General features: G+C 44.1%; 51 protein-coding genes, 1 tRNA gene and 1 riboswitch (2 of these 53 cut by a window edge). Of the genes, 18 read left to right on the forward strand and 34 right to left on the reverse strand.

Annotated elements, in window-relative coordinates; all coding sequences use genetic code 11:
- Positions 1-178: the 3' portion of a hypothetical protein gene (locus C234_RS15770; protein ID WP_034537287.1), read on the forward strand. The gene continues 14 nt to the left of window position 1, outside the view; only the last 178 of its 192 coding nucleotides appear in the window; its start codon lies off the left edge, out of view; it ends in the stop codon at positions 176-178.
- Between the two features lie 244 nt (positions 179-422).
- On the opposite strand, the gene C234_RS0103295 is transcribed toward C234_RS15770, so the two are convergent.
- The 15 genes from C234_RS0103295 to C234_RS0103365 form a co-directional block, all read right to left on the reverse strand.
- Positions 423-1,505, reverse strand: coding sequence for a DUF4876 domain-containing protein (locus C234_RS0103295; RefSeq protein ID WP_027324601.1), 1,083 nt, complete (start codon positions 1,503-1,505; stop codon positions 423-425).
- Positions 1,506-1,582: 77 nt separating this feature from the next.
- Entirely contained in the window at positions 1,583-2,869 is a 1,287-nt protein-coding gene (locus tag C234_RS0103300) for a hypothetical protein (RefSeq protein ID WP_027324602.1), read from the reverse strand.
- Between the two features lie 27 nt (positions 2,870-2,896).
- Positions 2,897-4,225, reverse strand: coding sequence for a hypothetical protein (locus C234_RS0103305; RefSeq protein WP_027324603.1), 1,329 nt, complete (start codon positions 4,223-4,225; stop codon positions 2,897-2,899).
- A gap of 5 nt (positions 4,226-4,230) precedes the next feature.
- A complete protein-coding gene (locus tag C234_RS0103310; protein ID WP_051290140.1) occupies positions 4,231-6,501 on the reverse strand; it encodes a TonB-dependent receptor in 2,271 nt (756 codons plus the stop codon).
- Between the two features lie 488 nt (positions 6,502-6,989).
- A complete protein-coding gene (locus C234_RS0103320; protein ID WP_235343077.1) occupies positions 6,990-7,301 on the reverse strand; it encodes a hypothetical protein in 312 nt (103 codons plus the stop codon).
- A gap of 344 nt (positions 7,302-7,645) precedes the next feature.
- Complete coding sequence (locus tag C234_RS0103325) at positions 7,646-8,008, reverse strand: MarR family transcriptional regulator (protein ID WP_027324606.1); 363 nt, start codon at positions 8,006-8,008, stop codon at positions 7,646-7,648.
- Between the two features lie 104 nt (positions 8,009-8,112).
- Complete coding sequence (locus tag C234_RS0103330) at positions 8,113-8,298, reverse strand: YgaP family membrane protein (protein WP_027324607.1); 186 nt, start codon at positions 8,296-8,298, stop codon at positions 8,113-8,115.
- 4 nt (positions 8,299-8,302) lie between these two features.
- Positions 8,303-8,620 carry a hypothetical protein gene (locus tag C234_RS0103335; RefSeq protein ID WP_027324608.1) on the reverse strand — a complete coding sequence of 106 codons (318 nt, stop codon included), beginning with the start codon at positions 8,618-8,620 and terminating at the stop codon, positions 8,303-8,305.
- A 6-nt stretch (positions 8,621-8,626) separates the two neighbouring features.
- Positions 8,627-11,842, reverse strand: coding sequence for an efflux RND transporter permease subunit (locus C234_RS0103340; RefSeq protein WP_027324609.1), 3,216 nt, complete (start codon positions 11,840-11,842; stop codon positions 8,627-8,629).
- A 10-nt stretch (positions 11,843-11,852) separates the two neighbouring features.
- The gene (locus tag C234_RS0103345; protein WP_027324610.1) at positions 11,853-12,932 is read right to left on the reverse strand and encodes an efflux RND transporter periplasmic adaptor subunit; all 1,080 of its coding nucleotides are present in this window, start codon (positions 12,930-12,932) and stop codon (positions 11,853-11,855) included.
- Between the two features lie 13 nt (positions 12,933-12,945).
- A complete protein-coding gene (locus C234_RS0103350; RefSeq protein ID WP_051290138.1) occupies positions 12,946-14,262 on the reverse strand; it encodes a TolC family protein in 1,317 nt (438 codons plus the stop codon).
- 105 nt (positions 14,263-14,367) lie between these two features.
- Positions 14,368-14,751, reverse strand: a complete 384-nt coding sequence (gene trxA, locus C234_RS0103355) for a thioredoxin (protein ID WP_234180698.1) — start codon at positions 14,749-14,751, stop codon at positions 14,368-14,370.
- Positions 14,752-14,839: 88 nt separating this feature from the next.
- Positions 14,840-15,082, reverse strand: coding sequence for a hypothetical protein (locus C234_RS0103360; protein ID WP_027324613.1), 243 nt, complete (start codon positions 15,080-15,082; stop codon positions 14,840-14,842).
- The gene (locus C234_RS17960; protein WP_081688105.1) at positions 15,075-15,281 is read right to left on the reverse strand and encodes a DUF6132 family protein; all 207 of its coding nucleotides are present in this window, start codon (positions 15,279-15,281) and stop codon (positions 15,075-15,077) included. The genes C234_RS0103360 and C234_RS17960 overlap by 8 nt, the downstream gene beginning before the upstream one ends.
- Before the next feature lie 297 nt (positions 15,282-15,578).
- Positions 15,579-15,652: transfer RNA gene (locus C234_RS0103365), tRNA-Asp, on the reverse strand.
- Positions 15,653-15,806: 154 nt separating this feature from the next.
- Between C234_RS0103365 and C234_RS0103370 the strand changes: the two genes are divergently transcribed.
- Positions 15,807-17,126, forward strand: a complete 1,320-nt coding sequence (locus C234_RS0103370; protein ID WP_027324614.1) for an aminotransferase class I/II-fold pyridoxal phosphate-dependent enzyme — start codon at positions 15,807-15,809, stop codon at positions 17,124-17,126.
- A gap of 91 nt (positions 17,127-17,217) precedes the next feature.
- Positions 17,218-17,808, forward strand: a complete 591-nt coding sequence (locus tag C234_RS0103375) for a YqgE/AlgH family protein (protein WP_027324615.1) — start codon at positions 17,218-17,220, stop codon at positions 17,806-17,808.
- Here the strand turns inward: C234_RS0103375 and C234_RS0103380 are convergent.
- From C234_RS0103380 to recR, 3 genes are read right to left on the reverse strand one after another with little or no spacing between them, the layout of a single operon-like run.
- On the reverse strand, positions 17,800-18,357 hold the full coding sequence (locus C234_RS0103380; protein ID WP_027324616.1) for a GNAT family N-acetyltransferase: 558 nt from the start codon (positions 18,355-18,357) through the stop codon (positions 17,800-17,802). The two genes, C234_RS0103375 and C234_RS0103380, sit on opposite strands and share 9 nt — an antisense overlap.
- A 5-nt stretch (positions 18,358-18,362) precedes the next feature.
- On the reverse strand, positions 18,363-18,812 hold the full coding sequence (locus C234_RS0103385; protein ID WP_027324617.1) for a hypothetical protein: 450 nt from the start codon (positions 18,810-18,812) through the stop codon (positions 18,363-18,365).
- A 24-nt stretch (positions 18,813-18,836) separates the two neighbouring features.
- Positions 18,837-19,454 carry a recombination mediator RecR gene (gene recR / locus C234_RS0103390; protein WP_027324618.1) on the reverse strand — a complete coding sequence of 206 codons (618 nt, stop codon included), beginning with the start codon at positions 19,452-19,454 and terminating at the stop codon, positions 18,837-18,839.
- A 209-nt stretch (positions 19,455-19,663) separates the two neighbouring features.
- Between recR and yihA the strand changes: the two genes are divergently transcribed.
- The 6 genes from yihA (at position 19,664) to C234_RS0103425 (ending at position 25,342) form a co-directional block, all read left to right on the forward strand.
- Complete coding sequence (yihA, locus tag C234_RS0103400) at positions 19,664-20,269, forward strand: ribosome biogenesis GTP-binding protein YihA/YsxC (RefSeq protein WP_027324619.1); 606 nt, start codon at positions 19,664-19,666, stop codon at positions 20,267-20,269.
- Between the two features lie 2 nt (positions 20,270-20,271).
- Positions 20,272-20,874: a DUF4923 family protein gene (locus C234_RS0103405; RefSeq protein WP_027324620.1), complete on the forward strand. Its 603-nt coding sequence runs from the start codon at positions 20,272-20,274 to the stop codon at positions 20,872-20,874.
- 102 nt (positions 20,875-20,976) lie between these two features.
- Positions 20,977-21,363 carry a DUF1573 domain-containing protein gene (locus tag C234_RS0103410; protein WP_027324621.1) on the forward strand — a complete coding sequence of 129 codons (387 nt, stop codon included), beginning with the start codon at positions 20,977-20,979 and terminating at the stop codon, positions 21,361-21,363.
- Positions 21,364-21,525: 162 nt separating this feature from the next.
- On the forward strand, positions 21,526-23,514 hold the full coding sequence (locus C234_RS0103415) for an OPT family oligopeptide transporter (protein WP_027324622.1): 1,989 nt from the start codon (positions 21,526-21,528) through the stop codon (positions 23,512-23,514).
- 173 nt (positions 23,515-23,687) lie between these two features.
- Positions 23,688-24,398 (forward strand): N-acetylmuramoyl-L-alanine amidase-like domain-containing protein, encoded by a 711-nt coding sequence (locus C234_RS0103420; protein WP_034537292.1) that lies wholly within the window; start codon positions 23,688-23,690, stop codon positions 24,396-24,398.
- Positions 24,399-24,409: 11 nt separating this feature from the next.
- Entirely contained in the window at positions 24,410-25,342 is a 933-nt protein-coding gene (locus C234_RS0103425) for a PorV/PorQ family protein (protein ID WP_027324624.1), read from the forward strand.
- On the opposite strand, the gene lipB is transcribed toward C234_RS0103425, so the two are convergent.
- Positions 25,320-25,982 (reverse strand): lipoyl(octanoyl) transferase LipB, encoded by a 663-nt coding sequence (lipB, locus tag C234_RS0103430; protein WP_027324625.1) that lies wholly within the window; start codon positions 25,980-25,982, stop codon positions 25,320-25,322. The genes C234_RS0103425 and lipB overlap by 23 nt on opposite strands.
- A 67-nt stretch (positions 25,983-26,049) precedes the next feature.
- On the opposite strand from lipB, the gene C234_RS0103435 reads away from it, so the two are divergent.
- On the forward strand, positions 26,050-26,889 hold the full coding sequence (locus C234_RS0103435) for a helix-turn-helix domain-containing protein (protein ID WP_027324626.1): 840 nt from the start codon (positions 26,050-26,052) through the stop codon (positions 26,887-26,889).
- A 1-nt stretch (position 26,890) separates the two neighbouring features.
- Here the strand turns inward: C234_RS0103435 and C234_RS0103440 are convergent, their stop codons facing one another.
- On the reverse strand, positions 26,891-29,104 hold the full coding sequence (locus C234_RS0103440) for a heavy metal translocating P-type ATPase (protein ID WP_034537276.1): 2,214 nt from the start codon (positions 29,102-29,104) through the stop codon (positions 26,891-26,893).
- A 132-nt stretch (positions 29,105-29,236) separates the two neighbouring features.
- Between C234_RS0103440 and C234_RS0103445 the strand changes: the two genes are divergently transcribed.
- The 4 genes from C234_RS0103445 to gcvP all read left to right on the forward strand — a co-directional run bounded on the left by C234_RS0103445 (position 29,237) and on the right by gcvP (position 34,340).
- Entirely contained in the window at positions 29,237-30,085 is an 849-nt protein-coding gene (locus tag C234_RS0103445; protein WP_027324628.1) for a DUF3298 and DUF4163 domain-containing protein, read from the forward strand.
- A 53-nt stretch (positions 30,086-30,138) separates the two neighbouring features.
- Complete coding sequence (gene rsmG / locus C234_RS0103450; RefSeq protein ID WP_027324629.1) at positions 30,139-30,759, forward strand: 16S rRNA (guanine(527)-N(7))-methyltransferase RsmG; 621 nt, start codon at positions 30,139-30,141, stop codon at positions 30,757-30,759.
- 21 nt (positions 30,760-30,780) lie between these two features.
- Positions 30,781-31,422: an MBL fold metallo-hydrolase gene (locus C234_RS0103455; RefSeq protein ID WP_027324630.1), complete on the forward strand. Its 642-nt coding sequence runs from the start codon at positions 30,781-30,783 to the stop codon at positions 31,420-31,422.
- A 68-nt stretch (positions 31,423-31,490) separates the two neighbouring features.
- Positions 31,491-34,340 (forward strand): aminomethyl-transferring glycine dehydrogenase, encoded by a 2,850-nt coding sequence (gene gcvP / locus C234_RS0103460; RefSeq protein ID WP_027324631.1) that lies wholly within the window; start codon positions 31,491-31,493, stop codon positions 34,338-34,340.
- Positions 34,341-34,667: 327 nt separating this feature from the next.
- Here the strand turns inward: gcvP and C234_RS0103470 are convergent, their stop codons facing one another.
- From C234_RS0103470 to C234_RS0103545, 14 genes are all read right to left on the reverse strand, one after another.
- The gene (locus C234_RS0103470; protein WP_027324633.1) at positions 34,668-35,237 is read right to left on the reverse strand and encodes a nitroreductase family protein; all 570 of its coding nucleotides are present in this window, start codon (positions 35,235-35,237) and stop codon (positions 34,668-34,670) included.
- Positions 35,238-35,307: 70 nt separating this feature from the next.
- Positions 35,308-36,390: an HpaII family restriction endonuclease gene (locus tag C234_RS0103475; RefSeq protein WP_034537273.1), complete on the reverse strand. Its 1,083-nt coding sequence runs from the start codon at positions 36,388-36,390 to the stop codon at positions 35,308-35,310.
- Positions 36,391-36,425: 35 nt separating this feature from the next.
- Positions 36,426-37,031, reverse strand: a complete 606-nt coding sequence (locus C234_RS0103480) for an IMPACT family protein (RefSeq protein ID WP_027324635.1) — start codon at positions 37,029-37,031, stop codon at positions 36,426-36,428.
- Positions 37,032-37,103: 72 nt separating this feature from the next.
- Positions 37,104-38,129, reverse strand: a complete 1,026-nt coding sequence (locus C234_RS0103485) for a threonine aldolase family protein (RefSeq protein WP_027324636.1) — start codon at positions 38,127-38,129, stop codon at positions 37,104-37,106.
- Between the two features lie 189 nt (positions 38,130-38,318).
- Positions 38,319-39,566, reverse strand: coding sequence for a DUF1015 domain-containing protein (locus tag C234_RS0103490; protein WP_027324637.1), 1,248 nt, complete (start codon positions 39,564-39,566; stop codon positions 38,319-38,321).
- A 16-nt stretch (positions 39,567-39,582) separates the two neighbouring features.
- Positions 39,583-40,503 (reverse strand): NAD(P)-dependent oxidoreductase, encoded by a 921-nt coding sequence (locus tag C234_RS0103495; protein ID WP_027324638.1) that lies wholly within the window; start codon positions 40,501-40,503, stop codon positions 39,583-39,585.
- A gap of 111 nt (positions 40,504-40,614) precedes the next feature.
- Complete coding sequence (serC, locus tag C234_RS0103500; RefSeq protein ID WP_027324639.1) at positions 40,615-41,682, reverse strand: 3-phosphoserine/phosphohydroxythreonine transaminase; 1,068 nt, start codon at positions 41,680-41,682, stop codon at positions 40,615-40,617.
- 351 nt (positions 41,683-42,033) lie between these two features.
- A complete protein-coding gene (locus C234_RS0103515; protein ID WP_027324640.1) occupies positions 42,034-43,368 on the reverse strand; it encodes a DEAD/DEAH box helicase in 1,335 nt (444 codons plus the stop codon).
- Between the two features lie 66 nt (positions 43,369-43,434).
- A complete protein-coding gene (nqrF, locus tag C234_RS0103520) occupies positions 43,435-44,709 on the reverse strand; it encodes an NADH:ubiquinone reductase (Na(+)-transporting) subunit F (protein ID WP_027324641.1) in 1,275 nt (424 codons plus the stop codon).
- A 19-nt stretch (positions 44,710-44,728) separates the two neighbouring features.
- Complete coding sequence (gene nqrE, locus C234_RS0103525) at positions 44,729-45,355, reverse strand: NADH:ubiquinone reductase (Na(+)-transporting) subunit E (protein WP_027324642.1); 627 nt, start codon at positions 45,353-45,355, stop codon at positions 44,729-44,731.
- Between the two features lie 37 nt (positions 45,356-45,392).
- On the reverse strand, positions 45,393-46,028 hold the full coding sequence (locus C234_RS0103530; RefSeq protein WP_027324643.1) for an NADH:ubiquinone reductase (Na(+)-transporting) subunit D: 636 nt from the start codon (positions 46,026-46,028) through the stop codon (positions 45,393-45,395).
- A 14-nt stretch (positions 46,029-46,042) separates the two neighbouring features.
- Positions 46,043-46,720 carry a Na(+)-translocating NADH-quinone reductase subunit C gene (locus tag C234_RS0103535; RefSeq protein ID WP_027324644.1) on the reverse strand — a complete coding sequence of 226 codons (678 nt, stop codon included), beginning with the start codon at positions 46,718-46,720 and terminating at the stop codon, positions 46,043-46,045.
- 14 nt (positions 46,721-46,734) lie between these two features.
- Positions 46,735-47,904, reverse strand: coding sequence for an NADH:ubiquinone reductase (Na(+)-transporting) subunit B (locus C234_RS0103540; RefSeq protein ID WP_027324645.1), 1,170 nt, complete (start codon positions 47,902-47,904; stop codon positions 46,735-46,737).
- A gap of 68 nt (positions 47,905-47,972) precedes the next feature.
- On the reverse strand, positions 47,973-49,322 hold the full coding sequence (locus C234_RS0103545) for a Na(+)-translocating NADH-quinone reductase subunit A (RefSeq protein ID WP_027324646.1): 1,350 nt from the start codon (positions 49,320-49,322) through the stop codon (positions 47,973-47,975).
- A 572-nt stretch (positions 49,323-49,894) separates the two neighbouring features.
- Positions 49,895-50,105: riboswitch (cobalamin riboswitch) on the forward strand.
- A 101-nt stretch (positions 50,106-50,206) separates the two neighbouring features.
- On the opposite strand from C234_RS0103545, the gene C234_RS0103550 reads away from it, so the two are divergent.
- The 4 genes from C234_RS0103550 to C234_RS0103565 form a co-directional block, all read left to right on the forward strand.
- On the forward strand, positions 50,207-51,346 hold the full coding sequence (locus C234_RS0103550) for a DUF5074 domain-containing protein (RefSeq protein WP_244947364.1): 1,140 nt from the start codon (positions 50,207-50,209) through the stop codon (positions 51,344-51,346).
- A 9-nt stretch (positions 51,347-51,355) separates the two neighbouring features.
- Complete coding sequence (locus tag C234_RS0103555; RefSeq protein WP_248596476.1) at positions 51,356-53,383, forward strand: TonB-dependent receptor; 2,028 nt, start codon at positions 51,356-51,358, stop codon at positions 53,381-53,383.
- Positions 53,384-53,562: 179 nt separating this feature from the next.
- A complete protein-coding gene (locus C234_RS0103560; protein ID WP_027324649.1) occupies positions 53,563-56,763 on the forward strand; it encodes a SusC/RagA family TonB-linked outer membrane protein in 3,201 nt (1,066 codons plus the stop codon).
- A gap of 11 nt (positions 56,764-56,774) precedes the next feature.
- Positions 56,775-57,671: the 5' portion of a RagB/SusD family nutrient uptake outer membrane protein gene (locus C234_RS0103565; RefSeq protein ID WP_027324650.1), read on the forward strand. It continues 813 nt past the right edge of the window; the window shows 897 of its 1,710 coding nt (coding positions 1-897); it begins with the start codon at positions 56,775-56,777; its stop codon lies beyond the right edge, outside the window.

Here is a 57,671-nt window from a genome sequence, read left to right on the forward strand (position 1 = left end):
CATTATCGACGATCCGAACGTAACCATCGTACAGGGTGTAAACGGCATTCGGCTTTGTGAAGAAGGCTGGATGACACAGAGGAGAAATCACAGAAAGTCCGGAGAAAAGACGAAAGAGACGATTGTGTCGTGCAACCATATGGAAGAACAGCCTTCCATCCATGCGGAAAACGGCTGACCTTGTACTTCTTTCCGCCGTTTTATCCTGCAACTCTCCTTGGCAGCATATGATGGGCTTACGATTTCTCAAGGTTGTTGTGCGGAAGATAAACGGCGAGACCGTCATTCAAACTATGTTCAAGCCACAAAGCCCGTTTCGAGAACGCTTGCATCGGTTCTCGAAACGGGCTTTGTGATTATTATTGCACTTTAAAAGAACAAGTTTGCTTTTTCAGTGAAGTTTGCGCATACGGGCTCCGGTTTTATTCCTTGGAGAGGGACGCAGAGGCTTCTACAACCTCAAAGTCGGAGGTAGAGTTATTGTCGTCCACGTATTTGTTGCCGTCGTGTTTTCTTTTCAAAGCCTTGCCGGCAGCATCTTTATCAACGTTACTACCTTTTTTACCACTTGACGCTTTTTCCTGTACCCCTTTATGTCCTTTATCTATTTTTTGGGTGACTAATGGCCATTGGAATTCACTGTTAGGACAAACGGTCACCGCATCTTCTACCCAATCATAGGGGATGGTCAGCACGGGTTGGTATGCGTTGTGATGTCCGGCATTTTTGTAAGCAACGTTTTTATAATATTTATTGGCGGCTTTCTCATCGCCTGCTTGCTTTTCTTCTTCCTGAAATGTCTTTTTTATGTTTTCCGGCTTATCGCCCAGTTTGAGCAGGGTCACGACGAAACTTGTCTTTATGTCGAAGTCTTGCATATCTTCATCTGGCGCCCACGTTCCGTTTGAATAGGTTAACTGCATCACATTTTCTTTGTCGACGATAGGCTCTTCGTTTTCGTCTTTCGTCGCCCATTGGAAGTCGGCCTTGCTTAAATCCAAAAGATGGTCGAGCCCTTTGTAAGTTTGGAGATCTTCTCCATCTTCCTTCAATTCCCTTTCTTTCTCTGCTTTATGGTCGATTGCCTTTTGGGCGACGAGCACTGACTTGCCGGGGCGCAGAGGATGCTGCGTTCCGTTACCCCCAAACAGAACCATAGTAGCTACTCCGAAGTGGGTTTTCATGAAGTTGAACTCGTCTCTGAGATCTATCCGGTTGCTGGGACTGAACACATGTACGGCCAGGGCATAGTTGTCCAGATAGACCGTCTCCGATGTGGGATTGTAAATCTTGATATATTTATCCTCATTATAAGGTATGTCATATTCTTTTTCACCATCGGTTCTGGTATAATAAGTACCGGTGTAATACACTTCCTGTATCAGGAGATGATCTATTTCCGTTTTAGACGTCGGCACAATCTCGTCGCCGTCTCTGCGGCAACTTGTAAATACGGTTAAACCGATTGTTGCGAGCAATAGCCCGCTTTTCAATAAATTCTTCATTTGTTTTTTAATTGTTTTGGTTATAAAAAAAGGTTTATTAATTTAAGTATGTTGCTTGTTCAGCCATCCGTTTCTTTCTACAAGAACCATGAGCCGAATGCTCCGCTTCCATGAATGGTCATATTGCGGGTGGCTTCATAGGCTTCTTCCGGGGTTAATCCTATTTCTCTTCCCAAGTGAACATAATACGGTTCGTTGGGGTCGGGCCGGGTGGGGTCGGTGTCGAATGTGCTTGCGTATACCTTGATGGGGATGTTGAAGCGTATCATCTCTTTCCAGTTCGACCCGGGATGGGGCGCATCATAGGGAGCGCATGTATATTTCCCGCCTCCCAAAGGCGCACCGCTTTCATCATGAGGCATAGGGGTGATTGCTTTTTGGCCTTTATCGCACTTCATGAGCCTGACGGCCAGATAAAAATAGGGAAGCAGGTTGCGTGTCCTTATGTAGGTCGCTCCGTTCTTGAGTGGAACGGGCCAGTCGGTGTATAGGGGATCTACTTCTATGTCGAACTTCATATGTCCTTTCAGCCCTACCCAATCTTGATCGTATGGCACCATGGCGCCTTCGGTTTTGAAACGCTCGAACGGGGGAAGCAACTTTTGATTGAATAACTCGCGCGTGCCGTCGCCCATGTCATCGGAAGTCCACGTATCGCGGTAGGTATATGCGAAGAGCGACCGGGTGGCTTCTCTTAATTGCTCAAAGGTCTTCTTGTCTTTGAAGAACTTTGATTCAATCATGTCCGGTTCCTCCTTTCCTCGGTAACGGACATCTTTCACGGTAAACGGCTTTCCCTTATCGTCTACATCGCTGATGGAGAAGAATACCTGATAACGCTCGGACTGTTCCAATATACGGTCGTTGATGGGTTGCCCGTTGCGGTCGTAGAAGAACAGGCACACCCCCCAGAGTTTGGTAGAGCCTCCAATGATGCGGATGTATTCGGGCCCTTTTTTCCCGGCAACCTTTTCCTGATAGGTCGCCGTGCTTGTGGTATCCACCTCTACTTTAATTCCTTTCGATGTGTTGTGGATGACCACGAACTCCTCCTGCCTCCAAGGGGCTTTGTCGTAAACCAAATTGCCATGAAACTTTCCTCCTCCGTGCGGATGCCCTTCCTTGAACATGACAAGGCACGTGGCCCAGTCTTTCAACGCTCCGTCGGGGTCCGGATTGGCCAATCCCTGCTCGGTGACAATGGGGGCTTTGTAGAGGTCGGCTGCCGTTTGCGGCATCTTTTTCCGTGTCAGGGCATTGTCTTTGTAATCGACTTCAATGTTGCCGAATATGAACTTGTCGCACGATGAGCATAATGCCGCGACACTGAAAGTCAGTACGATTGTTTTAATAATTCTTTTCATTTCAGTATATTTAGAAAATCCAACAATTTATATTCTTATCCAGGGAATACGGTTAAAGAAATTCCCGTCTCCCCAAAACATCTCTTGCATGGCCGTGTCGTCGGCTTTGGGATAGAAGCGCCGGATATCGGCCTTGCATTGTTCGTGGTCTCCATCAAGGTCGGCTATCACCCTGAAAGCTACGGGGTAATCAATATCGAAGCTGTTCCATACGGCTTGAAGCGCATTATACTTGTACACTCCACCGTTGTAATTTCCGTCAGCGGTGTTGCCGTATTTCCCCAATCGGTTGTCGTTGGCGGGAATAGAGACTCTGTTCAGAATATGGCAGATACATATTCGCATTTGGAATGTCATATCGGTTTTCTTGAACCGGAGTATGCCTTTGAATCCCAAAGCGTCGAGGGGCGCTCCGTCGTCCAGCGACCTTTTTTCTCTGAGGCGTATCACCTCGCTGCCGGAGCGAAGCCGGTTCATATCGTCGTAATCGGTCAATTCTTTTCCCAATTCCTCTTCGACGGGGTCGGTGTCACGATACTCGTAACTGAAAATCTCCGGCACTTTCTCGTTCAGACTGAAATTGTTGACGGCTTGATAGAGATTGAACGTCTTGCCCGTGGCGGGGTCTTCATACGGTTTCATTGCTGCGGGTTTCATGGAGTTTTCGACGGATTTCTCGGCCAAGCCGCCGCTATATCTCACTTTATCGGTTCGATTGTCGTCATTGAGGGCATAAATGTTCGATGCCGAAATTTTGGATGCCGGAACTCTTTTCCCGTCTCCATTCTCGCTGAAGGTATAATTGTTGTAATAAATGCTGTCCAACGACATGGGGTAAATCAGTTGCCGGCCATCTAAGGAGTAATTCTGTATGGTGAAAAAATGCTGGTGCACCAACAAGGTGGAATTGTCTTCATCATCGGGATAATAACTTGAAAACTGATAGTTGATGAGCATGCCGTTAACGTCATAATATTTCAACTCAAGACCATAGTGGAACTTCTCCGATTTGACGACGTCGAACACTTTTCTGTCAGACGTAATCACCATTTTCCCGTTATCGTCTTTTGACAGCGTTATCTCCTGAACAAGAGGGATGGGAGTCGCTTTTTCACTGTTTGCATAAGCGACATACGTATGATCACCGTTGGTCAGTTTATAGTCGGACTTGCGGGCCAACCTCAGGATGAGCTGCACCGAATAAATTTGTTCGTGTCCTTTCACATCGCGCTCTATCGAAGAAGGTGGGGCTTTCACTATTTTCTTCAACAGATTATCCACGCTCTCATCAGAGCAACCGCTCAGTAGCAGCAATATACCAAGCATCGGTAATATAAAGCGAATCTTATATCTCATCTTGTTTAGAATTTTAGAATTGTTCTGAATGTAACGTTCGCTCCTCTTGCATGCGCATAGTATCTGAAGCGGTCGGTATATTCTTTATACAGTGTGTTAAGCATGTTGTCGCCTATCACTATTATCTTCAGCTCCCTATGTCCGGGCAGCTTCATACTCCAGTCAGCCGTTCCGTTGAGCAGTGCATAAGCAGGCGGAGAGTCGGGTACCAAGTCTTTGTCGGGGTCGTAGCGCTGCTGTTTGGTTACATAAATGCCCGACAGCGAGACAGAGGCATTGTATTTTCCGTTGTGCCCGAATTGCCACTGATAGTTGCCCGACATGCCATAGCGGTCGGAAGGCATGAAAGGCAGCCACTCGTCCTTTGTGAGATTACGGGCATAAATCCACTCTCCTTTCATCGTGAAAGTGAGACCTGATAAAGGAGTGACCGCGAGCGTGAGGTCGCCTCCCGTCAGCTTTACGTTATCTTGCCCGAAAATAAACTTGGGGTATTTCCCGCTGGGGTGATTATGAAAACGGTCTGTCCCTTTTCCGATGGCGTCATAGATATAGTTGTGCACATGCTGGTGGAAGAAGCTCGGTTCAATGGAATACCATTCTGTGTGATACTTCATTCCGAACACGGCTTTGTAGCCATGTTCACTCGTCAGACTTCGGTTACCCACCACCCAATGGCTGCCGTGATGCAGCCCTGTGGCATAAAGCTCGTTGATATCGGGCGGACGCCACGACCATCCGATGTTGGCGCGTGCATCCCATCGGTCGGAGAATTGATAATGGGCGGCCAAACTGCTGGTGAAATTACTGTACACTTTGAAGTCTTTGTAGTACTTATAACTTTTCAGGCTGGTATATCCATCCACATCCATCGCCCTGAAATCGTAGCGCATGCCCAGGGAGCACTGAAGACGTCCGATTTTTGCCTGATGCAGGAAGAAACCTCCTATGGTGAGGGCTGCATAGTTAGGGATAAAAGCCGGTTGTTTAGTACCCGGATAATTGTAGTTCGATTGATAAGTGCCTGATACTCCCGCTTCGGTCGTCATATCCCACCGTTTCCATTTGGCATTCCATAACAGATCGGTTTTATAGGTAGATAGGATAAGGTCCTGCACTGGTATCCAACTGTATTTGTCTTGTTTCCGGTTCTCGAATTCCCATCTCAGATTGTCCTGATAAGAGAGGATGAGCGACAGTTTGTGCGCCGTGCTAATATCCCATTTGACGTCACCCTTCAAGGTGAAGTGTTGCACCTGCTGAAAAGGAGGGCGGATGTCGTAAGAAAATGGCTTGAACGAACTTTCGTCAGGTCTTCCTGCCTCGAAACGTGCAAGCAGTTGGTCCAAGTCGGATACCTTGCTGGCATAATAGATACCGCTTCGCGAGTAGTACAGACTGGTGTAAAGCGTCATCGTGATATTTTTGTTCTGATAGCCTGCCAAAGCCGACATGCTGATGTTGTTGAATCCGGTATTGTTCAGGGTATATTCGGCAGTTGAGTAGTCTCCGGCTTTCTGATACATACCATGTAGACGCAACCCCACATGTTTATGTCCAATCTCCACCGTGCCCGTTCCGTTATATCCACGGGCATTGCTGTCGTAGCCCATGTTGACGGTTCCTCCGGCTTTGAGGTGTTGATGTCCATAGGGAAGAGCAGCCTGATTGAGCAGCACCACGCCTCCCATCGCTCCATACCCGTAGCGTATGGACTCGGCTCCTTTTACCACCTCTATCATGTTGGCTCCACTGTAATCTATTTCTGGCGCATGATCTTCGCCCCAGCTCTGACTCTCCAAGCGTACGCCGTCGTTCAGCAGAAGAATGCGGCTGCTGTGCATGCCCTGAATGACAGGTTTGGCAATGGTATTCCCAGTGCTTATGGAGCTTACGCCCGGCACGGTTTCCAGCAGTTTTGCCAAAGAGGCAGAGCTTATCTTTTCGAGCGCGTCCTGCCGGATGGTGGCTGTTTGCTGCAATACCGAGGTTTGTTTACGCTGGGCAACGACCGTAACTTCCGAGATTTGTTTTATGTCCTCGTGTAGAAACAAATTGATGGTTTTCGATGCGTCTGCCCTGACAGTCGTCTCCAATGGTGCGAAGCCTATATAGTTGACTTTTACCTTGATGCTTTTGAGCCGTGTTTTAAACCGGATGACGCAACGTCCGTCAGCTGCCGTCACTCGTGGTTCTATCGCTCCATCACAATAGACCACGGCTCCCGCAATCGGCTCGCAGCTACCCTCTTGCATCACTCTGAATGTTTGTCTCATCTCCGTTTCATCCTTCACTGCTGAGGTGGGGGGCAAAAGTCGGGCACAAACATTACCAGAAGCAAAGGATAGCATGAGCATTATAAACAGCACTTTACTTTTTATTTTGTAAAATACTGCAAAAAGATTCTTCTTCATATAAAGAGATTATAGAAAAATAAAATGTGAGTAGTTTCGGAATCGGTTTGGACTTGGGCAGCATGTACGCTTTCCTGCATACCTTCTCCTGCAAATGTTTCTGTTTTTGCAGGGAGAATGGTAGATTTTCCCCTTTCTCCGTTATTAGTAAAGACGATGTTCCAATCTCGTCTTCCGACTTTTCTCCCTTTCAGTCGCCATGCACTTCTTCATATTTTCTCCCAAAAAGAAAAATACAAAAAAGATATGGTACAGAAAAAAGAAAGGACGGAACGAAAGAAAGAGATTGCTTCCAAACCAACGATACAAATGCGGCTCCGGAAAAGAACCGCTTCAAAAAAACTTTTGTATCAAAGAGTAGGAGGAGCCCGGAGGCTGATGGTTTTATAAGAATTGCGATACTTGGCGTGTTCTGTCGAAAGGATACTCAGCACACACAACAAGATAAGAAGTACCGGTGCGGTCGCACAAGATATGGTAAGAGAAGGAGAGAAGAAAGAGGAAAGAAAGAAAATGGTCTCCACTTCGGCTTCGGAGTGTTCATGTTCTCCCTTGAATGGGTGGGAATGCGAAATAATCACGCCGTTTACCGCATGCGAGTGGGTGAACAGTGTGATGCCTCCCAAATAGGCAATGAATAGCAGAGGGAGGAACCATTTCATTATACTCCTTAGTTTCTTCAAGTTCCTATAAATTCGATTTGCAAAAATAAATCCATTTACGATAAAAAGCAAATAAATATATATATTTATGCAACTGTATATTGCAAATACCTATTTCTTGTTATTTGCGCTGAGCTGGCACAAATGGCGCATGCAAGCATGACACTTTATCCGGATGAGATAAAAGAACGAACAGATTATGGAAATTCTTGAAAATGAAACGGGAAGCAAGGGAATAAAAGAAACATAGAGAGAGCTGAAATACAAAGAGGCTGCCTCGTTATGAACCGGAATGTAGTTCAGCGCGACAGCCTCTTATCAAACAAACCAAACCCTAACTGATGCTAAAACGCATTACTTTGCAAAACTCTCTGAAGCAAATCGGACATTTCCAATTCTTCACATACGATTTCCGACAAAGCTTTTTTGCCTTTCCTCGTAAGCGAAAAATACATCTGTCTCTTGTCCACAACTCCCATCACGCGTTCTACCAACCCTTTGTCTTCAACAGACCGGATAACCTTGGAAGCATTGGAATTCGTCAGTCCCAATGTTTCGGCTATCTCGCCCGAAGAAAGCCGGTCTACTTTGGAAAGGCTGCATAGCAACATGCCTTCGTTCAAGCAAAGGTGATGCTTCTTTTCCATTTCCGATTCAAACGCTATCACGGCACGATAGATATCTCTTATTCTACACAATGTTTCCATATCTGTTTCTACTGATTTGTTTTCCGAAATAAATAGATTGACAAATATACATTTTATTTGTCCATGTAACAAATATCCTTCGGAAAACGGATACTTTGTTGTTATTATTTAACGCCTGATTTATCCAGAAAATATTCGAGCGGACAAAATCCGGTAAAAGAAGACTGCACGAGATTGACTCCTACGAACAAGGGCAAAAGCAACCATGCAGAGGATACAAAATAAGCGAGTGAGGTGCCGGCAAGCACCATGCTGCCGGCTACCAAACGGATGATATATTCTTTTTTCATTATGTTATATGAATTTTGAAAAGTTTTCTACTTCCAACACGAATCCATGAACGGGAAATAAATCTCCGCATTCCGCATTGCAATGCTCGATGCGGCGGATCGCATCGTTGACAATCTCTTCGGGAGCGAAACTGAAGAGCATGAGCGAATTGGTCTTGGCTCCCGAGGCTCCTCTTCCGAACCAATTTAAGGAAGCCCTCTCTTTACCTTTCTTATATCCGGTAATATTTACCGTACTGAAACGGACAATCCCCGCTTCGTGCAGCAAACGGGCTACACGCTCCTGATATTCGGCGATACTTAATACGACTATAAGTTTCATAGCTGTTTATTTTACTTTGTTCTTCAACATTTTGAAATACAATAACGGCACTACCACGAGGGTGAGCATGGTGGAAGTAATGGTTCCTCCCATCAATGATATGGCAAGACCTTGGAAAATGGGATCGAACAACATCACAATGGCACCCAGCACCACACCGCCCGCCGTGAGTATAATAGGTGTCGTACGCACGGCTCCGGCTTCGATGACCGCTTGCTTGAGAGGAATGCCGTCTTTCAGCCGGATATCGATAAAATCGATGAGCAGTACGGAATTGCGCACCATGATGCCTGCCAGAGCGATGAAACCGATCATCGACGGAGCGCTGAAGTAAGCTCCCATCACCCAATGTCCCAAAATGATTCCTATCAGCGACAAGGGAATAGCTGCCAGTTGCACCAACGGAGTGATGAAGTTCTGGAACCAGCCGACAATGAGCATGTATATGATGACGAGCACAAAGAGGAAGGCAAGTCCCAAGTCGCGGAATACTTCATAAGTGATTTTCCACTCTCCGTCCCATTTCAGCGAGAAGTCGTCTTCCCGTTCGGGTTGCCGGCTGTATTCTTCGCGGATACTGTAGCCTGCGGGAAGCTGTATCTTCGACAGCTCTGACGAAACATCGGTCATGGCATAAACCGGACTTTCCAAGTCTCCCGCCACTTCGGCCAATACATAGACTACCCGTTTCTGATTCTTTCTGTAAATGCTCTTCGCCTTTTCGCCTTTTGTCACATCCACCAGATTCCCGATAGGCTCGACTGCGCCCTGACGACTCACCACTTTCATACTCATCACCTCGTCGATGTTCGATTTGTCTTGTTCGGGCAGTTGAAGCATAATACCCACTTGATTGACGGTCGATGGCTGATGCAGTATTCCCACAGGCATGCCGGACAAGGCGCCACGCATATTTTCCACAATCTGCCCGGCAGGGATGCCGCGCTTCATGGCCTTATCTTTATCCACTTCGAACCGATATTCGGGCTGGTCGCTTTCTACCGTCCAGTCTACGTCGACCACGTTGGGCGTACGCGCAAGAATTTCTTTAATCCGGTCGGCTATCTCGATTTGTTTTTCGTAATCGGGTCCATATACTTCGGCCACAACGGTCGACATCACGGGAGGCCCGGGCGGCACTTCCACAATCTTCACGTTCGCACCGAAACGTTTGCCTATCTCCTGCAGGCCATCGCGCATGGATTTGGCAATGTCGTGGCTCTGCTCGCTGCGTTCTCCTTTATCTACAAGGTTCACCTGTATATCTCCCACATTGTCTCCCGAGCGCAAGTCGTAATGACGTACCAGCCCATTGAAGCTGATAGGCGCGGAAGTGCCTACATACGTCTGATAGTTGGTTACCTTCTCATTTTTGCCGATGTATATGCCCAGCTCTTTTGCCACAGCTGCCGTACGTTCGAGCGTAGTTCCTTCGGGCATATCGATGACTACCTGAAATTCGTTCTTATTGTCGAACGGAAGCATCTTGACGGATACGGATTTGGTATAGAATAGTACGAACGAACTGAGCAAAACCACCGTCAGGCCAAGCATAAACGCCCATCGTTTCTTTCTGCTCTCGAGGAAAGGCGTCGTTATGGCAGAATAAACTTTGTATATGCGGCTCTGATGCAGTTCTTCACCATTTCCCGCCTCTTCGTTGGTTGCGGATTCATCGGCATGTTTTCCCTTATATTGAAGAAACAAAAATCCGAAATAGGGTGTCAGCGTAAGGGCCACCAGCAAAGAAAATATCATGGCAATGGAAGAACCGATAGGCATCGGGCTCATGTATGGCCCCATCATGCCGGAGACAAAAGCCATCGGCAGAACGGACGCAATGACTGTAAGCGTAGCCAGAATGGTGGGGTTGCCCACTTCGTTGATGGCATACAGCGCAGCCTGCATGGGAGGCAGCTTCTTCATTTTGAAATGCCGGTACATATTTTCCGCAATAATAATGGAGTCGTCGGTAACGATACCCGTCACAAACACCAAAGCGAAGAGAGTGATGCGATTCAACGTATATCCCAGGAAATAGTAGGCGAACAATGTGAGCGCAAAGGTAATGGGAACGGAAATGAACACCACCAATCCGCCACGCCATCCCATAGCCAGCATCACAAACAAGGTGACGATAATAATCGCTATGGACAAATGCCATAAAAGTTCGGAAACTTTGTGCGAAGCGGTGAGGCCATAATTCCGGGTTACCTCCACATTCAGATCTTCGGTGATCAAATCTTTTTTCAGTTGTTCCATTTTATCGATGGCGACATCGGCAAGCTTCATCGCATCGGCGCCTTTTTTCTTTGCCACTGATATAGTGACGGCGGCATAATCAGAAGGATGCTTGGCACGGAGTTCGGGATTGGCCGATCCGAAGCCGAACGAAACATAGTTGCGGGGAACTTCGGGACCGTCTTCTACCGACGCTATCTGATGCAAATAGACCGGGTGACCGTCGGTAACTCCCACAATCGTATTTTTAACCTCTTCCACACTTGAAAAGAAGTTTCCTGTGCGAACGGAGTAAACCTTGTCGCCGCTCAATATATTACCGCTATGCATTTGAGTGTTATTGGCCTGCAAAGCTTGTACGACCGTACCGAAATCTATTTTGCTTCCGGCCATTTTGTCTTTATCCGGCAAAATTCTCACTTGCCGGCTTTGTCCGCCTATCACATTGACCTGTGCCACATCGGGAATCTTCTTGATTTCATTCGCTACCACTTCGGAGACTTGGCGAATCCGGTAATCTCCCATTTTATCGCTCCAAAGCGTAAACGACAGAGCCGGCACGTCATCGATCGATCTTGTCTTTACCAGAGGCATTGTGGCGCCTTGAGGCATACGGTCCATATTCTTCATCAACTCATTGTACAGCTTCACCAGCGAGCGCTCCACATCCTCTCCGACATAGAACTGCACGGTAATCATAGCCATACCGTTCATCGAAGTGGAATATACGTCTTCTACCCCTTTGACATTCGAAATAACTTTTTCAATCGGCTGCACTACAGTGCTTTCCACCTCTTGCGGGGTAGCTCCGGGATAACCGATCATGATGTCCGCCATGGGAACCTCTATTTGAGGCTCTTCCTCGCGCGGAATAAAATATATACTGAATGCCCCCAACATCAAGAAAGCAACCATCAACAGAATGCTTAGCTTTGATGTAATAAAGGCTTTGGCAATTTTTCCTGATATTCCTTGTTCCATAATCGTGCTGTTATTTTAATACGGTTATGCTTTTACCATTATAAAGTTCTCCGGTGACGTTTTCAATGATTCGGTCGTTTTCATCCAATCCGGACAAGACTTCGATTTGTTCACCCATTTTTTTACCCAATCTCACCCAACGAAGCACGGCATGATTGTCGGAACCGACCACATATACTCCGGTGAGCTGTTCGCGGCGGATAACGGAAGACTCATTGATTAAAATATTCCGCAGACTTTCTCCGTTGCCTTTGCCGGGAATAAAAATACCTGCATACATTCCCGAGCGAAGGTTTGCCTTATCTTTTGCGGAAATAGCGACTTTCATCGCATACTGTCCGCCGGTCAAAGAAGCGGAAGGGCTCAATTCGCTGATTTTTCCTTCAATGCGACGGCCTAAAGATTTGATGTCTACCTTTACAGAATCACCGACATTGAGATATTGCACATAATTCTCGGGAACAGTGGCCTGAACGTCCATTTCTCCCGACTGTTCAACGACCAAAAGCGGCATACCGGGGCTTGCCATGCTTCCTTCGTCTATCTTCTTTTGGGTAACCACGCCCGAAAAAGGAGCTTTTATATGCGTATAAGCAAGCATTGATTTCACTTCGTTGAGCGATTGAAGAGCCATTTGTTTTTTTGCATCTATAGATGTTTTATTCAGCTCTATATTTTCCAGTTCTTTATCCGATACACTTTTCTGACTGTGCAGTTTTTTAAATCTTTCATAATCGCGTGCCGCATTCTTAGCCGCGGCTTCGGCTTCGATCACCATGGCTTCGGCCTGGGCTTTCTTCGCTTTCAGATCGTCGCTGTTGACAATTATCAACAATTGTCCGGCAGTCACCCTGTCGCCCTGCTTTACATATATTTTATCTACAAATCCCATGTTTCGGGTGCTAATGATGGCTGTTTGCCTGGCGGACACCATTCCACTGACAAAAAGACCGTCAGCGGTTAACTTTGCAGGTGAATACACTTTTACTCCTACGGGTGCTTCTTCTTTTTTCTTTGTCGCATCGGACGAGCAGGCAGAAAAAAAGGAAACAGCCGCCATCCCCAATATCATTGTTCGAATCGTTTTCATAACTGTTTATGCATTATTTGTTTGTTGTAAGTAATTCTTGATAATACCCGGCAATGTTATAAGCCATCACCGCCTGAGCCTGCGTAAGACGCTGTTGCGACAGTTGTGCCTGAGACAGAAGAAGGTCCGTGGTACTGGCCAACCCTTCCCTATGCCTGTCAGTGAGTATCCGAAGCGCTTCGGTAGCCTGCTCCACACTTGCCTCCTGTTTCCTGATTTCGAACTGCAAGTCGAGCAAATCGCGCGTAGTCTTATCTACCTCTATACGGCTCTTATCGATATGCAGCTCGAGTTCTTTCTGCATTTTATCCCGTTGCATCAAAGCCGATCTCAGTTTGCTTCGGTTCCGGTTGCCCGAAAACAGATTCCAGCTCAGACTGATTCCTGCCAGGTAAGAGTCTTCTTTAAATTTGAAGATTTGGGTATCGTTAAACTGATAGGTACCGAAAGCGTTAATCGTAGGCAGAAAAGTGGTATAAGACGACTTCACCATCATTTTAGACGCTTCCAACGCTTTTCGCATCGCCACGATGTCCGATCGCGTCTCAGAGAATGCCGGCGCCGATATCGCCGGGGTTTTCTGAATTAAGGAATCGGGAATATATACGTTCGTTTCGGAAGATGAGCCGCCCATCAACAGTTTCAATCCATCCGATGCATTGATGACGCTGCTCTCCGCTTTTGCCAATGCGCTTTCTACCGTGTTTACTTGTACCTGAGCATTTAAAACATCCGATTTCTGCACCAACCCCTGATCGTAAAAGTTCTTGACCGACTGATAAATCCGCCGGACATCCTCCAAAGTATGGGTCAATATATCACGGGCTTGATAAGCGAACTGAAGCTGCGTATAGGCTTTTTGTACCTCAAACCTGATATAATCTTTCGTATATTGCTCTTTGTTTTTATATACCTCTTCTTGCAGCTTTGCGCCTTTGCGGGCGAATATGCGGTCGACATTCAACAAAGGCATCTTAACCTCCACGCCGGCGTTGTAATTTCGAGAGGCTCCGGGATGGTTCAACCGCGAGGGATCGAAGTCCTGTGCTGTAACCCGGCTTTGCTGCAATAAAAAACCGAAAGCATTCAACGGATTGTTTGTAACCATCGCATTATAGCTTACCGAAACTTGGGGCAAAAATATTGCGTCGGTCTGATGATAGTTTGCGTTTGATATTTTACGATCCAATTCAGACAGCTTTATATTGGCATTATTCTCGACCGCAATATTTACCGCTTCACCCATTGTCAGGCGATTACTTTGTTGGGCATTCGCCGTAACAACGAATGCCCAACATGCTACTAACAGCGTTTTTCTTTTTCTATTCATATTTAAAAATCTGAACTCCATTATAAGTTACTGAAAAACATTTGTGCTATCTTCTTGCTTCTTTATTTATTTTCCTAAGGAAATTATATGAGTATAAAAAAAGAATTATTTGTTCAATAGCACACTTTGTATGGCTTTCTTAAAATCTGCTTTCGACATCGCTCCCATTGCCATTTGCGGTTGTCCTTCCATTGGAACAAACAACAAAGACGGGATGGAGCGGATACCGAATACAGAAGACAATTCCCTCTCCTCTTCTGTATTTACCTTATAGATGTATAACTCATCGGCATACTCAGCCGCCAATTCTTCCAAAACCGGCGCTATCATTTTGCAAGGACCGCACCAAGAGGCATAAAAATCGATGATGGCAGGTTTATCACCCAAGTATTTCCATTCATTCGGACTCGTTTCATAATCGGCAACTCGTTTTAAAAATTCACTCTTAGTCAATTGAATTGTTTTCATATTCTTCTGTTCTTTTATTATTTATCACTCAATTAATTGTTTTCTTAGTATCGTTTATCTGAAACTTACAGACAAAATATTCTATTACTACAAGGGTCGGATATTCTGTCTATGATTCTTTTTCAGGATCGTACGGCTTGATAATATCTTTATATACCTGATTCTCCGAAGAACCGGAGGCACAAGCACCCGACGCGCAACATGAAATGTTCAAAATGGCTTGCGCCAGGAAGAAAATCGCCAAAAAGAGAAACGGATATTCTTTTGACGCTATTGCGTAAACTCCCAATCCAATACCTGCGACCAAGCGAATGATACGCGCTGCATTCCATTGTCTCAATACATTATTCATCTTTCTTTTCTGTTTGAAATATATTAAATAGTAAACCTCCCATTAACGCTCCCCATATCGAACTGTTTACAGGCGATGAGGTTATCGGACAAGATCCTCCGGAACATCCGACAAATCTCCAATAAAAATACCCGCCTATGCTACCAATGATGACTCCTACTATCGTAAGTCCATATTTACTCAAAAAACTCTCTTTCATATTTTGTATCAAAAAGTATAAAATTAAATTCCAAAGGAATAAGTATCAATTAGAAAACGCTGCAAAGATAATATATGTTTTCTTAAAATATTAATTTCTGAAGGAATATTTTTATCTAAAACTACAAATCGATTATAAATGACTATTTATCAATTGATTATTTAAAAGTTAAATAAACATTATTTTATCATCAACAATCGATTGATAGCTGATGAAATATAAATGGAAGGAAATAAAATTAGGCTGCTCCTGAAGTTTAAATCTCAGGAGCAGCCTAATTTTATTTTAATAAGAGTGCGGTGCGTACGGGACTCGAACCCGTGACCCCATGCGTGACAGGCATGTATTCTAACCAACTGAACTAACGCACCGGAAAAAATCTTTTGATGTGCCTCTCTCGATTGCCGTGCAAAGGTAGATATTTTTTTGAAACTTGCAATAAGTCATATATCTTTTTTCACAAAAAGTATGCACATTGAAATTTATCATGTACATTTGCAATCAATACTATAAAATCAATATGACATGAAAAATACACCTGTCGAACAAAAAATTATTGATGACGCAATCAATGAACTTCAAATTGCAGACTTCTCCAAAGCTACCATCCGAGAAGTGAAAGCAATTGCTTCAAAAGCCGAAGCTGTATCGGGAGTGGAATTCATAAAAATGGAAATGGGAGTCCCGGGACTGCCGCCTTCTTCTGTAGGAGTAAAAGCGGAAATCGAGGCTTTACAAAGAGGAGTCGCAAGCCTCTATCCCGATATCAACGGTATGCCGGAACTGAAAAAGGCGGCTTCCGATTTTATCAAAGCTTTTATTGATGCGGAAGTCAGCCCCGAAGGATGCGTACCTGTCACCGGATCGATGCAGGGAACATTCGCTTCTTTTCTGGCTTGCAGCCAATGCGATGAAAAGAAAGACACTATTTTGTTTATCGACCCCGGCTTTCCTGTACAGAAGCAACAACTGACAGTAATGGGGCAAAAGTACGAAACGTTCGATGTGTACGATTATCGGGGCGAAAAACTAAAAGATAAACTGGAGAGCTACCTGAAGAAAGGAAATATATCGGCTATCGTTTATTCCAACCCGAACAATCCGAGCTGGATTTGCCTGAAAGACGAAGAGTTGCGGATTATCGGCGAACTTGCTACTCGGTATGATGTAATCATTCTCGAAGATCTGGCCTATTTTGCCATGGATTTCCGAAAAGATTTGAGCAAGCCTTACCAACCTCCTTTCCAACCCTCGATAGCTCATTATACCGATCATTATATTTTGCTTATTTCCGGCTCGAAAGCTTTCAGCTATGCGGGACAACGAATAGGTGTAAGTTGTATTTCCGATAAACTTTATCACCGCAAATATCCCGGACTCACGAAGCGATACGGCGGGGGGAGTTTCGGAACAGTGTTTATTCATCGCATTCTTTATGCGCTTTCGTCCGGTACGAGTCATTCGGCACAATTCGCCATGGCAGCCATGCTGAAAGCCGCCGCCGAGGGAGGTTACAATTTTCTCGAAGAAGTCAGGGTATATGGTGAAAGAGCGCGAAAACTAAAAGAAATATTCCTTCGCCACGGGTTTTATCTGGTATATGACAAAGATTTGGACGACCCTGTTGCCGACGGTTTTTATTTTACCATCGGGTATCCCGGAATGAACAGTGGGAAGCTTGCTAAAGAATTGATGTATTATGGGGTAAGTGCCATCTCACTGGTCACCACAGGAAGCCATCAGGAAGGACTGCGTGCCTGCACTTCCTTTATCAAAGATCACCAATACACCCAACTCGAAGAACGAATGAAGCTGTTTGCCGAAAACCATCCCACCACTCGATAGTTATAAAGAATAAGATTGCTATAAAGCATTCATGATATGAAAAAAACGGAAAAAGTCTTCTTTATTCCGTTTTTTTTCATAAATTAGGGGCATGAATAGCAAATCAGACATATTTAAAATTCAATCCAACAATGTAGTTCCGGCACGAGGCAAGATTTTAATATCCGAACCTTTCTTACGAGATACTACTTTCGGACGATCGGTTATCTTGTTAATAGACCATACCAGCGAAGGCAGTATGGGGCTTATCATCAACAAGCAGCTTCCTCTTTGCCTGAACGACATCATCAAGGAGCTGAAATATACGGATGAAATTCCATTGTTTAAAGGAGGGCCCGTAGCTACAGACACGTTGTTTTTCATCCATACACTGTCTGACATATCCGGATCGCTATCCATAAACAAAGGACTTTACCTGAACGGCGACTTCGACGAAATAAAAAAATACATTCTGCAAGGCAATAGGGTAAACAACCGTATTCGTTTCTTCTTAGGCTATTCCGGCTGGGAAAGCGAACAGCTCGATTTTGAGATTAAAGAAAACACCTGGCTGATATCCAAGGAAGACAATGCCTATTTAATGAAGGAAGATACGAAAGACATGTGGAAAACGTCGCTCGAAAAATTAGGCAGCAAATATGAAACATGGGCCCGTTTCCCGCAAGTACCCACGTTAAACTGAATCCCCCTTCTCTTTTTTCTTCGGATTTAAATACTGAAGAAGCGCTACATCTTTATACACTCCCCCTATCTGCAACCACTCTTTCAATATACCTACTCGTATAAAACCGCAGGAAGCGAACAAATCAATGCAATCTTTATTGTCGACGGCAATATGAGCGTATAATTGCTTTAATGACAAAAACTCGAAAGCATATTCACAGAGCAATTTTAATGCGTCGGCCGCATACCCTTGACCGCGAAAATGACGGTGTAAAGCAATTCCGACTTCTCCACGCGAGTGCAGAGGGACAAAATCGGTGATGTCGATTGTTCCCAATACACAACAATCGCACCGACGGACAATCATCAAGCGCAATTGTTTATCGGCAAAAACATCACATTGAGAACTTTCGATGTATTGGCGTAGCACATAGCGAGAATAAGGCACCGTAAAATTACTTATATCCCACATGTATGAATCGTTCTCCATCTCATACATGATATTCAAATCCTCCGGTTCTACAGCCCGAAGGGTAATCCTGTCATTCGTCAAAAACTTTTTTTTCATTATTTCTATTCTTCAGTGATGTGCAGTTCGGCACGAAGCCTCTTCTCTCCGGGCAAACAGAAAAGTGAAGCCGTCAGCCCGATGAGCATACATAAATTTCCCGTATTGCTAAACGTTAAATAATAGCATAGCAAATTGAATAAAACAACGATTTCAAGAATTCCCAAACGGATGCTACTCCACAACACATAACGCTTTAAAGCCTGCGTAACGTCGAGCTTGTCTATTTTATTTTTCAGCACCATGCTGAACAGTTTCAACGACAGCGGCACACAAATAGCTGTCAGTAAAATGCCGATGGTCTCTAAATAATATACGGCTTCGGCGTCATCCGCCAACCCTCCGACCGGAATCAGCTCGAACTCCCCCGCCCCCATCAGAAAAGCCGGAAGTACCCAAAAAAATATGTAACTGATGTTTAAAGTTCTGACAGCACGTTTTATCTGTTTTTCCATGATTCATTGAATAATTAATGCGATTTATACGGTTCCGGTAAAGAGCGTCCGGTTCACTATGCTACGTCCCAACGTTACCTCATCGGCATATTCCAGCTCATCACCCACAGAAATTCCACGAGCAATGACACTTAGCCTGACGTTCATCTTCTCCAGTTTGCGGTAAATATAAAAGTTTGTCGTATCCCCCTCCATTGTCGTGCTCAAAGCCAGAATCACTTCTTTGATATCACCCTCTGCCACACGTTTCACGAGACTGTCTATTTGCAGATCACCCGGGCCTACGCCGTCCATCGGCGAAATGACCCCTCCCAACACGTGGTAGAGCCCGCGATATTGCTGGGTAGCTTCCACCGCCATTACATCGCGAATGTTTTCCACCACACAAACCGTTGAAGCGTCACGCTGAGGATTGGCGCAGATGCGGCAAGTTTCCGTATCCGAAATATTATGGCACACATTACAATACTTCACTTCTCGTTTCAATGTAATGATGGCATTTCCAAAAGCCTCTACGGCAGACGCTTCCTGACGGAGCAGATGCAGCACGAGCCGCATCGCTGTTTTGCGTCCCACACCGGGAAGTTTGGAAAATTCGCTTACCGCTTTTTCAAGTAATACAGAAGGATATTGTTGGCTCATAAAGTATGACTGATTTTTCTTAATTTTGGGCACAAAGATACAGATATTGTTTTTTAAAACCTATCCATACAGAAAGCTATTTATGGATAAAAGTATTACCTTTGCACCGCAGTCGTTCTGGTTTCCATCGGACGAAAAACAAATAAAGTCCTCTGCAAAAGCCGGGAAACACCGGGAAAACAGAAATAATGCATACATAAACTATTGATATGGAAATAACAAACGCTGAATTTATAATAAGCAATACGGACGTGAAGAAATGTCCCGAAGGAGTTTTCCCCGAGTACGCATTCATTGGCCGTTCAAATGTAGGAAAATCAAGCCTGATCAATATGCTTACCGGGCGAAAAGGGTTGGCCATGACCTCATCCACTCCCGGGAAAACGCTACTGATCAATCATTTTCTGATCAACAGAAACTGGTATCTGGTCGACCTTCCCGGCTACGGCTACGCGCGGCGCGGACAAAAAGGGAAGGAACAGATACGCACGATCATCGAAGATTATATATTGGAACGGGAACAGATGACGAATCTCTTCGTTCTGATAGACAGCCGGCTGGCTCCTCAGCCCATCGATCTGGAATTTATGGAATGGTTGGGCGAAAACGGAATTCCTTTTTCTATTATCTTTACCAAAGTCGATAAGCTGAAAGGAGGACGGTTGAAGATGAATATCAACGCTTATCTGCAAGAAATGAAGAAACAATGGGAAGAACTCCCGCCCCATTTCATTTCTTCATCAGAAAACCGGACCGGACGTACTGAAATATTGAACTACATAGAAAACATCAACAAAGAGCTCAACGCCAAATAATAATGAAAAAAAATATTGCCTGCCTTGCATTTATCGCACTCTTCTCATTGCTGTCGGCAAATTGCCATGCCCAATCGTGGGGAGATTTGTTCAACAAAGATAATCTTTCGAAAGTCGTAGACGCCGTGACAGGACAAACGTCTACGAAGGTCGACCTGACAGGAACATGGAGTTACAATAGTTCGGCTGTTGAATTCAAGTCAGAAAACTTATTGATGAAAGCCGGAGGGATGGCGGCGGCAACGATGGCGGAAAGCAAATTGAACGAGCAACTGGGCAAAGTGGGAATCAGAGCCGGACAAATGAGCTTTACGTTCAATGCCGACAGCACATTTGTGAGCAAAGTAGGAGACCGTACTTTGAAAGGTACTTACTCTTACGATTCTTCAACCAAACGAGTGCAATTGAAGTTTCTAAGGCTGTTGAACATGTATGCCAAAGTAAACTACAGTCCCGGCTCTATGAAACTGCTGTTCAACTCGGACAAACTGCTGAAACTGATGACCTTCATCGGAAGCAATACGAACAACACCGCAATAAGAAGCGTCAGTTCGATGGCAAAGCACTACGACGGAATGATGCTTGGATTCGGCATGAAAAAATAAATCGAAAAGTCCTGTTTAAATCTATTTGACAATCAATATACTTTATTTTCAGATAAAAAGTCTTATCTTTGTATGCTGTAAACTATAAACAAGAAAAGAACGATGAAAAAGATAGTTTCTTTAATCGCCCTATTGGCGATAAGTATTGGTTTCGCATTCGCTCAAACCAACGCGAATATCAAGTTCGATAAAACGACGCACAACTTCGGAAAGTTCTCGGAAAACAATCCGGTAGTAACCTGTACATTCACATTCACCAACATCGGAGACGCCCCTCTTGTCATTCATCAGGCTGTGGCATCATGCGGATGCGCTGTTCCGGAATACACCAAAGAGCCCGTTATGCCCGGTAAAAAGGGAAGCATTAAAGTAACTTACAACGGAACAGGGAAATATCCGGGACATTTCAAAAAATCGATTACTCTGCGTACCAATGCAAAAACAGAAATGGTACGGCTTTATATCGAAGGTGAAATGGAAGCTAAATAATGCAGAATGTAAGAAAACAGTCTATATCGTAAAGGAGAATCTTTTGATTCTCCTTTTTTTTTGCTTACTTTGAAGTCTGAAAAAAAATCATTCAACAGACCGATGCTCCAATGACCGAAAGCATCATTGGATACATTGAAAGAATCAGCAAACAATAAAACTATGAAACAAGAAGAAGAAAAAATTGCCGGATTGCCCGAGAACGCGTTCAGAGAATTGAAGCCGGGCGAAGTTTACTCACCCTTGATGAAGCCTTCGGGCAATTATCCGGAAGTTAATTTATGGTCGGTGACATGGGGAATTGCCATGGCTATCCTTTTCTCTGCCGCAGCCGCCTATCTTGGGTTGAAAGTGGGACAGGTTTTCGAAGCCGCCATACCCATTGCAATCATAGCCGTAGGAGTTTCGGGAGCAGCAAAAAGAAAAAACGCATTGGGAGAGAACGTAATCATACAATCTATCGGAGCTTGCTCCGGTGTCATTGTAGCCGGCGCCATATTCACCCTTCCGGCACTCTATATTCTTCAAGCCAAATATCCCGAAATGACGGTGACTTTCATGCAAGTATTCATCAGTTCGCTGTTGGGCGGTGTATTAGGGATTTTATTCCTGATTCCTTTCCGTAAATACTTCGTAAGCGACATGCACGGCAAGTATCCTTTTCCGGAAGCCACCGCAACGACTCAAGTATTGGTTTCGGGCGAAAAAGGCGGAAGCCAGGCGAAACCTTTGCTGATGGCGGGAATCATCGGCGGTTTATACGACTTTGCAGTGGCTACCTTCGGGTGGTGGAACGAAAACTTCACAACACGTGTATGCAGCATCGGAGAAACATTGGCAGAAAAAGCCAAGCTGGTGTTCAAAGTAAATACCGGCGCAGCTGTTCTCGGACTCGGATATATCGTCGGTTTAAAATACGCTTCCATCATATGCGCCGGTTCGTTGGCGGTATGGTGGATCATTATTCCGGGCATGTCGGCTCTTTGGGGCGACAGCGTATTGAACGCATGGAACCCTGAAATCACCGCTACGGTAGGCATGATGAGCCCCGAAGAGATATTCAAGTATTATGCCAAAAGCATCGGTATCGGCGGCATCGCTATGGCGGGCGTCATCGGCATCATCCGCTCGTGGGGAATTATCAAAAGCGCCGTTGGGCTGGCAGCCAAAGAAATGGGCGGAAAAAGCGATGTAAAAACGAGCATTGTGCGCACACAACGGGACCTGTCGATGAAGGTTATCGCCATCGGCTCCATATTGACACTGATTTTAGTGGTGCTCTTCTTCTACCTCGACGTAATGCACGGGAATATGTTGCACACTTTGGTCGCCATTCTACTGGTAGCGGGCATCGCTTTCCTCTTTACAACGGTAGCAGCCAACGCAATTGCCATCGTAGGAACCAATCCGGTATCGGGAATGACACTGATGACATTGATTCTGGCGTCGGTAGTGATGGTTGCATTCGGGCTGAAAGGTCCTTCGGGAATGGTGGCGGCTCTGGTAATGGGCGGCGTGGTGTGTACAGCCCTTTCCATGGCGGGCGGTTTCATTACCGATCTGAAGATAGGATACTGGCTGGGAAGCACTCCTGCCAAGCAGGAGGCATGGAAGTTTCTGGGCACTATCGTATCGGCGGCAACCGTAGGCGGCGTAATGATTATATTGAATAAAACGTACGGATTCACAAGCGGCACTCTGGCAGCTCCGCAAGCCAATGCGATGGCGGCAGTGATCGAGCCGTTGATGAGCGGAGTCGGAGCTCCTTGGCTGCTATATGGCATCGGAGCGATACTGGCAATCGTACTGACTCTTTTCAAGATTCCCGCATTGGCCTTCGCCCTCGGAATGTTTATTCCGTTGGAACTGAACGTTCCACTGGTTGTCGGAGGAGCGGTCAACTGGTATGTGACAACTCGCAGTAAAGAAACAGCGCTGAATACGGAACGGGGCGAAAAAGGAACCCTGCTGGCATCCGGATTCATCGCCGGCGGCGCGCTCATGGGCGTAGTCAGTGCGGCAATGCGTTTCGGCGGTATCAATTTGGTTAACGAGGCCTGGCTGAACAACACTTGGTCGGAGGTATTGGCATTGGGAGCATACGCGCTGTTAATTCTATATTTTATCAAGGCATCTATGAAAGTGAGATAAACATGAAAAAGATTTTAGGTAACATCGTATTCGTTGCAATGGGAATGGCTTTTGCACGGCAACCCGCCGGAGCGGTTTCGCACTCCGGAAGGAAGTATTGCAAGCAAAAGGCCGAGGAGATTTCGCAAATCGCCGGAGGCGCTTTACACTCCGGTGGCGCTTCCGTCTCAAATATGGAAACAGATAGCAACCGGCAAACAAACCCGATGCTCAAAATAGGAAAGACGTATCTCGGAACAACGTATGTAGCGCACACACTCGACCGCAACATAGAAGAAAAGTTGGTCGTTCAACGCGATTCGGTCGACTGTCTGACATTTGTCGAATACGTGACGGCAGAAGCGATCGGCCCGTGTTTTGCCGAAAATCTTCAAAAGATACGCTACCGCGACGGCATTATCGACGGTTACCCCTCACGGCTGCACTACACATCCGACTGGATCGACAACGGTGTTCGTCACGGGTTCATAAAAGACATAACGGCAGAACACAGTCCGTACACTATGGTGTTGTCGATATCGTATATGTCCGCTCATCCGCAGAAGTACAAACAATTGGCCGATTCGCCGGCAAATGTGAAGCGAATGGCGGCATACGAAAATGCGCTCTCGGGAAAGACCGTACATTGGCTGCCCAAAAGTAAGCTCCCCGAAAAGGGGCTTCCATGGATCATGAACGGAGACATTATAGCATTCACCACATCTGTGAAAGGGCTCGACATCGCGCATGTGGGAATAGCCGAATACATTCAAGGCAAATTGCATCTGCTACATGCTTCCTCTACAGAAAAGAAAGTAGTGACAAGCGAAAAGCCTGTCAGCAAGATGTTCGAAAACAATAAATCGTGGACAGGCATACGTGTCGTCCGAGTACCTCAACCTTAAAAAAACAGCTTATGAAACGACTTAAATTATTCCTTTTTGTTGTATGTCTGACCCCTGTTCTTGCCAAAGCACAGGGAATTACGGGCATCTATTTCCCGGAAATTATTCCGGATGCGCAATCCACAAGTATGGGAGGCACAGGATTAGCTGTTACCAATAATGCAAGTATAGCCATTTATCACAATGCTTCCACCATTGCTTTCTCACAAGAAGTAATGGGGCTTACTTATTCTTATGCCGACATAAAGAACGATCATCCGTTGCACAGCGCGTCTCTGTTTTATCGGATGGGAAGGCAGGGAAAACAAGGCTTTACCGCTGCTTTCCGACACGTCAGAGGTCCCGAAATCTCCTACAAAGGTCCCATGGAAACCTTACGTCCGATGGCGTGGAGCTTAGGAGCCGGGTACTTCAACCGGATAACGGAAAACTTATCGCTTTCGTTAACACTCCAATACCTGCGCGCCAAAACAATTCTTAACGAAAACAAAGGCACGGCTTACGTAGACTTTGGAGCTACTTACCATCAATATCTGCCTATATTAAGCCAAATGGCATCCTGGTCCGTGGGTGTTCAAGCTGCCAACTTAGGAGGAAAATTGGATGGAATGCATTTACCTTCGCGGTTAGGCATAGGAAGTGCGATTATCCTCCCGTTCAACATACAGCACAGCCTGCAAATAGCTTGTGATATCAAATACTTTTTCCCTTCCGATTACCGCAGTTTCGAAACCGCATTGGGAGCTGAATACAGTTTCCTCAAATACGGAATCATTCGTGCCGGATATAATTTCGGGAACAAAGACAAATGGGTAGGAAACTACGGAACGTTGGGCGGAGGCATACACTACTGGCCCGTATGCATAGATTTCTCGTATGCATTGGCAGGCAGTAACAGCTTCATGAACCGCACCTGGCAACTCAGCCTGGGAATCGTTTTCTGAGTTCGCCTGCAAGACGCTGCTTCACTTCGTCCATGGAAACTTCATTCTTCAGTTCCTGACGAAGGGAAGTAACGCCTTTGTCGATAAACCCGCAAGGATTTATATAGCTGAAATAACGTAAATCCGTATTCACGTTCAAAGCCAATCCGTGCATCGTAACGTAATGGCTGCTCCTCACCCCGATGGCGCAAATTTTTCGCGCGCGAGAAGTCTCGGCATCGATCCATACTCCGGTCGCCTTATCCAGTCGACCTGCCTCGATGCCGTAAGAAGCGCAAACATTGATCACAGCTTCTTCCAAAAAGTGCACGTATTCCTTCAGCCCCATCCGGAATTCATCGAGATTCAATATCGGATAGCAAACCAACTGTCCGGGACCGTGATACGTAATATCCCCTCCCCGGTCGATATGATAAAGCGTTGCGTCGATAGCTTTCAATTGTTCGTCACTGAGCAGCATATTCTTTTCTTTTCCGCTACGTCCTAACGTATATACGTGCGGATGTTCGCAAAATACAATCCCATTCTCATACGTTTCCCCGTGAGCTTTGGCGCGAATTACCTCGTCAAACCGCTCCGACTGGCGTTTCCATGCCTCGCCATACTGAATAAGTCCCCAATCTGCAATAGTCGTTTTCATGCAAGCAAAGGTAGGAAATAAAAAGAAAAGATGTATATTTGTGAGAACAATATAATGAAACGTTCTTATGAATTTAGAGTTTCCTCAAGTCGACCTTCCGAGTGAAGTTTTAGCTTGGACCGATGTGACAGAAGATATTCTGAACATTTACAGGCAATCCAGTCGTCTTCAAGCCTGTATCGTGGCTATTTGCATGGAAGGGACACTGAAAGCCACCATCAACTTGCTTGACTATGAGATTCATCCAAATGATTTGATAACATTACTTCCCGGAAGCATTATTCAACTGAAGGATAAAACACAGAAAGTGCGACTGTGTTTTGCCGGATTCTCTTCCGGTTGCGTCGAACGTACCAACCTGATCCAATCAATCGGTGAGGTTTACTCCAAACTGATAGAACATCCCGTTATTCCTCTTTCAAAAGAAATCGCCAGTTACCTGAAAGATTATTTTTCGCTGATTTCCCGCATCAGCTGTAACGACACATTCGAAATAGTTCCTGAATTGGCAGATATTTCCCTTCAAACTATTTTAACCAGTATACATCTGATATATCGTAAAATCCAGAAAACGACAAGCAACTCGAACCGAAAGAAAGAAATTTGCCGAAAACTGATACAATTGATTAACAAACATTACAAGCAAGAACGTCACGCAAAATTCTATGCAGGATTATTAGGAATTTCACTTCAACACTTAAGCACAACCGTAAAAGCGGTAACCGGAAAAACCGTATCGGAAACAATCGCTTACGTTATTATCATGGACGCTAAAGCAAAGCTAAAAGGAAGTGACATGACTATCAAAGAGATCGCATATTCGCTTAACTTCTCTAACGCTTCGTTTTTCGGCAAATATTTTAAACGTCATGTCGGGATGACACCGTTGCAATTCAGAAACCAATAATCTATTTCCTTCTGCTCAAACTCAATGAATTGAGTACTACGCTCACACTGGAGAATGCCATAGCGGCACTTGCCAACATCGGATTCAGCAATAGCCCGCTTATTGGAAATAACACGCCCGCAGCAATAGGAATACCAATTAAATTATAAATGAAAGCCCAAAACAGATTCTGATGAATGAGACTAACAGTTTGTTTCGACAGTTCAAAAGCTTTCGGAAGAAGCAGCAAATCGGAAGTCATCAGAGTAACCATGGCAACATCCATTGCAATATCCGTTCCCTTCCCCATTGCGATGCTTACATCTGCTACTGCCAATGCCTGAGAGTCATTGATACCATCGCCCACCATCGCCACTTTTTTCCCCAGTTGCTGAAGTCTGCGCACAAACCGCTCTTTATCATCAGGCAAGGCATCCGCTATAAAATGCTGAATTCCCAAGCGAGAAGCAACTGCCGCCCCCACACGTCGCCCGTCGCCCGTAAGCATGTAAATTTCAATTCCTTGTTGCCGAAGTTCTTTTATAGCTTGAGCCGAAGTCGGTTTAACCGGATCGGCTACGGCAATTATGGCAAGAAGTTGATTCTCACGTCCGAAATATACGATTCCCTGTCCGTCAGCTTCATATATAGTCAGCATTTCCATCATCACATCGGGCAAAGACGCGCCAAAATCTTTCAATAACTTATGGCTTCCCACCCAATAAACAACTTCTTTACAAACCACTTTTATTCCTTTGCCCGTTATACTTTCAAAACTGTCGAGTTCCGCCGGCTCAACATCCTCATGCTCTTGGAGAACATCGACAATGGCTCCCGCAAGGGGATGCTCCGATTTCAATTCGGCTGCGAGTAATACGTTTTTGAATTGCACATCCTGGCTCTGTGTCCACAACCACCCTACGGCAGTGGGATGCCCTTCCGTCAAAGTACCCGTTTTATCGAGAACTACCACATCTACTTTTCTCATTTGCTCCAAAGCCACGGCATCTTTTATCAGAATATGCTGACCGGCAGCTTTGCCTATTCCCACCATCAGAGCGGTAGGAGTAGCCAAACCTAAAGCGCATGGACAGGCAATAACCAAAACAGATACGGCAGAGAGTACGGCATAAGAAATATACTCTTTACCGCCAATCAGCATCCATAATACAAAAGCAAGAATCGACAAGCCAAGCACAACCGGAACAAAAAAGCCTGTGATACGATCGACAATACGTTGTACCGGGGCTTTACTGCCTTGCGCTTCTTGCACCATGCGGATGATACGCGCCAATACAGTTTCTTCTCCCACTTGAGAGGCGGAAATAACAAAAGAACCGCGCTGATTGATTGTTCCCGCCAATACTTTATCGCCCACTTTCTTATCAGCCGGAACAGGTTCGCCGCTAATCATACTTTCATCCACATACGATTCGCCTTCAATCAGGATACCGTCTACCGGAATCTGCTCGCCGGGACGCACAAGTATCGAATCTCCCACCTGCAACTCCTCGATCAAAATTTCTTCTTCCGTGCCGTTTCTCAAAATACGGGCAACCTTAGGCTGCATCCCCATCAGCTTACGGATAGCCGCCGAAGTATTCCCCTTGGCGCGTTCTTCCATTAATTTACCGGTCAGCACAAAAGCGATAATCACTGCCGAAGCTTCGTAATACACATGCGGCTCCATCCCCCGGGAGTACCAGAAGTCGGGGAAAAAAGTATTGAACATACTGAACAAAAAAGCGATAGAAGTGCTCAACGCTATCAGCGTATCCATGTTGCTGCGCCCTAATTTGGCCTGATTCCATGCGCCGGTAAAAAAAGGACCGCCGAAAAATATCATTACGGGAATAGTCAGCAGCATTTGTATTTCATTGGAATATGGCACATTCATCCATACCATGGAAAACAAAAGCAGCGGAACCACCAAAAGCCATGCGCCGATCACCCTCCGCTTCAGACGATGGTAACGTTCTTGCTGCTCTTCTTCCTGGCGCTTTCCTTTATAAGTTTCTTCGATTATCAAATCGTATCCCGCCGCCAATACTGCGGCACGAATCTCACCCGGAGTCAATTGATCTTTTTTGTAAGAGACTTTTAAACTACCTGTAGCAAAATTGACAGAAGCGTCTGCTACTCCCGACAGCTTCTTCACTGTTTTTTCTACATTATTGGCACATCCCGCACAATGCATGTTAAGTACAGGAAATATTTTTTTTACCGTATTACTCATAATTACAAAGATAATGAGAAATCGGTGGCTTAGAATATTTTTTTGCTTTTTTTATTCGTTGTATCCGTTTATTACCTATATTTGTCGATAAGGAACGATGCGGTAGAACTTGAAACTATAAGAAAAACGATAATGAACAAACAATCTGTCAGTCTGCTTACGTTTATACTTTCGGTAAGTATTTGTTTATCATCTTGCCACGACAAGATGAATAAAAACAGGGGTGATTTACGCTTTGACAACATCCGGAAAAGTGAAACCGCACATCTTTTCAATGACACGGACAAACCCGCATGCAATATCAGAATAAACTTCGCTTATCCGGTGAAATCTTCAGACCCGATATTGAAAGACAGTCTGAATTCATATTTTATCTCTATCTGTTTCGGAGACAAGTTTTCCGGAGAAAAGCCGGAAGACGTAATCGATCAATACACACGGAACTACATAGACGAGTATCGTCATGATTTAGAACCTATGTATCTCGAAGACGAAAAAGATAAAAACAACAAATCATCTGTCGAAGAGTGGTATTCTTATTATAAAAACATCGAAAGCCAGGTGCAACTTTACCAAAAAGACTTATTGGTTTACCGTGTAGACTACAATGAATACACCGGTGGAGCGCATGGCATGTATACCACCACGTATGTAAACATGGATCTCACGCTGATAAGGCCTCTCCGTCTCGACGATCTTTTCATCGCCGAATACAAAGAACCGCTGACAGAACTGATATGGAATCAGCTGATGGCGGACAACCGGGTAACGACCCGCGAAGCATTGGAAGACCTCGGATACGGTTCTACCGGAGAAATTATTCCCGTCGAGAATTTTTATTTGGACACAAAGGGCATTACCTTTCATTATAATGTATATGACATCACCCCGTATACCATGGGTGCGGTCGAAGTCATACTTCCGTTCGATGTTATAGGGCATTTGCTGAACGACAACCCTGTGTTGAAAAGCCTACGTTAATCTCCTGATTGAATGATAGAATATTAAATAATTGGTAAATAGCAACTAAAAAAGTGGAAATCATACTCAAATATTTTCCGGACCTGACGGAAGAGCAGCATCGACAATTTGCCGCTCTATACGACCTTTATATCGATTGGAATTCAAAAATAAACGTGATCTCCCGAAAAGATATAGAAAACCTGTACGAACATCATGTACTTCATTCATTGGGCATTGCGAAGTTCACACAATTCCGTCCCGGGACCTCAATCATGGATTTAGGAACGGGGGGCGGTTTTCCGGGAATTCCCTTATCTATTTTATTCCCCGAAGTAAAATTTCATTTGATAGACAGCATCGGCAAAAAGGTACGGGTAGCTACCGAAGTAGCCGACGCCATCGGGTTGAAGAATGTGACTTTTCGCCATGCGCGTGCCGAAGAAGAAAAACGGAAGTTCGATTTTGTTGTCAGCCGTGCAGTAATGCCCTTGGCCGATTTAGTGAAAATCATTCAAAAAAACATATCTTCCAAGCAACAGAATGCCCTTCCCAACGGATTGATTTGCCTGAAAGGAGGTGAATTGGAACATGAAACCATGCCGTTCAAAAATAGAACGGTGATTCACAACCTAAGCGACAACTTCAAGGAGGAATTTTTTCAGACGAAAAAGGTAGTATATGTTCCGATGTAAAACGACGATTCAATAAACACCATGAAAATAAAGAGATTTGAATTCAATATGTTTCCTGTCAACTGTTATGTTATATGGGATGAAACAAAAGAGGCAGTCGTGATTGACCCCGGCTGTTTCTACGAAGAAGAGAAACAAAAGTTAAAGAGATTCATACAAAATAACGAATTGGATGTGAAACATCTGCTGAACACCCATCTTCACCTCGATCATATCTTCGGGAATCCTTTTATGCTCAAAGAGTTCGGTTTGTCGGCCGAAGCTAATAAAGCAGACGAATACTGGATCGATGAGGCTCCCAAGCAAAGCCGGATGTTCGGATTTCAGTTACAGGAAGCCCCCGTGCCGTTGGGAAAATATCTGCACGACGGAGATATAATTACTTTCGGAAACACGCGATTGGAAGCGATACATGTACCGGGACATTCGCCGGGAAGCCTGGTGTATTATTGCAAAGAAGAAAATTGCATGTTCTCCGGCGATGTATTATTCCAAGGCAGCATCGGACGGGCCGACTTGGCAGGAGGTAATTTCGACGAGCTGATCGATCACATTTGCAGCCGTCTGTTTATCCTTCCCAACGAAACGGTCGTTTATCCCGGACACGGCGCACCCACGACTATCGGAATGGAAAAAACCGAAAATCCATTTTTTAGAAAATAACCAACGATATCTCTCCGGTTGTTTCGAAAGAAAAAGCTCGAAAGATATATAAAAACTCTATTACCCATATGAAAACCGATTTGTTATCTGGCCGTCATATCGGCATCAACGATCAAGACATCTCTCTAATGCTCCGCAAAATCGGTGTGAGCTCATTGGACGAACTGATTGAAAAAACAATTCCCGCCAACATCAGGCTGAAAAAACCTCTGGCTCTGCCAGCACCGCTCTCCGAGTATCAATTCCGCAAACATATCGCGGGATTGGCAAGAAAGAATAAAAAATATACCACCTATATCGGAATGGGCTGGTATGACACGATTACTCCGGCGGTTATCCAACGGAATGTTTTTGAGAATCCCGTATGGTACACCTCGTATACTCCTTATCAGGCCGAAGTATCGCAGGGAAGACTGGAAGCGTTGATAAATTTTCAAACAGCCGTTTCCGATCTTACCGCCATGCCTCTTGCCAACAGTTCCCTGCTCGATGAAGCGACTGCCGCAGCCGAGGCTGTAAGCATGATGTATGCATTACGTTCTCGCGCGCAGCAAAAAGCCGAAGCCAACGTAGTTTTTGTGGACGAGAACATTTTCCCGCAAACACTGGCGGTGATGACTACGCGCGCCATTCCGCAAGGCATCGAACTTCGTGTGGGAAAATACAGGGAGTTCGAACCTTCGGCAGACGTGTTTGCCTGCATCTTGCAATACCCCAATGCCGACGGGAACGCAGAAGACTATGCGGAGTTCACGCAAAAGGCGCATGCAGCCGATTGCAAAGTCGCCGTAGCGGCCGATCTGCTGAGCCTGGCTTTATTGACTCCTCCGGGAGAATGGGGGGCGGACATCGTATTCGGAACAACCCAACGCTTCGGCATACCTTTGTTTTACGGAGGACCTTCGGCAGCGTATTTCGCAACGCGCGACGAATACAAGCGGAACGTACCGGGACGCATCATCGGGCAATCGAAAGACAAATACGGGAAAACATGTTACCGGATGGCTTTGCAGACACGCGAACAGCACATCAAACGCGAAAAGGCGACTTCCAACATCTGCACTGCCCAGGCATTATTGGCCACAATGGCAGGCTTTTATGCCGTTTATCACGGACAGGAAGGAATCAGAAGCATCGCTTCGCGCATTCACAGTACAGCCGTATTTCTTGAAAAGCAGATTTCGCAATTCGGTTATAAGCAAATCAACGCGCAATACTTCGATACTCTGCGTTTCGAGCTTCCGGAGCAAGTTTCCGCACAGCAAATTCGCACCATCGCTCTGAGCAAAGAGGTGAATCTCCGTTATTACGATCATGGCGACGTAGGTTTCAGCATCAATGAAACAACCGATCTGGAAGCTGTCAACGTGCTGCTTTCCGTCTTTGCCATCGCAGCCGGAAAAGATTATCAGAAAGCCGACGATATACCTACCCTATGCAATATCAGAACGACACTGCGACGGACAAGCCCGTTCCTGACGCACGAAGTGTTCTGCAAATACCATACGGAAACGGAAATGATGCGTTACATCAAACGCTTGGACCGGAAAGATATTTCACTGGCACAATCGATGATTTCGCTGGGTTCGTGTACAATGAAACTGAACGCGGCGTCGGAAATGCTTCCTTTAAGCATGCCCGAACTAATGGGTATACATCCGTTGGTTCCTGAAGATCAGGCGGAAGGATACCGTGAACTGATACAGAACTTAAGCGACGACCTGAAGACCATTACCGGATTTGCCGGAGTAAGCTTGCAACCGAACTCGGGTGCGGCCGGCGAATATACAGGTCTCCGCGTAATCCATAGTTACCTCGAAAGCATCGGACAAGGACACCGCAGGAAAATACTGATTCCGGCATCGGCTCACGGAACCAATCCGGCATCGGCCATACAAGCCGGATTCACTACGGTAATCTGTGCCTGCGATGAGCACGGAAACGTAGACATGAACGATTTGCGCGCAAAGGTGAAAGAAAATAAAGACGAATTGGCTGCTTTAATGATCACGTACCCTTCTACACACGGTATTTTCGAAACAGATATCAAAGAGATTTGCGAGATTGTTCATGCTTGTGGCGCGCAAGTTTACATGGATGGAGCCAACATGAACGCGCAGGTGGGACTCACGAACCCCGGCTTTATCGGAGCAGACGTCTGCCACCTGAACCTGCACAAAACATTCGCTATTCCTCATGGCGGCGGCGGACCGGGTGTAGGTCCCATTGCCGTGGCCGAACATCTGGTTCCTTTCTTACCGGGACACACATTATTCGGCAATTCTAAAAACCAAGTTTCTTCAGCTCCGTTCGGTAGTGCGGGAGTACTCCCCATCACTTACGGCTATATCCGGATGATGGGCACAGAAGGATTGACGCAAGCTACCCAAACGGCTATTTTGAATGCCAATTATTTAGCCGCCTGCCTGAAAGACACGTACGGAATCGTGTATCGTGGAGCCAATGGTTTCGTAGGTCACGAGATGATTCTGGAATGCCGGAAGATACATGAAGAAACCGGCATCACGGAAAACGATATAGCCAAGCGGTTGATGGACTACGGTTATCACGCTCCTACCCTCTCTTTCCCGGTTCACGGTACATTGATGATCGAACCGACCGAAAGTGAAAGCCTGGCCGAACTGAACAATTTTATAGATGTAATGCTGAACATCTGGAAAGAAATTCAAGAGGTGAAGAATAGAGAGGCAGACAAGGAAGACAATGTTTTGATTAATGCTCCTCATCCCGAATATGAAATTGTAAATGAAGAATGGGAGCATAGTTACACTCGTGAAAAAGCGGCTTATCCGATAGAGAGTGTACGAGAAAACAAATTCTGGGTCAATGTGGCACGCGTAGACAATACGTTGGGAGACAGAAAACTTCTTCCGACTCGTTACGGATCATTCGATTAAAAAATCGAAAAGTGACTTCGACAACCATTCCGCAGTTTTGTGGTTCGGGCATTCTCCGTCTCGAACCATAAAAACTACCCTTGACGAAGGATTTGTCGGAAATATGAAGAGGTCGTAAAAAAGCCCGCCGCCTTTGAAAAAAAGCCCGCGGGCTTTAAAAAAAAGGCGGCGGGCTTTAAAATCAAACACGGCGGGCTTTGAAAAAAAGGCGGCGGGCTTTTTTTTATTGTTTTTCTCTTTAAATGTTAAGCCACTGTTTCCGGCAATATTTTCTTCGTGCAGACCGGCGGGAAGAAAAGAAACAGAACGTGGAAACTACGGGAAACATTATCTCACCATCGTAATACAGCCTGCTTTCACTACTTTTTCTTTCAACGGAACAAGCGGGTCGGCATATCCCAAAGCAACACATCCGTACACCCGGTGATGGGTAGGTACGCCCAAAGCAGTCAGCAGTTCGCGTACTTCATAATCATCGCAGGTACTACCCGGCTGGTTGATCCAACAAGAGCCGATGCCCAACGAGTGAGCCGCCAAGAACATATTCTCGATGGCACAGGCACAATCCATCGATGCCCACCATTGGACAGGTTCATTAGACACAATAACCAATGCCGGAGCATGGTAATAACAGCAATAGTTTTCATTGTGTCCGCGCTCTTGCAAACGCGGGTCGTCGCTTCGGGCAAATGCTCCTTTAATGCGGCGATTCAGTTCTTTCAGTTTTTCGGCATCCTGAATGGCTGTAAAATGCCACGTTTCGTAATGCATTCCATTCGGTGCGTATGTAGCCGCTTCCAGAATCAATTGCAAATCTTCCTCAGCTACCGGCTGTGAAGTATAGGCACGGATGCTCCGCCGTGTCCTTATATTCTCTAAAACTTCATTTGTCTTCATTGGCTTATATCATATGATCCGTATAAATAACTTCTTCAATAATAGCAGGTTTCACCCCTTCATCCCGTTTCTATCGCTTCACCAATCCTATCTTCGCATTCAGTTTAAAATAATAAATACCGTTTTCTTTCTCCAGAAAGCCGTATTTGTCTTTTTCTACAGCACCTTTTTCGAATCGGGTATTCATAAAGAGAAAATCTTCCATCGTTTGTTTCTCCGAGCGATGGTAACAAAGCACTTTCCCGCTTCCATCAACCAACAGAATCCCTTCAACGGCAGAATCCTGACCATTGTATATTTTAGCCGGACGCATGCCCAAAGCCAATGCCATGAGGAATTGCTTCACCTTAAATTCGTAGAAACCGTGTTTATTGATTAGCTCGTCTTTTATCTTTAAAGGATTCGTCTGTTTGATAACCTCCGTAAGTTCGTGTACCCGGGTAATGCCGTCCAAATGCATGAGCCGCACCATTTCCGTAAGAATACGAGGAAAATGCAAATCGATCATCAACAGGTTGCTCCGAAAAATGCGGTCGGCCACATCGGCATACTTGAGCACCCCTCCCAAACGTTCGATCATCATCATCCGCTCGGCCACTTCATTCGGCGATTCGGGCAAAGCATTAATTTTATTCACCGTAGGAGTAGCAAACTTCACCCCGCTCTGTTCGAGTTTCAGGTTCGCCGCACGTCCGCCATCCAACAGAGGATTCATCGCACTTAAACGCGAGCGGACACTGAAACCGCACAACGGCGCCTCCGGATGCCAAAAAGAAATGGAAAAATCGGTACGGTCTTCGGTTCGTGCCTCCAGATCGAATATGGAGACCGCATCCAGAAACTCTTCCACTCCTTCGGGAGAAACTACCTCATTGCTTGCCGATGCCTTCACCGCTTGCAATATCAGATCCGCCACAGCTCCGAAGTCTTCGCGCGGGATGCGCACGGAGCCTTTTTCACTTTCTATACGAACGTTTTCTTTTTCAATATAGTAACGGCGGGGACCATCGTGCTCTTCTCGCAGAATCATTGCCACAGGCCGATTCATATCGCCCGGCTTCGCTTCGGCCGTTCCCAAAGCCACTGTTCCATCGGCTAAGAGACGGAAAAAAGCATAAAGTTCGCACCACTCTTTTTTAGTTGCTTCAAACATTGTGAATTGTGAGTTTTTAATTATCATTTAAAAAGTTACGAAGCCGGGATACGGGCAGTTTCCACTGTCTCCAGCCGGGCACGCAATTTAGGCATCATCGAACGGCGGATACGCAGGGTCATGCAACAGTCCATGTCATACGACTGATTCAAAATTTCCGGTTCTTCCTCCTTAACGATACGCATAATGTCGTTCATAAAAGGATATTCGAACCATACCGTTACTTCCTCGTCGATTGTCTTTTCTATAATCGTGGCAGAGGCTATCGCTTCGGCCGCAGCCGCCTTATAGGCAACAATCAATCCGCTTGTACCCAGCTTGATTCCTCCGAAATAACGGACAACGATGATCAGAATATCGGTCAATTCATTGGAATTAATTTGCCCGAGAATCGGCTTGCCGGCCGTACCCGAAGGCTCGCCGTTGTCATTTGCCCGATAGTTTTTCCGCTCTGCTCCCAACATATAGGCATAACAAACGTGGCGGGCATCGTAATATTTCTTTTGATACGTATCCAGATGCTGTTTCACTTCCTCAAGATTCCGCACAGGAAGGGCAATGGCAATAAACTTACTGCGTTTCTCGGTGTAAATACCCTCTGACAACCCGGCAATGGTTTTATAAGTATCTTCGGCAATCATAACGCAAAGATACTGTTTTCGAGAATTGCACGCAAAAAAACAGGAAATTGATTGGATGGAAGAATGATTATCTCATCGTTGTTTCAAGTCGTCAATAAATCGGTCCACTTGTTCTTCATCCGTAGCCCATGAAGTAATTAAACGAATGGCCGACTGCTTGGCATCAACAGGCTGCCATATATAAAAATCATACTTTCGACTCAACCGATCTATAAGTTCTTGAGGAAGAATAGGAAAGATTTGGTTTGAAACAGGTCGAGTAAGAAAAGAATAGCCCTCTGTTTTTATCGCATCCGCCACTTTCATAGCCATTGAATTTGCATGTTTGGCTAATTGAAAGTACAAATCATCTTTAAAAAGTTCAAGAAACTGTATTCCCAACAGCCGCCCTTTAGCCAATAATGCGCCTCTTTGTTTTAGAATATAATCAAAATCTTCTGCCCAAAAAGCCTTATTGAACACAACGGCTTCGCCCAGCAAAGCGCCGTTCTTCGTTCCTCCGATATAAAAGATATCGGTATAAGCTGAAACATCGGGCAATGTTAAGTCATTGTCTTGCGCAGTGAGAGCATTTCCGAGTCTTGCTCCGTCTAAAAATAAATATAAATCTTGAGATTGACAAAATTCGAAAAGCTCCCTTAATTCCGATTTTCGATACACCGTTCCGATTTCTGTAGAATTAGAGATATAAACCATTTTAGGCTTTACCACATGCGGCCTAAGCGAGTATTCTTTTAAAACTTCAGCAATGGCAACCGGAGTCAACCTGCCGTCTGCCGTTTCAATCGTGATTACCCGATGCCCGGTCGCTTCTATGGATCCTGTCTCATTCGCATAAATATGTCCGGTTTTCGCACTGATAACAGCTTCGTGCGGACGCAGCAACGAAGCGATAACAATCAGATTGGTTTGAGTTCCTCCCGAAAGAAAATAAATCACCGCTTCCGTATTACTTATTTTTTTTCTCAATACTTCTTTTGCCTGCGCCGAATATTCGTCTTCTCCATATCCCGGTTGCTGAATTAAATTCGTCTCGACAATTTTATTGAGGATGCGGGGATGCGCTCCCTCCGAATAATCATTTTTAAAGCTATACATATTGCTATTACAATTATATATCAAACGTCTTTATGTCTCAGCTACTTCCCGTGTATTCACAAAATATAAAACAAAAAACACACATAAAAGCCGACTATATCTCCACACAATTTTTTTAAAAAAGGTTGAAAGATATAACCGGCTTCTAAAAATACTCATTACTAATGGAATCTTCAGCAATATATTTAATTAATCCAATCGATGAATTACTAATCCCGAACGAAGTTTCGGCTCAAACCACGTAGTTTTGGGAGGCATGATATTACCGGTGTCTGCAATATCCATCAATTGTTTCATCGAAACCGGGTAGAGCGCCAAAGCAACTTTCATTTCTCCGCTATCCACACGCTTTTTAAGTTCTCCCAATCCACGGATACCTCCGACAAAATCGATACGTTTGTCTGAACGAAGATCCTTGATTCCGAGTATTTCGTCCAGAATCAAATTGGAAGAAATAGTGACATCGAGCACACCGATAGGATCGTGATCATCATAAGTTCCGGATTTAGCCGTCAGACTATACCACTTTCCATCCAGATAAAGAGAGAAATTGTGCAGGGCTGACGGATGATAAATCTCAGTTCCTTTCTCTTCCACTACAAAATTCTTTTGCAAAGCAGTCAGGAATTGGTCTGCCGTCAGTCCGTTCAAATCTTTCACCACCCGGTTGTAATCGATAATGGTCAACTGATTCGCAGGGAAACACACAGCCATGAAGTAATTATACTCTTCATCACCGCGATGGTCCGGATTTTGTTTTGCTTTTTCGGCTCCGACTAATGCGGCAGCGGCAGAACGATGATGTCCGTCGGCAATATATAAGGCAGGCATTCGGGCAAATTCATCAGTGATCAAAGCAATATCTTCCGCCCTGTCTATTACCCAAAATGTATGGCCGAAGCCATCACCCGGAGCGATAAAATCGTATTCAGGCTTCTGAGCGGTATACTTTTTAATCACGGCATCCAACTTTGCATTATCGGGATAGGCGAAGAACACCGGCTCGATATTGGCATTATTCACACGCACATGTTTCATACGGTCTTCTTCCTTATCGCGACGGGTAAGTTCGTGTTTCTTAATCACACCGTTCATGTAATCGGGCACGTATGCACCTACCACCAGTCCGTATTGTGTCTTTCCGTTCATTGTCTGGGCATAGATGTAATAATTCTCTTTCGCATCCTGCACCAACCAGCCTTTTTCCTGAAACATCTTGAAGTTGTCGGCAGCTTTGGCATACACACGTTCGTCATGCTCGTCCGTACCGACCGGAAAATCAATTTCCGGTTTTATAATATGATATAACGACTTTTCATTTCCGGCAGCTTCTGCCCTTGCTTCTTCCGAATTAAGAACATCGTAAGGACGGGAAGCTACTTGCTCTACTAAGTCTTTCGGGGGGCGAATCCCCTTGAAAGGTTTGATTTTTGCCATGGTAAATATTATAGTTTTACTTGTTTACTCTGAATTTCTCACATCCGTCTTTCAAGAAACCTACAATCTGCTTAGCCGCAGCAATACCGGCATTGATATTTGCTTCGGCAGTTTGTGCTCCCATCTTCTTCGGATTGGAGAAATAACGTCCTGCGAACTTCCGGTTCATCTCCTCATGGGCAGCAGGCATTATATCGGTAATATATTTAAAGTCGGTACGCTCTTCCATTATTTTCATCAATTCGGCTTCATTGATTACTTCTTTACGGGCAGTGTTTACCAACATAGCGCCTTTCGGCATATTCTTCAGCAGAGAATAATCGATCGAATTTTTAGTATTGGCGGTTGCCGGAATATGAAGAGATACAAACTGACAGGTTTTATACAATTCTTCGGCTGAATCCAACGCTTTTACGCCGTCTTTCTCAATCACCTCTTTCGGACAGAAAGCATCGTACGCATAGATTTCCATTCCAAAACCTTTGGCAATGCGTGCTACATTGCGACCGACATTTCCGTAAGCATGGATTCCCAGCTTCTTGCCTAAAAGCTCCGTACCTGATGTTCCGTTATAGAAATTACGGACGGCATATACCATCAAGCCCAATGCCAATTCAGCCACGGCATTCGAATTCTGTCCCGGCGTATTCATTACACATACTCCATGGGCGGTAGCAGCAACGAGATCGACATTATCATATCCGGCACCGGCACGCACCACAATTTTCAATTCTTTGGCAGCATTAAACACCTCGGCATCTATAATATCGCTACGGATAATAATAGCATAAGCATCTTTCACGGCATCCAACAGTTGCCCTTTTTCTGTATATTTTTCAAGCAAAGCGAGCTCATATCCGGCAGCTTCTATTTCTTTGCGAATACCGTCTACTGCAATTTTAGCAAACGGTTTTTCAGTGGCGACAAGTACTTTCATAATTCCCTCTGTTTATAAATAAGAACCACCACAGATTACACAGAGCATACACAATTATCATCATAGCATGACCCTGCTGCAGTCCGGGTAATCTGTGGTGAAAAAATAATATTAATGAAGTTTCTCAAATTCGCGCATACAATCGATCAATGCCTGTACGCTTTCTTTCGGCATGGCATTATAGCACGATGCACGGAAACCGCCTACAGAACGATGACCTTTGATACCAACCATACCTCTTTCGGTAGCAAACTTCAGGAAGTCGGCCTCGAGCTCTTTAAATTCAGGTTTCATGACAAAGCAAATATTCATACGCGAACGGTCTTCTTTCGCAGCCGTACCTACAAATAACTTGTTACGATCAATTTCCGCATACAGCATATCGGCCTTTTCAATAGCACGGCGCTCCATCTCTTTCACACCACCTTGCGCCTTAATCCAACGAAGGGTTTGCAATGCGGCATAGATCGGCAATACCGGAGGGGTATTGAACATCGAACCGTTATCAATATGAGTCTGATAATTCAGCATGGTGGGAATATAACGCGATACTTTCCCTAACGCCTCATTCTTCACGATTACAAAAGTCACGCCGGCAGGAGCCAAATTCTTCTGCGCGCCACCGTAAATACATACATATTTAGAAACATCAATGGGACGAGAAAAAATATCGGAAGACATATCCGCTATCACCGGCACAGGAGAATCGATATCTTTCTTTAACTCTGTTCCGAAAATAGTATTGTTCGTCGTTATATGGAAATAATCGGCATCTGCCGGAATCGTATAGTCTTTAGGGATAAATGAAAAATTAGCATCTGCAGAAGAAGCTACTTCAATCACTTCACCAAACGCCTTAGCTTCTTTGATAGCTTTTTTCGACCATGTACCGGTATTCAGGTAAGCAGCTTTCTTTTCCAGGAAATTGAAAGGAACCATGCAAAACTCCAGGCTGGCGCCCCCTCCTAAAAATAACACCGAATATCCCTCAGGAATTTGGAGCAATTCTTTGAATAATGCCACAGCTTCGTCAACCACAGGTTGAAAGTCTTTAGCACGATGGCTGATTTCCATCAAAGAGAGACCGGAATCATTAAAATCCAGAACAGCTTTTGCTGTATTCTCTATAACCTCACGGGGAAGGATGGAAGGGCCTGCATTAAAATTATGCTTTTTCATTTGAAGTTTGTTTTTTTGAGTTTAACAATTCTGTTAGCTTATGTCTTCCGACATGGCGAATATACAAATTTTATTCTCGGTTAACAAAACTTTCTTTATAAAATCATGATAAAAAAACGGACAAACTTTCTTTTTTATAGTTTTATGCAGGATATATACACGATATTGACATGTATACATGACAAGATGTAAGACAAAGATTGCAAACAAGGCTCTTTTCATCGTAGCGATGAAAAGAAGGAAGCCGAGAAAAGAAAAGCAGAAAAAGCATTGAAATGGAGCGAAATCTCACCGGATATGATACATTTTTTATTTTCCATAACAAATAAATAAATGGAAGAGAACAAGGTATCATTTGGCTTCCTCTATAATGGTTTTCATTCCCTTGATTTTCTCACCACGAATCAAAGTAAGCAATTGATTGACTTTTGTTTTGCGAACAGCCACAAAAGAATAATGTTCTTTCACATCGATAGAACCGACATCATCACGATTCAAGCCTCCTTTCTTATACAAGAACCCGGCAATATCCATTTTGCTCATTTTGTCCTTTTTCCCTTTACCTATATATATAGTACTCCAAATCGATTTTGACGGTAAAGGTGGATTATCGGGTAATACAAATGGATTGATACTTTCCGGAATATACAAAGGCAACTGTTCTTCTGCATGAAGGAGCACATACGATGTTCCCAAAGCATCCCATCGTGCCGTACGTCCGTTTCGATGGGTAAAAGCTTCTTCGTTTACAGGCAAATGATAATGAACCACATGCTTGACTTCTGTAATATCCAATCCGCGGGCGGCAAGGTCGGTAGAAATCAGCACATAGCAACTTCCGTTCCGAAATTTATATAAAGCCCGTTCCCGGTCGGGTTGTTCCATCCCCCCATGGAATCGTTCGGAAAAGAGTTTTCTCTCTTTCAATAAAGAGTATACCCGATCTACTGATTCGCGGTGATTGCAAAATACAATAGTGGAAGCATTCCCTAACGTACAAAGCAGACGGTAAAGCGTATCGATCTTATCTTTGGAGGGGGAAATCACTTTCATCAGCGTAAGCCGGGAGGTTTGTTCCGTAGACAGTTGTGGAAGGAAATTCAATTTTACAGTTTGATTCAACCCGGTAAATTGAGGAATTTCTTCAGCATCTGTAGCAGAAAGCAGCATACGTTTTCTTAATCCCGGGAGTTGGGTAATAATTTCCGCCATTTCATCATGAAAACCCAATTCCAGCGATTTGTCAAATTCATCGATAACCAATGTGTGAATGCCGGAAACATCAAAATTCTTCTTGGAAAGATGGTCGGTCATTCTTCCGGGAGTACCGACAATCAAAGCCGGACGATTGCCTGCTATACTTTTTTTTTCTTCTGCAATGGGATGCCCTCCGTAACAACAACATATTTTCCATGGGGTTCCCATCTCCTTGAACACATTCTCTATTTGCAAAGCCAATTCTCGGGAAGGAACCAGAATCAACGCCTGAACCCGGTCATCGTCTTTTTTCAAAGAGAGAAGCAAAGGTAAAAGGAAGGCCAATGTCTTGCCTGAACCGGTCGGTGACAAAAGAATAAGGTCTTTTCTCCCTGTTCCCTGTTCGAGCGCCGCATCCTGCATCGGAGTCAGCGACTCGATTCTCAGGTTCCGAAGCGCCGACTGTATAAGTTCGTTTTTCTGTAACATGGGGCAAAGATACGAAAAAAGGGGAACTTGCCCCCTTTTCCATCTTGTATCTAGCAAAGAATTTTCTTACCCGCCGAAATCATCGAACATCAAATTCTGTCTCGGTACGCCAAGATTGTCGAGCATATTCTCAACAGCTTTCGACATCGGACCGGGACCGCACATATAGTATTCAATGTCTTCGGGAGCTTCGTGATCTTTCAGATAAGTCTCAAGAATCACCTGATGAACAAATCCCGGTGTATACTTCACCCCTGCGGCATCCGCGGCAGGATCCGGACGGTCGAGTGCCAAATGGAACGAGAAATTCGGAAAATCTTTTTCCAATTGAAGGAAATCTTCGAGATAGAATACTTCGTTCAATGCGCGCGCGCCATAAAAATAAGACATCTTACGGTTGGTGGTGTGAAGCGTTTTCGTCAAATGCATAATCTGTGCACGTAGAGGCGCCATCCCTGCGCCGCCGCCAATCCACATCATCTCACGATCTGAGTCGAAAATGGGATGGAAGTCTCCGTAAGGACCGCTCATCGTTACTTTATCACCCGGTTTCAGCGTGAAGATATAGGATGAAGCAATACCCGGCATTACATCCATGAATCCGGGACCTTGTTCTTTCGGTTTGAACGGAGGTGTAGCAATACGTACCGTCAGCATGATACGATCTCCCTCAGCGGGATAATTGGCCATAGAGTAAGCGCGTACGGTTTCTTCCGTATTGGTACATTTTAAACCGAACAGACCGAATTTCTCCCATGCAGGCAAATATTCATCGCCAATAAGGCTCTTATCAATATCCTTATTATAATCCATCGTATATTTAGGAATCTTGATCTGTGCATACGATCCCGGCAAGAAATCCATGTGTTCGCCCGGAGGCAAAGCAACGATAAATTCTTTAATAAATGTTGCCACATTCTTATTCGAAATAACCTCACACTCCCACTCTTTCACGCCCAATACACTTTCAGGCACTTTAATAGCCATGTCTCCTTTCACTTTTACCTGACAACCCAATCGCCAATGATCTTGTTGTTGCTTACGGCTGAAATGAGGAGTCTCAGAAGGTAAAATTTCACCACCGCCTTCTATAACCTGACACTTGCATTGTCCGCAAGAACCTTTTCCGCCACAGGCAGAAGAAAGGAAGATGCCATTGACAGACAGTGTATTTAACAAAGTGGATCCGGAAGCTACATCTAATGCCTCTTCACCATTAATTGTCAGTTTCACGTTTCCGGAAGGTACCAAAAAGTTCTTGGCTACCAACAGGATGACAACAAGCAGCAGAATAACCACAAGGAATACTCCAACGCTCGCCAATATTAAATTCATATCCATTGTTGTATACTTTACTTTATTAGATGTTCAAACCAGAGAAACACATAAACGCGATGGCCATCAAACCTACAGTAATAAACGTAATGCCTAATCCTCTCAATGGAGCAGGCACATCCGAATAAGCCATTTTTTCACGAATAGCGGCCAATCCTACGATTGCCAGGAACCAGCCGATGCCCGAACCCAGCGCATAGGAAATTGCATCGGCAACACCTCCTATGAATTTCGGATCACTTTCACCTAAAGTAATACGTTGCTGCATAAACAGCGAAGCTCCCATAATGGCACAGTTTACCGCAATCAAAGGCAAAAAGATACCGAGCGACGCGTATAAAGATGGACTGAAACGTTCCACGATCATTTCTACCAATTGCACCATACCGGCAATAACCGCAATGAAAAGAATAAAACCAAGAAAACTAAGGTCTACTCCTTCAACGATAGCATTAGCTGCCAATACTTTCGTTTGCAAGAAATAGTTGACAGGAAGAGTGACTACCAATACAAAGGTTACGGCAATACCTAAACCCACGGCAGTCTTTACATTTTTCGATACAGCCAGATATGAACACATACCTAAGAAGTAAGCGAATATCATATTGTCCACAAAAATAGAGCGGACGAATAAACTGAATAAATGTTCCATAATAAGTTATGAATTTTAAGTTATGGGTTATAAGTTATCACTTTTCTTGCAATTCTTTATGACGGGCGCGCTGATACCAGATGACACAAGCGCAAATGACCAATGCCATTGGTGGCATCAACATCAAACCGTTGTTTACATATCCGACATTCCGAATCGGTTCATAATTCAATATATTGAATCCAAGCAACGTTCCCGAACCAAACAATTCGCGGAAAAAACCTACAATCACCAGAATTTTGGCATATCCCAATCCGTTGCCCACTCCATCGAGAAAAGATTCCCAAGGAGCATTTTGCATAGCAAATGCTTCAAGACGCCCCATCAGGATGCAGTTGGTGATAATCAAACCCACATATACCGAGAGCTGTACGCTCACATCATATGCAAAAGCTTTCAATATTTCACTTACAATAGTTACTAAAGCTGCTACCACTACCAGCTGTACGATAATTCGAATACGATTAGGAATGGTTTTACGCAACAAAGAAATAACTACATTTGCAAAAGCCGTAATCACTGTTACCGAAAGTCCCATTACAATAGCCGGTTCCAATTTAGCTGTAACAGCCAATGCAGAACAAATACCCAATACCTGCACGGTCACGGGATTGTTCATTCCCAGCGGAGTAGAGAATACTTCTTTGTTTTTCTTTGAAAATAGTTGTCTCATATTCTGCTTCCTCCTTATTGTTTAGTTAAAAATTTGATGTAACTTTTCAAGCAATCTTTCAACATGGCATCCACACCTTTCGATGTAATGGTTCCACCCGAAATACCATCCACTTGAAACTCGGGTTTTTCTACTTTTCCATTCTTCTCTACACCCAAAGCTATTTCACCATTTTCCAACGCTTTCTTTCCTTCAAACTGTTTCTGGAACCAATCCGTAGCAATTTCAGCGCCCAATCCCGGAGTCTCACTTGCATGCGAAAAGTAAGTGCCGTAAACTGTGCTTTTATCTTCATTCAAGGCAACATATCCCCAAATGGCTCCCCAAAGACCGGCACCATAAACCGGAAATACATATTTTGTCTGACCGTCGATATGGCATACAAATAAGTGCAAACGCCCTTTTTCCTTTGCTTCTTTTTCATAATTGGAAGCGAATGCGCCAGTGTTTTCGGTCAATGAGCCGTCTTCAGCCATTAACATATCTGCCTGTACATATTTATCATACTCTGCGTCTGCATCTTTCACATCCTTGATGTTCAAAGCTGCAAGAATTTGTTTCTTCGTATCCAACTGAACATTTTTGTCTTGTCTGTCTTTCAATGCAGAGCTGACAAAAGCCAGAAGAAATGCAACGATAATTACCATTACCGAAGCATAAATGATTGTATACTTATTGCTATTAGTATTCATTTTTATTCGGTATTTTATTGGTTAGACTTAAGTGCGCGTTTCTCACGACGGCTGATATTGTTCTGCATCACACAATAATCGATTAAAGGAGCGAAGATGTTCATCAACAAAATAGCAAGCATCATGCCTTCGGGATAACCCGGATTCAAGACACGGATGACAATTGCCATCATACCGATGAGTAATCCGAAAATAAACTTGCCTTGCTCGGTACGGGCAGAAGTAACCGGGTCGGTAGCCATAAATACGGCACCGAAACAAAATCCACCCAAAACCAGATGTTGATACCAAGGCATTTGAGCCATTGCCGTATTCGGGCCGATCAGATTAAAGACTAAAGCCATGAATGCTCCACCTGCAAAAACAGAAAACATTGTTTTCCAGCTTGCGATACCGGTCCATAAAAGAATTACAGCACCAAGCAGAATAGCAATTACACTTGTTTCGCCTATAGAACCGGGGATAAATCCCGTTATCATATCCACATCAAATGCCGGAACAGTGCCTGTTGTTGCTGCTTGTCCTAAAGGAGTAGCTACTGTAAGTCCGTCCACGTTTTGTCCCAAGCCTAAAATACGTTCACTCGATACCCAAACAAGATCACCGGACATTTTAGTAGGATAAGCAAAAAACAAGAAAGCACGAGTAATTAAAGCTACATTGAAAATATTCATACCCGTACCACCAAATACCTCTTTAGCAAAGATTACAGAGAACGCTGTCGCTACGGCGAGCATCCACAAGGGACAGTCTATTGGAACAATCATGGGAATAAGAATACCGGAAACGAGAAAACCTTCTTGTATTTCTTCTTTTTTCCACTGAGCTACCATAAACTCAATGCCGAGTCCTACAACATAAGAAACAATAATTTTAGGTAATACTGCTAAAAAACCGTAACCAAACAATTCAAAGAAGCTTCCGGTAGTTCCGGTGTGCGTAAAATGCTGGTAACCGATATTGTACATACCGAACAACAAAGCCGGTATTAACGAAATGACTACAATCGACATGATACGTTTGCTGTCAATCGCGTCATGGATATGCGTTCCCGTTTTCGCAGTCTTGTTAGGCACGAACAAAAATGTTTCGAAGCCATCGAATACCGACTGAAACGCGTGGAACTTGCCTCCCTCTTCAAAGTTCGGCTTTATCTTATCGAGATATTTTCTTAACGCTTTCATTAATAATATATTTATTATTTTTTCTACAATTAATCATTAATATTTTGCTGCATAGCTATTTATGCCTCTTATGTCATTTCTGCTCTGAACATATCCAACCCGGCACGAACAATACGCTGCAATTCCATTTTTGATGAACAAACAAATTCGCAAACAGCAAAGTCTTCGGGTGCAACTTCGTAAATACCCAATGCTTCCATACGATCAATATCTCCTGCAATTATTGCTTTAATAAGGAATTCGGGGAGAATGTCCATCGGGAAGACTTTATCGTACTCACCGGACATAATCATGTGACGTTCACCTCCTTTAATCCGAGCGTCAAGCGTATATTCTTTCTTACCAGTCAGCCAACTGAAATAAGAATGGTTAGCACTGAACTGATTGCAACGAGGCATGATCCATCCTAACATTTCATGCGTATCATCACCTTCAGGAATAACTGTAAGCTGACTGTGGAAAGCACCAAGAAATCCATTTGGAGAAACTTGTTTTCCCGTCAACACATTTCCGCTGATATATCGTAATCCTTTATTTTTCGTCACGTTACCTGTAAACACATTCGTAAGTAAAGCTCCTACTTGAAGTTTACAATAAGAAGGTTTTAACACTTCGGAACCGGTGACAGCTACAGTACGGGTAAAATCTACACGACCGGTATTAAACACACGTCCAATAAATATAACCGCTTGCGGATCTATTGTCCATACTGTTTCCCCCTTAGAAATCGGAGCGATGTGATTAATCTGAACTCCTACATTTCCTGCAGGATTAGGCCCTTCGAATGAAGTAACGGTTACGTTTTTTGCATCCGTCAAAGCTGTAGCCTTTTGCTTAACGCTGATACTTAAATACGTTTTAGCCAATTTGGCAAGAGCATCAAGTCCTGTCTGGAAGTTCTCTTCTTCGCCTCGCAAAGCGATTTCAAAATCGGGAGCCAACGGATTAGTATCAAAAGCTGAAATAAAGATTGCTTTCGGAGATACTGTAGGATCGGCTATAACGTCATACGGCCGTTGCTTGATAAAGGCGAAAAGACCGGCTTCCAACAATGCGTTTTTCACAGCTTCAGCATCCATCGTTTCGACTCTTTTCTTACCGAACTCCTGATAATCCTGTTCGGCAGCAGCTTCCACCACAATATTCAAAACTTTACGGCGGGCACCGCGCTCCACACTTGTCACTACACCGCTAACGGGCGATACAAATTTCAATTCAGGATGATACTTGTCAATAAACAAGGGTCCACCGGCCATTACATACTCCTGTTCTTTCACCACCACTTTCGGCGTTACCCCTGTAAAATCATCGGGTACAAGAGCGTAAAATCCCGGTTCTTTTACAGTTGTATACACTTCGGCAGCTTTCCCTTTCAGGTTTATGTCAAGGCCTTTGCGTAACTTTATTACATTTGCCATGTGTTATTATAAAATAATGGTTTCATAAATTTTTCCGCAAAAGTAATAAATAATAATTTGATTAGAGAGGAAATAGGCAATGAATTAAAGAGATATTTCCGCAATTATTTTCGTGCACGGGCACAAATATAGAAAAACGATATTTTAATCACAATAAATTTGTTGATGAAACTAAAGAATTAATAAAAACAAAAAAAACAAACTCAAAGAAACATCCAATAAATAAAATTTATCAATATCATAGCAACAGTAAATTCATAAAAATCGGAATAAAAAGATAGCTAACAAGGGAATGTAAAAATGAATATTTCAAAATCTTTAAGACTAAAAGGGGAATATTTTATTGAAAGTGTTTTGATAAAAATCTTACAAACTAACCACATAGAAAGCATGTTAATGATGTAAGCAATGTTCAAAAGATATTGGACCTTGCGAGTTATACTTTATTCTTAAATTAATTCAATCGAAAATTATACCAGGCATAGTGTTTTTTAATCCCGACTCTATTAAAAGAGAAATGGTTTAGACACAAAAAAATCAATAATTAATAGAAATACCAAAATATTTCTCTATTTTTGCTTCATTATTCAGGTGTTTTTCAACTTGTTCTAGTTGAGAAATGAAAAGGGAACCAGGTGTAAATCCTGGACAGACCCGCTGCTGTAAGCTCCATCACAACGTATAGAGCATCTACTTTAAGCCACTATCTCCATTCTTTTGAGATGGGAAGGCGCTCTGAATACGGGAGTAAGTCAGAAGACCTGCCGGAATATAACATACATTGTTCAATGTTTTTAAGGGAAAGAAACAGAGCAAACAATATTTATTGAATATAAATATGAGCTACTCTTTTTTGTTTTTTTAATTTAATAAAAAGTATAGTAATGTTATTATTGAACAAAAAATTATGGGCACTGCTATCGGCCATGCTCATTCTGTCGTTTACCGCATGTAGTGATGACGACTCCGACTCTCCGATTAATTCCGGAGAAGAAAGTAGTATTGAAGCTCTTGTTCTGAATCAAGGAAGCTGGAGCAAGAATTTGGGAAGTATCTCGGTCGTTTATCGGAATGGGATGGTAAATCCTGATATTTTTCGGCAAGTAAACAATCGCCCATTGGGAGATGTGGCACAATCTATCGAAGAAATCAATGGAAAATACTTTGTAACACTCAGCAATTCAAAGAAAATAGAAATAATTGCCCCCGAGTCCTTCCGTTCGTTAGGTACCATACTATACCCGAAAGAGGGAAATCCACAGCAAATTGTCGCCATCTCAGATAATGAAGCCATCGTATCTGACATAAAAAATCAATTGGTACGTATAAAAACCGTAGCCCCATACGATAAACCCTTGGAATATATTTCTATTCCATCGGCAATACAGTATATGGCAGTGCTGAATAACAAATTGTTTGGGTTAAGCAAGCAAGGATTATACGTTTTTGATCTCGATAGAATCAACGCGCAATCCGTCCGCCAAATACCGAATATAAAAAGTTCGGAGGAAACCAGTACCTGCAAAATGCTTGTGGATAAAAACAAAAAACTATGGGTATTGATGAATGAAAAGGATGGCATAGTATTGAAATGTGTAGACCCCATACAAGAAAAAAGCGTTGCAAGTCATAAGCTTCCATTTGTATCCGAAGAAGACATAAAGCCCGGTGATGTGTGGGCAGGAGTGAGTTATAACCGCACGGATATCGACCCTACATTAACGTGGATTTATTTTAATGTACAAACCTGTACGATAAAATCCTCTTGGTCGGGAGTGTCTACACAGCAAAGTGTATACCGAATGAATGTAGAAACGGGTAAATTTGAGCTGTACAGAGACGTTCCCGGAATAAGTATGATGTATGGCTTCGGAGTAAACTCCGAAGGAGACGTATTCATTTGTGATTGTCTCGACTATTCATCCCAACGGGGTTATCTCCGTAAATTCAAGAAAGACGAAATGATTATCAGCTATCGGGTAGGTATTTATCCGGCTCAAGTGTATTTTCCTAAAACAAAATAAACAATCGGTGTGAGAATATCCACTTGCAAAAAGCTTTTAATTAGCATATTGGGCTGCTTGGGCTGCTTGGACAATCCGGCAGCCCAAACTGTTGATTCCATCGCCATGTACGGCCAAATTGATACTGTCGAAATCGTGGCGCAGCGTATCCGTCATATGGATGAGACGAATGCAGGAGCTAAAATCATGTCTATCAATTCAAAAACATTACAAGCCAACAAAACCCGTTCGCTGGCAGAAATATTAACCGACCACACACCCGTATATATCAAAAGTACGGGAACAGGGGCATTGGGCACCGCATCTTTCCGTGGAGGAAGTGCGTCACAAACCCGCGTCAACTGGAATGGCATTAATATCACCCCGCCCATGTCGGGTACGTTCGACTTCTCACAAATTCCCGTATTCTTCATCGATAATATCGATTTATACTTCGGAAGCAGTCATACAAAGAATGGCACAGGTGCCATAACAGGCAGTGTAAATCTATTCTCCAACCCGGATTGGGATAGCGGACCGAAAGGAAAAATTTTTGCAGAGTATGGTTCGTATAATACATACACTGCGGGTGGACAATTGAATATCGGCAAAAAACGAAAAGCTGAAAAAACACGCATATATTATCAGCATTCGGATAATAGCTATACCTATTTGAATAAGATATTGACAAATAATCCTTTTCGGGAGAAACGGCAAGACGCCGATTATACGCAATGGGGAATGACACGGGAAGATTATTTTCGTCTGTCGCCTTATATGAATCTGACAACGATAGGATGGTTGCAGCAAGGGAAACGGATGCTTCCTCCTCCACTGGGTGTCGTCAACACTTCGCACGAACAACAAAAAGAAACTAATCTGAGAACTTATGCGGGAATGGATTATCGCCGCGGCATCCATGAGCTACGTCTCAAAAGCTCATGGCTTTATTACCGACAAAAATACGAACAATGGTACGATAATCGTTTCTTCGATCCGAAAGGCAATATTAACTCTTCACATACTTGGCAAGGAATAGTAGATTACTCGTGTGCTCCAAGCAATCGACTGATATTGAATACTACACTGACCTACTCACATGATCTTATTAAAATCAAAAGTTATATAGATATCGATTCATCTAAATATATAATCGATGACGTACATTATGACATTCCTGTGGCGGATGCTCCTTTCACTCACCACCGAAACATTCTGTCATGGCAAACATCTACACGCTGGAATCCTATTCAGTGGTTATTAGTCAATGGTCAGTACATGTTCGAGCAGAATGACCGTAAAGGAATATCTACCTGGTCGGCCGGTTTTCTAGTCAACCTTTGGCAAAAAGAATTGCAAATAAAAGGTAACGTGGCATACAACTATCGGTTTCCAAGTATGAATGACTTATATTGGCGTCCGGGGGGAAATCCGAATGTGAAGCCGGAAGAAGGCTACTCTTATGACGCTTCAGTGTCTTATAAGAAAAAATTAAATGAACTTTTAATTCTAAGTGGGGAATTTTCAGGTTATCTGATGCACATAGATAATTGGATTGTATGGCTCCCGAAAGACGGAAACCAGTGGATATGGACGCCGCAAAACAAACGAGATGTTCTTTCTGCCGGAATAGAGTTTTACGGAAAAGCGGAGTTTAAAAAAGGTGATTGGGAAACAGTTTTATCTGGAAACTTCAGTTGGACGCAATCACGCACACGCAAGAAACAACATGAAGACGACCATTCTTACATGAAACAAATACCTTATGTCCCCAAATACAAATGGAATATGCGTCTGGAACTGAATTATAAAAAAGGCTTTTTGTCGTGCCAAACAAGTTATATAGGGAAACGTTATATAACAACCGATCAATCTTATTCCACAGCTTCTTATTCAGTTCACAACCTTCTTGCGGGTTATCAGTTTGAGATTGGAAAACGGTTCACATTAACTCCCCAACTTCGTATAGATAATTTACTTGATACATATTATGAGTCGACACAATATTACCCAATGCCTTTACGCAATTGTTTGCTCTCGTTAATGTTAGAATTTTGACTCCTCCATTTATAAATATCATTTCTTGTCAAAAAGCAGCTTTCTGAACAAATTTAGAAGTAAAATGAACAATATTAGACATACTCGGTGCTTGTTTGCTTTAACTTTGTAAGACACAAATTATTGCTTATTAAATCTTTCTATAACCTTATTATTATTCATTAAAATCTAATATAATTATGAGAAAGAAGTCATTATTCTTCGTTCTGCCAAGGAAATTATTGTGGGCTGTCCCTGTTTTCCTTGCATTCTCCGGAAAGGCAAACGCAATTCCTTACTCTCCACTCCCATCGGTCGAAAATGTCCAGCAACAGGAAAAAGTTACTGTGGCGGGAATTGTGGAAGATAAATCGGGACCGATTATCGGTGCCAATGTTCTCGAAAAGGGAACTTCGAACGGAACTATTACCGACCTTGACGGAAAGTATTCGTTGAAAGTTTCGCCCAATGCAACTCTGATTATAAAATTTGTAGGATACAAAGATGTGCAGGTATCCGTTGCGGGAAAAAAAGTGATCAACGTGACTCTTGTTGAAGATGCCAAAGCTTTGGATGAGGTGGTAGTGGTAGGATACGGCACACAAAAGAAAGTAAATCTGACGGGGTCTGTATCTTCTATTAATGTAGGCGAACTGGCCGAAAGCCGCCCCATCACGAATATTTCACAGGCGCTCGCGGGTATGGCGGCCGGCGTGCAGGTTTCTTCTGCCAACAACCAGCCGGGTAATGATAACGCCACCATTAAAGTGCGCGGACAAGGTACACTAAACAGTTCGGCGCCATTGATTATTATAGATGGTGTGGAAGCCGGGATCAACACGGTAAACCCGCAGGATATAGAGTCTATGTCTGTTTTGAAAGACGCGGCCTCTGCTGCCATTTACGGGTCGCGTGCAGCTAATGGAGTAATTCTTATTACAACCAAACAAGGGAAAGCGGGAGACTTCAAAATAGAATACAACGGTTATGTGTCTTTTGAATCTATTCGCAATACACTGACTCCCGTATCCGACTATGCCGAATACATGGAATTAGTCAATGAAGGGTATGGAAACTCCAAGCTGAAAAAGCCATTCTCTGAAGCAACTATCAAACTATGGAGAGAAGATGCCGGGAAAAATCCGCTGCTTTATCCGAATACGGACTGGATAAAAGAGACTTTCCGCTCATCGACAGCTACGAATCATGTGATCTCCATGAGCGGAGGCAGTGAGAAATTACGTTTTTATTCTTCATACGGCTATAATAATGATCCGGGTGTGATGGAAAACTCCGGATTTAAAAAGCATAATGCCCGCCTGAGTATAGATGCCAATGTGAAGCCTTGGTTCAAATTGGGTGTACAAGTAAGCGGATATGTCTCGGATATGGAGCCGGCAGCCAAATATAAAGATTCGGGAACGGTAGTAGACGACATATTCACTTATGCGGCCGCCACTACTCCCGGAATGGTATTTCGCGCTCCCGACGGCAGATATGGCGGAATGAACTCGTCGGAAGATGCGGCACAGTCCGCCAGCAACAATCCGCTAGCACGCCTGAACAGTATTGCCGGCAATATTCGGAAAAATAATTTCCGCTCTCATTTTACAGGAGTGCTTACTCCGTTTACAGGATTCTCTATCACAGGAACTTATTCGTATGAGTTTGTGGACGAACAGGTAGAGACCAAACCTGTTTTCATCGATAAGTGGAATTTTCAAACGGAAACGATTACTTCCTCCAACCGAGGGAAAACCAGTATCTACAACTCCAACGGAAAAGTGGAGCGGTATTTCAATGATCTTGTGATGCGTTATGAAACCAGACTGCTCGAGAAAAAGTTGGGATTAAACGCGATGTTGGGTGGAAGTCAGGAACTTTTTAGATCGAAAGGCTTCAATGCCCGCAAGTTCGACATGATCGATACGGGACTTGACGTAATCGATGCGGCAACCGGGGAGGCTAGCGCAGGCGGATCTAAAACAGAATGGGCTATGCGCTCTTACTTCGGACGCATTAATATGGATTGGGATAATAAATATCTGCTTGAGGTGAACTTGCGCGCCGACGGGTCTTCACGTTTTCTTTCGAACAAACGGTGGGGATATTTCCCTTCTTTCTCGGCTGCATGGCGCATCGATCAGGAACAATTCATGGAAAATCTGGTCAACAAAGGATTAAGCAACTTGAAGCTACGCGTTTCCTACGGATCGTTGGGAAACAACTCGGTTGGCAACTACGATGCGCTTTCTCTTTTCTCTAATAAAGACAAAAATGGTAGATTGGTCAGCTATGTTTTGAACAACAGCTTGGCTATGGGACTTGTGCAAGCTGCTATCGCCAATTCGCGGCTGACTTGGGAAACGACTAAAGTGGCAGACTTCGGATTGGACTTCGGACTGGCAAATCATCGCCTGACGGGAACAATCGACTACTTCCACAAACGGACCACGGGCATCCTTATAAATTTGCCTGCACCCGATGTACACGGGATTGCCTCTATTCCGAAAGAGAATAGCGCCACTGTGACAAACCAAGGAGTCGAGTTCACACTCGGATGGCAAGATAAGATAAAAGATTTCTCTTATGCTGTCAACGCAAACTTCACTTATGTAAAGAATAAGGTAAACAAATTTAAGGGAAAGGATGTCGGCGGACAAGCTATCAGCGGAGCGAATCTGATTTGGGAAGGACATTCCATCAACTCGCAATACTTGCTGATAGTAGATCGTTTGTTACAGACGGATGAAGACATGCAACTTGTGCAAACCATGATAGACAATGCTCCGCTGGACGAGAATGGCAACAAGAAAAATCCGTTTGCAGCATTCGGTACCCCGCAAAAAGGAGACTTGTTGTACAAGGATATCAATCATGACGGCATTATTGATAATAATGACAAGAAGATCGTCAGTGACGGTCCCAATCCGAAATATTTGTTTGGCGTCAACCTTTCGGCAGCATGGAAAGGGATTGATTTCTCTTTGCTGCTGCAAGGTTCGGCAGGTATCAAAGAATTCTGGATGTATACTCCTTACAATACTCCGAGTGTCCGCATCGGTTATCAACTTAACAAAAAGGTTACTGACGGACGCTGGTATGAAGGTCGTACAAATGCAACCTACCCTCGCCTGCTCGAGTACAACAACCGGGTCAACATGCAGACAAGCAATTTTTATCTGGAGAACAAAGCTTTCGTAAAAATACGTAATATCCAATTAGGATATACTCTTCCGAAAACATGGACGCAGCAAGTACATATAAACCGTGTACGCCTGTACGGAAGCTTGGAGAATTTCTTTACGTTCACCAAATACAACGGTTTCGATCCGGAAGTCAGCAGTATGAATTATCCGACCATGAAACAAGCGGTGATCGGACTTAACGTAACCTTTTAACCCAGTATATTATGAATAAAATACATAGATTTTCCATAATGATGGTCGCGCTTCTGCTGATGAGCAGCTGCTATGACCTGGACAGATATCCTTTCGATCGTCCCAATGCGAATAATTTCTTTCAAACAAAAGAACATGCCGATCAGGCTATGATGGGAGTTTACAGTACGATGCAATACGAAGCCGTATTCGGCATGCATTTCGGCATAGACTGCCTAGGAGGAATAGCAATGGGATACGACAATGCGTCTTATCAGTCTATACAGCGCGGCACGTACGATGTGAAGAACTCGTACGGAGCCAATAAATTCAAATACCTATACGAAGGAATTGCTCGGGCCAATATTGTTCTCCAGAACTTGCATCGTTGTCAGATGGACGAGAAACTCATCGAACGCTATAAAGGAGAGGCTAAATTTTTACGCGCTTTGTATTATTTCTCTTTACTCGACTTTTTCGGCGCGGTGCCTGTTTACGATGAAAGTGTGATTGTTGAGAAAGATTACGGCAACATGCTTGAGCCCAGAACTCCTGCAGACAAAGTCCGTACTTTCATCCTGAAAGATTTGGATGACGCGATTGAAGCCTTGTCGGGGGAAGAGTGGGCTGATTCGCAGAAAGGACGGGCAACTGCCGAAGCAGCCATGGCGTTGAAAGGCAAAGTTCTGCTGTTCAATAAACAATATAAAGAGGCGGCTGTGTGTTTTGAGAATGTTGTCAAAAGTGGGAAGCATGCCTTGTATCCCGATTATGCGGGCTTGTTTAAACCCGGAGGCGATGAAAGTTCGGAAATGGTTTTTGCCATTCAGAATATGGGAGGAGTAGGAAAAGATGTAGGAATGCCCTTGACTTTTTACATGGGCAGCCGCGCCGCTTTCGGAAGCGATTGGAATAATGTGATGGCAGCC

Origin of the sequence: Bacteroides pyogenes DSM 20611 = JCM 6294 (assembly GCF_000428105.1) — a bacterium.
In the GTDB taxonomy this organism is placed as follows: domain Bacteria; phylum Bacteroidota; class Bacteroidia; order Bacteroidales; family Bacteroidaceae; genus Bacteroides; species Bacteroides pyogenes.

What these genes read in the sequence shown, in the direction of transcription:
- C234_RS0103295 (WP_027324601.1), bottom strand. Translation starts at nt 1,505, where the DNA reads ATGAAGAATTTATTGAAAAGCGGGCTATTGCTCGCAACAATCGGTTTA.
- C234_RS0103300 (WP_027324602.1), bottom strand. Translation starts at nt 2,869, where the DNA reads ATGAAAAGAATTATTAAAACAATCGTACTGACTTTCAGTGTCGCGGCA.
- C234_RS0103305 (WP_027324603.1), bottom strand. Translation starts at nt 4,225, where the DNA reads ATGAGATATAAGATTCGCTTTATATTACCGATGCTTGGTATATTGCTG.
- C234_RS0103310 (WP_051290140.1), bottom strand. Translation starts at nt 6,501, where the DNA reads ATGAGACAAACATTCAGAGTGATGCAAGAGGGTAGCTGCGAGCCGATT.
- C234_RS0103320 (WP_235343077.1), bottom strand. Translation starts at nt 7,301, where the DNA reads ATGAAATGGTTCCTCCCTCTGCTATTCATTGCCTATTTGGGAGGCATC.
- C234_RS0103325 (WP_027324606.1), bottom strand. Translation starts at nt 8,008, where the DNA reads ATGGAAACATTGTGTAGAATAAGAGATATCTATCGTGCCGTGATAGCG.
- C234_RS0103330 (WP_027324607.1), bottom strand. Translation starts at nt 8,298, where the DNA reads ATGAAAAAAGAATATATCATCCGTTTGGTAGCCGGCAGCATGGTGCTT.
- C234_RS0103335 (WP_027324608.1), bottom strand. Translation starts at nt 8,620, where the DNA reads ATGAAACTTATAGTCGTATTAAGTATCGCCGAATATCAGGAGCGTGTA.
- C234_RS0103340 (WP_027324609.1), bottom strand. Translation starts at nt 11,842, where the DNA reads ATGGAACAAGGAATATCAGGAAAAATTGCCAAAGCCTTTATTACATCA.
- C234_RS0103345 (WP_027324610.1), bottom strand. Translation starts at nt 12,932, where the DNA reads ATGAAAACGATTCGAACAATGATATTGGGGATGGCGGCTGTTTCCTTT.
- C234_RS0103350 (WP_051290138.1), bottom strand. Translation starts at nt 14,262, where the DNA reads ATGAATAGAAAAAGAAAAACGCTGTTAGTAGCATGTTGGGCATTCGTT.
- C234_RS0103360 (WP_027324613.1), bottom strand. Translation starts at nt 15,082, where the DNA reads ATGAATAATGTATTGAGACAATGGAATGCAGCGCGTATCATTCGCTTG.
- C234_RS17960 (WP_081688105.1), bottom strand. Translation starts at nt 15,281, where the DNA reads ATGAAAGAGAGTTTTTTGAGTAAATATGGACTTACGATAGTAGGAGTC.
- C234_RS0103370 (WP_027324614.1), top strand. Translation starts at nt 15,807, where the DNA reads ATGAAAAATACACCTGTCGAACAAAAAATTATTGATGACGCAATCAAT.
- C234_RS0103375 (WP_027324615.1), top strand. Translation starts at nt 17,218, where the DNA reads ATGAATAGCAAATCAGACATATTTAAAATTCAATCCAACAATGTAGTT.
- C234_RS0103380 (WP_027324616.1), bottom strand. Translation starts at nt 18,357, where the DNA reads ATGAAAAAAAAGTTTTTGACGAATGACAGGATTACCCTTCGGGCTGTA.
- C234_RS0103385 (WP_027324617.1), bottom strand. Translation starts at nt 18,812, where the DNA reads ATGGAAAAACAGATAAAACGTGCTGTCAGAACTTTAAACATCAGTTAC.
- recR (WP_027324618.1), bottom strand. Translation starts at nt 19,454, where the DNA reads ATGAGCCAACAATATCCTTCTGTATTACTTGAAAAAGCGGTAAGCGAA.
- yihA (WP_027324619.1), top strand. Translation starts at nt 19,664, where the DNA reads ATGGAAATAACAAACGCTGAATTTATAATAAGCAATACGGACGTGAAG.
- C234_RS0103405 (WP_027324620.1), top strand. Translation starts at nt 20,272, where the DNA reads ATGAAAAAAAATATTGCCTGCCTTGCATTTATCGCACTCTTCTCATTG.
- C234_RS0103410 (WP_027324621.1), top strand. Translation starts at nt 20,977, where the DNA reads ATGAAAAAGATAGTTTCTTTAATCGCCCTATTGGCGATAAGTATTGGT.
- C234_RS0103415 (WP_027324622.1), top strand. Translation starts at nt 21,526, where the DNA reads ATGAAACAAGAAGAAGAAAAAATTGCCGGATTGCCCGAGAACGCGTTC.
- C234_RS0103420 (WP_034537292.1), top strand. Translation starts at nt 23,688, where the DNA reads ATGGAAACAGATAGCAACCGGCAAACAAACCCGATGCTCAAAATAGGA.
- C234_RS0103425 (WP_027324624.1), top strand. Translation starts at nt 24,410, where the DNA reads ATGAAACGACTTAAATTATTCCTTTTTGTTGTATGTCTGACCCCTGTT.
- lipB (WP_027324625.1), bottom strand. Translation starts at nt 25,982, where the DNA reads ATGAAAACGACTATTGCAGATTGGGGACTTATTCAGTATGGCGAGGCA.
- C234_RS0103435 (WP_027324626.1), top strand. Translation starts at nt 26,050, where the DNA reads ATGAATTTAGAGTTTCCTCAAGTCGACCTTCCGAGTGAAGTTTTAGCT.
- C234_RS0103440 (WP_034537276.1), bottom strand. Translation starts at nt 29,104, where the DNA reads ATGAGTAATACGGTAAAAAAAATATTTCCTGTACTTAACATGCATTGT.
- C234_RS0103445 (WP_027324628.1), top strand. Translation starts at nt 29,237, where the DNA reads ATGAACAAACAATCTGTCAGTCTGCTTACGTTTATACTTTCGGTAAGT.
- C234_RS0103455 (WP_027324630.1), top strand. Translation starts at nt 30,781, where the DNA reads ATGAAAATAAAGAGATTTGAATTCAATATGTTTCCTGTCAACTGTTAT.
- gcvP (WP_027324631.1), top strand. Translation starts at nt 31,491, where the DNA reads ATGAAAACCGATTTGTTATCTGGCCGTCATATCGGCATCAACGATCAA.
- C234_RS0103470 (WP_027324633.1), bottom strand. Translation starts at nt 35,237, where the DNA reads ATGAAGACAAATGAAGTTTTAGAGAATATAAGGACACGGCGGAGCATC.
- C234_RS0103475 (WP_034537273.1), bottom strand. Translation starts at nt 36,390, where the DNA reads ATGTTTGAAGCAACTAAAAAAGAGTGGTGCGAACTTTATGCTTTTTTC.
- C234_RS0103480 (WP_027324635.1), bottom strand. Translation starts at nt 37,031, where the DNA reads ATGATTGCCGAAGATACTTATAAAACCATTGCCGGGTTGTCAGAGGGT.
- C234_RS0103485 (WP_027324636.1), bottom strand. Translation starts at nt 38,129, where the DNA reads ATGTATAGCTTTAAAAATGATTATTCGGAGGGAGCGCATCCCCGCATC.
- C234_RS0103490 (WP_027324637.1), bottom strand. Translation starts at nt 39,566, where the DNA reads ATGGCAAAAATCAAACCTTTCAAGGGGATTCGCCCCCCGAAAGACTTA.
- C234_RS0103495 (WP_027324638.1), bottom strand. Translation starts at nt 40,503, where the DNA reads ATGAAAGTACTTGTCGCCACTGAAAAACCGTTTGCTAAAATTGCAGTA.
- serC (WP_027324639.1), bottom strand. Translation starts at nt 41,682, where the DNA reads ATGAAAAAGCATAATTTTAATGCAGGCCCTTCCATCCTTCCCCGTGAG.
- C234_RS0103515 (WP_027324640.1), bottom strand. Translation starts at nt 43,368, where the DNA reads ATGTTACAGAAAAACGAACTTATACAGTCGGCGCTTCGGAACCTGAGA.
- nqrF (WP_027324641.1), bottom strand. Translation starts at nt 44,709, where the DNA reads ATGGATATGAATTTAATATTGGCGAGCGTTGGAGTATTCCTTGTGGTT.
- nqrE (WP_027324642.1), bottom strand. Translation starts at nt 45,355, where the DNA reads ATGGAACATTTATTCAGTTTATTCGTCCGCTCTATTTTTGTGGACAAT.
- C234_RS0103530 (WP_027324643.1), bottom strand. Translation starts at nt 46,028, where the DNA reads ATGAGACAACTATTTTCAAAGAAAAACAAAGAAGTATTCTCTACTCCG.
- C234_RS0103535 (WP_027324644.1), bottom strand. Translation starts at nt 46,720, where the DNA reads ATGAATACTAATAGCAATAAGTATACAATCATTTATGCTTCGGTAATG.
- C234_RS0103540 (WP_027324645.1), bottom strand. Translation starts at nt 47,904, where the DNA reads ATGAAAGCGTTAAGAAAATATCTCGATAAGATAAAGCCGAACTTTGAA.
- C234_RS0103545 (WP_027324646.1), bottom strand. Translation starts at nt 49,322, where the DNA reads ATGGCAAATGTAATAAAGTTACGCAAAGGCCTTGACATAAACCTGAAA.
- C234_RS0103550 (WP_244947364.1), top strand. Translation starts at nt 50,207, where the DNA reads ATGTTATTATTGAACAAAAAATTATGGGCACTGCTATCGGCCATGCTC.
- C234_RS0103560 (WP_027324649.1), top strand. Translation starts at nt 53,563, where the DNA reads ATGAGAAAGAAGTCATTATTCTTCGTTCTGCCAAGGAAATTATTGTGG.